Annotated in this window: 54 protein-coding genes (1 of these 54 cut by a window edge); 28 read left to right on the forward strand and 26 right to left on the reverse strand. The window is 63.6% G+C overall.

The features are described from left to right. Nucleotides 1–272: 272 nt before the first annotated feature. From NFJ07_RS20740 to NFJ07_RS20760, 5 genes are all read right to left on the reverse strand, one after another. The gene (locus NFJ07_RS20740) at nucleotides 273–1,154 is read right to left on the reverse strand and encodes a 1,4-dihydroxy-2-naphthoate polyprenyltransferase (RefSeq protein ID WP_269997430.1); all 882 of its coding nucleotides are present in this window, start codon (nucleotides 1,152–1,154) and stop codon (nucleotides 273–275) included. A 60-nt stretch (nucleotides 1,155–1,214) separates the two neighbouring features. Then, on the reverse strand, nucleotides 1,215–2,348 hold the full coding sequence (locus tag NFJ07_RS20745; RefSeq protein WP_269997431.1) for an AMP-binding protein: 1,134 nt from the start codon (nucleotides 2,346–2,348) through the stop codon (nucleotides 1,215–1,217). A gap of 9 nt (nucleotides 2,349–2,357) precedes the next feature. After that, nucleotides 2,358–3,311 carry a 1,4-dihydroxy-2-naphthoyl-CoA synthase gene (locus NFJ07_RS20750; protein ID WP_269997432.1) on the reverse strand — a complete coding sequence of 318 codons (954 nt, stop codon included), beginning with the start codon at nucleotides 3,309–3,311 and terminating at the stop codon, nucleotides 2,358–2,360. Between the two features lie 21 nt (nucleotides 3,312–3,332). Further along, nucleotides 3,333–3,770, reverse strand: coding sequence for a VOC family protein (locus tag NFJ07_RS20755; RefSeq protein ID WP_269997433.1), 438 nt, complete (start codon nucleotides 3,768–3,770; stop codon nucleotides 3,333–3,335). 154 nt (nucleotides 3,771–3,924) lie between these two features. Next, nucleotides 3,925–4,653 carry a CPBP family intramembrane glutamic endopeptidase gene (locus tag NFJ07_RS20760; RefSeq protein WP_269997434.1) on the reverse strand — a complete coding sequence of 243 codons (729 nt, stop codon included), beginning with the start codon at nucleotides 4,651–4,653 and terminating at the stop codon, nucleotides 3,925–3,927. A 201-nt stretch (nucleotides 4,654–4,854) separates the two neighbouring features. On the opposite strand from NFJ07_RS20760, the gene NFJ07_RS20765 reads away from it, so the two are divergent. Continuing rightward, entirely contained in the window at nucleotides 4,855–6,333 is a 1,479-nt protein-coding gene (locus tag NFJ07_RS20765; RefSeq protein ID WP_269997435.1) for an amino acid permease, read from the forward strand. A gap of 64 nt (nucleotides 6,334–6,397) precedes the next feature. Here NFJ07_RS20765 and NFJ07_RS20770 read toward each other — a convergent pair whose 3' ends face one another. Continuing rightward, a complete protein-coding gene (locus tag NFJ07_RS20770) occupies nucleotides 6,398–7,123 on the reverse strand; it encodes a dienelactone hydrolase family protein (RefSeq protein WP_269997436.1) in 726 nt (241 codons plus the stop codon). A 72-nt stretch (nucleotides 7,124–7,195) separates the two neighbouring features. Between NFJ07_RS20770 and NFJ07_RS20775 the strand changes: the two genes are divergently transcribed. From NFJ07_RS20775 to NFJ07_RS20795, 5 genes are all read left to right on the forward strand, one after another. Next, entirely contained in the window at nucleotides 7,196–7,654 is a 459-nt protein-coding gene (locus NFJ07_RS20775; protein WP_269997438.1) for an SRPBCC family protein, read from the forward strand. Beyond that, on the forward strand, nucleotides 7,654–8,313 hold the full coding sequence (locus NFJ07_RS20780) for a pentapeptide repeat-containing protein (RefSeq protein ID WP_269997440.1): 660 nt from the start codon (nucleotides 7,654–7,656) through the stop codon (nucleotides 8,311–8,313). Before NFJ07_RS20775 ends, NFJ07_RS20780 begins: the two co-directional genes overlap by 1 nt. Nucleotides 8,314–8,488: 175 nt before the next feature. Then, on the forward strand, nucleotides 8,489–9,712 hold the full coding sequence (locus NFJ07_RS20785; protein WP_269997442.1) for a thiolase family protein: 1,224 nt from the start codon (nucleotides 8,489–8,491) through the stop codon (nucleotides 9,710–9,712). After that, on the forward strand, nucleotides 9,712–10,518 hold the full coding sequence (locus NFJ07_RS20790; RefSeq protein ID WP_269997443.1) for an enoyl-CoA hydratase/isomerase family protein: 807 nt from the start codon (nucleotides 9,712–9,714) through the stop codon (nucleotides 10,516–10,518). The genes NFJ07_RS20785 and NFJ07_RS20790 overlap by 1 nt, the downstream gene beginning before the upstream one ends. Continuing rightward, nucleotides 10,515–11,378, forward strand: a complete 864-nt coding sequence (locus tag NFJ07_RS20795) for a 3-hydroxyacyl-CoA dehydrogenase family protein (protein WP_269997444.1) — start codon at nucleotides 10,515–10,517, stop codon at nucleotides 11,376–11,378. Before NFJ07_RS20790 ends, NFJ07_RS20795 begins: the two co-directional genes overlap by 4 nt. 70 nt (nucleotides 11,379–11,448) lie before the next feature. On the opposite strand, the gene NFJ07_RS20800 is transcribed toward NFJ07_RS20795, so the two are convergent. After that, on the reverse strand, nucleotides 11,449–12,393 hold the full coding sequence (locus tag NFJ07_RS20800; protein WP_269997445.1) for an endonuclease domain-containing protein: 945 nt from the start codon (nucleotides 12,391–12,393) through the stop codon (nucleotides 11,449–11,451). A 146-nt stretch (nucleotides 12,394–12,539) separates the two neighbouring features. Here NFJ07_RS20800 and NFJ07_RS20805 point away from each other — a divergent pair, with 146 nt between their 5' ends. Further along, complete coding sequence (locus NFJ07_RS20805) at nucleotides 12,540–13,133, forward strand: GNAT family N-acetyltransferase (RefSeq protein WP_269997447.1); 594 nt, start codon at nucleotides 12,540–12,542, stop codon at nucleotides 13,131–13,133. A 43-nt stretch (nucleotides 13,134–13,176) separates the two neighbouring features. Here the strand turns inward: NFJ07_RS20805 and NFJ07_RS20810 are convergent, their stop codons facing one another. After that, a complete protein-coding gene (locus NFJ07_RS20810) occupies nucleotides 13,177–14,028 on the reverse strand; it encodes an SGNH/GDSL hydrolase family protein (protein ID WP_269997449.1) in 852 nt (283 codons plus the stop codon). A gap of 216 nt (nucleotides 14,029–14,244) precedes the next feature. On the opposite strand from NFJ07_RS20810, the gene NFJ07_RS20815 reads away from it, so the two are divergent. Beyond that, nucleotides 14,245–14,892, forward strand: a complete 648-nt coding sequence (locus NFJ07_RS20815) for a LysE family translocator (protein WP_269997450.1) — start codon at nucleotides 14,245–14,247, stop codon at nucleotides 14,890–14,892. Between the two features lie 112 nt (nucleotides 14,893–15,004). On the opposite strand, the gene NFJ07_RS20820 is transcribed toward NFJ07_RS20815, so the two are convergent. The 6 genes from NFJ07_RS20820 to NFJ07_RS20845 form a co-directional block, all read right to left on the reverse strand. After that, a complete protein-coding gene (locus tag NFJ07_RS20820; RefSeq protein WP_269997452.1) occupies nucleotides 15,005–16,138 on the reverse strand; it encodes a Gfo/Idh/MocA family protein in 1,134 nt (377 codons plus the stop codon). Beyond that, entirely contained in the window at nucleotides 16,135–16,902 is a 768-nt protein-coding gene (locus tag NFJ07_RS20825; RefSeq protein WP_269997454.1) for a ThuA domain-containing protein, read from the reverse strand. Before NFJ07_RS20825 ends, NFJ07_RS20820 begins: the two co-directional genes overlap by 4 nt. Nucleotides 16,903–16,960: 58 nt before the next feature. Then, complete coding sequence (locus tag NFJ07_RS20830) at nucleotides 16,961–17,713, reverse strand: carbohydrate ABC transporter permease (protein WP_269997554.1); 753 nt, start codon at nucleotides 17,711–17,713, stop codon at nucleotides 16,961–16,963. A 190-nt stretch (nucleotides 17,714–17,903) separates the two neighbouring features. After that, nucleotides 17,904–18,926 (reverse strand): carbohydrate ABC transporter permease, encoded by a 1,023-nt coding sequence (locus NFJ07_RS20835; RefSeq protein WP_269997456.1) that lies wholly within the window; start codon nucleotides 18,924–18,926, stop codon nucleotides 17,904–17,906. A gap of 10 nt (nucleotides 18,927–18,936) precedes the next feature. Further along, nucleotides 18,937–20,172, reverse strand: coding sequence for a sugar ABC transporter substrate-binding protein (locus NFJ07_RS20840; RefSeq protein ID WP_269997458.1), 1,236 nt, complete (start codon nucleotides 20,170–20,172; stop codon nucleotides 18,937–18,939). Nucleotides 20,173–20,344: 172 nt separating this feature from the next. Further along, on the reverse strand, nucleotides 20,345–21,358 hold the full coding sequence (locus tag NFJ07_RS20845; RefSeq protein WP_269997460.1) for a LacI family DNA-binding transcriptional regulator: 1,014 nt from the start codon (nucleotides 21,356–21,358) through the stop codon (nucleotides 20,345–20,347). 257 nt (nucleotides 21,359–21,615) lie between these two features. Between NFJ07_RS20845 and NFJ07_RS20850 the strand changes: the two genes are divergently transcribed. Together NFJ07_RS20850 and paaZ are read left to right on the forward strand one after the other, a co-directional pair. After that, a complete protein-coding gene (locus NFJ07_RS20850) occupies nucleotides 21,616–22,341 on the forward strand; it encodes a tyrosine-protein phosphatase (RefSeq protein ID WP_269997462.1) in 726 nt (241 codons plus the stop codon). Nucleotides 22,342–22,582: 241 nt separating this feature from the next. After that, nucleotides 22,583–24,685 (forward strand): phenylacetic acid degradation bifunctional protein PaaZ, encoded by a 2,103-nt coding sequence (gene paaZ / locus NFJ07_RS20855; protein WP_269997464.1) that lies wholly within the window; start codon nucleotides 22,583–22,585, stop codon nucleotides 24,683–24,685. Nucleotides 24,686–24,898: 213 nt separating this feature from the next. On the opposite strand, the gene NFJ07_RS20860 is transcribed toward paaZ, so the two are convergent. Then, the gene (locus tag NFJ07_RS20860) at nucleotides 24,899–25,096 is read right to left on the reverse strand and encodes a hypothetical protein (RefSeq protein WP_269997466.1); all 198 of its coding nucleotides are present in this window, start codon (nucleotides 25,094–25,096) and stop codon (nucleotides 24,899–24,901) included. 160 nt (nucleotides 25,097–25,256) lie between these two features. On the opposite strand from NFJ07_RS20860, the gene NFJ07_RS20865 reads away from it, so the two are divergent. After that, nucleotides 25,257–25,664, forward strand: coding sequence for a VOC family protein (locus NFJ07_RS20865; protein ID WP_269997468.1), 408 nt, complete (start codon nucleotides 25,257–25,259; stop codon nucleotides 25,662–25,664). A 191-nt stretch (nucleotides 25,665–25,855) separates the two neighbouring features. Here the strand turns inward: NFJ07_RS20865 and NFJ07_RS20870 are convergent, their stop codons facing one another. The 3 genes from NFJ07_RS20870 to NFJ07_RS20880 are packed head-to-tail and all read right to left on the reverse strand — an operon-like array spanning nucleotide 25,856 to nucleotide 28,354. Beyond that, nucleotides 25,856–26,458, reverse strand: a complete 603-nt coding sequence (locus NFJ07_RS20870; RefSeq protein ID WP_269997470.1) for a TetR/AcrR family transcriptional regulator — start codon at nucleotides 26,456–26,458, stop codon at nucleotides 25,856–25,858. 53 nt (nucleotides 26,459–26,511) lie between these two features. Beyond that, entirely contained in the window at nucleotides 26,512–27,864 is a 1,353-nt protein-coding gene (gene paaK / locus NFJ07_RS20875; protein WP_269997472.1) for a phenylacetate--CoA ligase PaaK, read from the reverse strand. 7 nt (nucleotides 27,865–27,871) lie between these two features. Next, nucleotides 27,872–28,354 (reverse strand): hotdog fold thioesterase, encoded by a 483-nt coding sequence (locus tag NFJ07_RS20880; RefSeq protein WP_269997474.1) that lies wholly within the window; start codon nucleotides 28,352–28,354, stop codon nucleotides 27,872–27,874. Between the two features lie 117 nt (nucleotides 28,355–28,471). On the opposite strand from NFJ07_RS20880, the gene NFJ07_RS20885 reads away from it, so the two are divergent. Further along, nucleotides 28,472–29,026 (forward strand): GNAT family N-acetyltransferase, encoded by a 555-nt coding sequence (locus NFJ07_RS20885; RefSeq protein WP_269997476.1) that lies wholly within the window; start codon nucleotides 28,472–28,474, stop codon nucleotides 29,024–29,026. A 29-nt stretch (nucleotides 29,027–29,055) separates the two neighbouring features. On the opposite strand, the gene NFJ07_RS20890 is transcribed toward NFJ07_RS20885, so the two are convergent. Both NFJ07_RS20890 and NFJ07_RS20895 read right to left on the reverse strand, forming a co-directional pair. After that, nucleotides 29,056–29,535 carry a hypothetical protein gene (locus tag NFJ07_RS20890; RefSeq protein ID WP_269997478.1) on the reverse strand — a complete coding sequence of 160 codons (480 nt, stop codon included), beginning with the start codon at nucleotides 29,533–29,535 and terminating at the stop codon, nucleotides 29,056–29,058. After that, entirely contained in the window at nucleotides 29,532–30,392 is an 861-nt protein-coding gene (locus tag NFJ07_RS20895; protein WP_269997480.1) for a DMT family transporter, read from the reverse strand. Before NFJ07_RS20895 ends, NFJ07_RS20890 begins: the two co-directional genes overlap by 4 nt. A gap of 175 nt (nucleotides 30,393–30,567) precedes the next feature. On the opposite strand from NFJ07_RS20895, the gene NFJ07_RS20900 reads away from it, so the two are divergent. From NFJ07_RS20900 to NFJ07_RS20935, 8 genes are all read left to right on the forward strand, one after another. Further along, the gene (locus NFJ07_RS20900; protein WP_269997482.1) at nucleotides 30,568–32,145 is read left to right on the forward strand and encodes an ABC transporter substrate-binding protein; all 1,578 of its coding nucleotides are present in this window, start codon (nucleotides 30,568–30,570) and stop codon (nucleotides 32,143–32,145) included. Next, nucleotides 32,145–33,101, forward strand: a complete 957-nt coding sequence (locus NFJ07_RS20905; protein WP_269997484.1) for an ABC transporter permease — start codon at nucleotides 32,145–32,147, stop codon at nucleotides 33,099–33,101. Before NFJ07_RS20900 ends, NFJ07_RS20905 begins: the two co-directional genes overlap by 1 nt. Nucleotides 33,102–33,148: 47 nt before the next feature. Further along, nucleotides 33,149–34,066, forward strand: coding sequence for an ABC transporter permease (locus NFJ07_RS20910; protein ID WP_269997486.1), 918 nt, complete (start codon nucleotides 33,149–33,151; stop codon nucleotides 34,064–34,066). After that, nucleotides 34,066–35,994: a dipeptide ABC transporter ATP-binding protein gene (locus tag NFJ07_RS20915; protein ID WP_269997487.1), complete on the forward strand. Its 1,929-nt coding sequence runs from the start codon at nucleotides 34,066–34,068 to the stop codon at nucleotides 35,992–35,994. Before NFJ07_RS20910 ends, NFJ07_RS20915 begins: the two co-directional genes overlap by 1 nt. A gap of 24 nt (nucleotides 35,995–36,018) precedes the next feature. Further along, nucleotides 36,019–38,052: a CocE/NonD family hydrolase gene (locus NFJ07_RS20920; protein ID WP_442865381.1), complete on the forward strand. Its 2,034-nt coding sequence runs from the start codon at nucleotides 36,019–36,021 to the stop codon at nucleotides 38,050–38,052. 24 nt (nucleotides 38,053–38,076) lie between these two features. Next, nucleotides 38,077–38,727, forward strand: coding sequence for a TetR/AcrR family transcriptional regulator (locus NFJ07_RS20925; RefSeq protein WP_269997490.1), 651 nt, complete (start codon nucleotides 38,077–38,079; stop codon nucleotides 38,725–38,727). Nucleotides 38,728–38,861: 134 nt separating this feature from the next. After that, nucleotides 38,862–39,662, forward strand: coding sequence for a response regulator transcription factor (locus tag NFJ07_RS20930; RefSeq protein ID WP_269997492.1), 801 nt, complete (start codon nucleotides 38,862–38,864; stop codon nucleotides 39,660–39,662). A gap of 83 nt (nucleotides 39,663–39,745) precedes the next feature. Next, the gene (locus tag NFJ07_RS20935) at nucleotides 39,746–39,925 is read left to right on the forward strand and encodes a hypothetical protein (protein WP_269997493.1); all 180 of its coding nucleotides are present in this window, start codon (nucleotides 39,746–39,748) and stop codon (nucleotides 39,923–39,925) included. Between the two features lie 117 nt (nucleotides 39,926–40,042). On the opposite strand, the gene NFJ07_RS20940 is transcribed toward NFJ07_RS20935, so the two are convergent. The 6 genes from NFJ07_RS20940 to NFJ07_RS20965 form a co-directional block, all read right to left on the reverse strand. After that, entirely contained in the window at nucleotides 40,043–41,674 is a 1,632-nt protein-coding gene (locus tag NFJ07_RS20940) for a GAF domain-containing sensor histidine kinase (RefSeq protein ID WP_269997494.1), read from the reverse strand. A 56-nt stretch (nucleotides 41,675–41,730) separates the two neighbouring features. Next, nucleotides 41,731–43,965 (reverse strand): S9 family peptidase, encoded by a 2,235-nt coding sequence (locus NFJ07_RS20945; RefSeq protein WP_269997496.1) that lies wholly within the window; start codon nucleotides 43,963–43,965, stop codon nucleotides 41,731–41,733. A gap of 78 nt (nucleotides 43,966–44,043) precedes the next feature. Then, complete coding sequence (locus tag NFJ07_RS20950; protein ID WP_269997498.1) at nucleotides 44,044–44,499, reverse strand: hypothetical protein; 456 nt, start codon at nucleotides 44,497–44,499, stop codon at nucleotides 44,044–44,046. A 94-nt stretch (nucleotides 44,500–44,593) separates the two neighbouring features. After that, nucleotides 44,594–45,607, reverse strand: coding sequence for a signal peptidase I (locus NFJ07_RS20955; RefSeq protein WP_269997500.1), 1,014 nt, complete (start codon nucleotides 45,605–45,607; stop codon nucleotides 44,594–44,596). Between the two features lie 82 nt (nucleotides 45,608–45,689). Beyond that, nucleotides 45,690–46,313, reverse strand: a complete 624-nt coding sequence (locus tag NFJ07_RS20960) for a TasA family protein (RefSeq protein WP_269997502.1) — start codon at nucleotides 46,311–46,313, stop codon at nucleotides 45,690–45,692. 203 nt (nucleotides 46,314–46,516) lie between these two features. Beyond that, a complete protein-coding gene (locus NFJ07_RS20965) occupies nucleotides 46,517–47,560 on the reverse strand; it encodes an LCP family protein (protein ID WP_269997503.1) in 1,044 nt (347 codons plus the stop codon). A 417-nt stretch (nucleotides 47,561–47,977) separates the two neighbouring features. Here NFJ07_RS20965 and NFJ07_RS20970 point away from each other — a divergent pair, with 417 nt between their 5' ends. The 8 genes from NFJ07_RS20970 to cpaB form a co-directional block, all read left to right on the forward strand. After that, nucleotides 47,978–48,940: a plastocyanin/azurin family copper-binding protein gene (locus tag NFJ07_RS20970; RefSeq protein WP_269997504.1), complete on the forward strand. Its 963-nt coding sequence runs from the start codon at nucleotides 47,978–47,980 to the stop codon at nucleotides 48,938–48,940. Nucleotides 48,941–49,176: 236 nt separating this feature from the next. After that, nucleotides 49,177–49,857 carry a PAS and ANTAR domain-containing protein gene (locus tag NFJ07_RS20975; RefSeq protein ID WP_269997506.1) on the forward strand — a complete coding sequence of 227 codons (681 nt, stop codon included), beginning with the start codon at nucleotides 49,177–49,179 and terminating at the stop codon, nucleotides 49,855–49,857. A 99-nt stretch (nucleotides 49,858–49,956) separates the two neighbouring features. Next, nucleotides 49,957–52,779 (forward strand): PEP/pyruvate-binding domain-containing protein, encoded by a 2,823-nt coding sequence (locus NFJ07_RS20980; protein WP_269997508.1) that lies wholly within the window; start codon nucleotides 49,957–49,959, stop codon nucleotides 52,777–52,779. Between the two features lie 912 nt (nucleotides 52,780–53,691). Beyond that, a complete protein-coding gene (locus NFJ07_RS20985) occupies nucleotides 53,692–53,904 on the forward strand; it encodes a Flp family type IVb pilin (protein ID WP_269997510.1) in 213 nt (70 codons plus the stop codon). A 76-nt stretch (nucleotides 53,905–53,980) separates the two neighbouring features. Beyond that, nucleotides 53,981–54,208, forward strand: coding sequence for a Flp family type IVb pilin (locus tag NFJ07_RS20990; RefSeq protein WP_269997513.1), 228 nt, complete (start codon nucleotides 53,981–53,983; stop codon nucleotides 54,206–54,208). Between the two features lie 126 nt (nucleotides 54,209–54,334). Then, complete coding sequence (locus NFJ07_RS20995; protein WP_269997515.1) at nucleotides 54,335–54,709, forward strand: TadE/TadG family type IV pilus assembly protein; 375 nt, start codon at nucleotides 54,335–54,337, stop codon at nucleotides 54,707–54,709. Further along, entirely contained in the window at nucleotides 54,697–55,731 is a 1,035-nt protein-coding gene (locus NFJ07_RS21000) for a Tad domain-containing protein (protein WP_269997517.1), read from the forward strand. Before NFJ07_RS20995 ends, NFJ07_RS21000 begins: the two co-directional genes overlap by 13 nt. 32 nt (nucleotides 55,732–55,763) lie before the next feature. Then, nucleotides 55,764–56,512: the 5' portion of a Flp pilus assembly protein CpaB gene (gene cpaB, locus NFJ07_RS21005; RefSeq protein ID WP_269997519.1), read on the forward strand. Its footprint extends 25 nt past the window's final position; only the first 749 of its 774 coding nucleotides appear in the window; the start codon lies at nucleotides 55,764–55,766; the stop codon falls past the right edge of the window.

Below are 56,512 nucleotides of genomic sequence, written 5' to 3' on the forward strand. Positions count from 1 at the left end.
CGCCGGGAGCCCCTCCGGTCGCCGGGATCAACAACAAACAAACCACCCAGCTGTCACAAACAGCTTGATATATACCGGGAAACCGGCCTATATGTGAGCGAGGGTTGGGGGAAACTGGCCTATATGTGAGCGAGGGTTGGGGGAAACCGGCCTATATGTGAGCGAGGGTTGGGGGAAACTGGCCTATATGTGAGCGAGCGTCGGGGGAAAGGACGCTCGCTCACATATAGCGCCGCCCCGACGGACGCTCGCTCACATCATCTGAGCGAGCGTTAGAAGCCGTGGCTCAGCACGAGGCCCAGCGAGAACAGCACGCTGTAGCCAAGGTTGATCAATCCGGTCTGCTTGAGCACCGGGATAAGGCTCTTGCGCTTCCGGCCGTTGACCATGAGCCAGGCCGGCATGAGGCAGGCTGGGATCAGCAGCAGCACGATCAGCATCCAGGGCCTGGTGGGCGCCAGCACCACCACCAACAGGATGGCGAGGGCCAGCATCAGGACGTAGCTCTCGCGGGCGTGGCGGTCGCCCAGCCGCACGGCCAGTGTCCGCTTGCCCGCCACCATGTCCGTGGGGATGTCCCGTACATTGTTGGCCATCAGCAAGGCGCAGGCGATCAATCCCGTGCCAATGGCGCCGATAACGGCCGGAAGGCTCACTTGCCCGGCCTGTGTGTAGGTGGTGCCCAGTGTTGCCACCAGACCGAAGAAGACAAACACGAACAGGTCGCCCAGGCCCATGTAGCCGTACGGGTTCTTGCCACCGGTGTACCCCCAGGCTGCAAGGACGCAGCCGACGCCCACCAGGATCAGCCACCAGCTCTGCGTGATGATCACCAGGACCAACCCGAAAATCATGGCCAGGCCGAACGCACCGAAGGCAGCCCACTTGACGTGGTCCGGGCGCGCCGCACCGGAACCGACCAGCCGGAGCGGACCCACGCGGTCCTCATCGGTGCCACGGATGCCGTCCGAGTAGTCGTTGGCGTAGTTGACCCCGACCTGCAGCAGCAGCGCCACGAGGGCGGCGAGGATGGCATTCAAGAGCCGGAATGATTGCAGCTCGTAGGCGGCCGCTGTGCCGATCAGCACCGGCGCGATCGCCGCCGGAAGGGTGCGCAGGCGGGCGCCTTGAATCCATTGTGCAGCTGATGCCACGTTCAATACCTCGTGTTGTTTCGCGTTGGGGAAGGCAAATGACGGTCGGGGAGGACGTGTCTATTCTCCCTGATGCACCTCGGTGAGCAGCTCGATCATGGCCAGCCGGTCCGGCTTTCCATTGGGGAGCATGATGAGGCCATCCGTGGTCAGCACTGTTTTGGGGGCGAGGACGCCCAGTGTTTCCTGGCTTCGCGTCTTGTAATCCTCGACGGCTTCCGGGGAACTGTCCTCGATGGCAACATAGGCGGCCACGGCCTGGCCCCACTCACGGGAAGGCACCCCGGCCACGAAAGCCGCCGTGACGCCGTCGAACTTTTCAAGCTCCGCCTGGATGAACGCGGCGGAGGCTTTGACGCCGCCGGTGATGATGACGTCGTCGGCGCGCCCCAGCACCGTGAGCGTGCCGTCCGCGGCGAGCACGCCGAGATCGTTGGTGCGGTACCAGCGGGTGCCGTCCTCGTCGAAGAACGCCTCGACACTCGCCTCGGGCGCGTCCAGGTAACCGGAAGCCACGGTGTCGCCGCCCAGGAGGACCCGGCCGTCGTCGTCGAGCATGACCCTGACGCCCTCCAAAGGGCTTCCGTCGTACACACAACCGCCACACGTTTCAGCGGAGCCATAGGTGGTCACGACCTTCAGTCCGGCCTCCCTGGCGGCGTCCAGCAGCGGGGCAGGCGCGGGCGCTCCGCCCAGAAGGATGGCATTGAAACGGCGCAGGGCTGCAAGGGTCTGCGGCGACGGCGAGTCCAAGAGCCGCTGCAACTGCGTCGGCACCAGGGAAGTGAAGCGGATGGTGTCCGTCAGTTCTTCGGCGGCGGCGGTGAAGGCCTCCGGAGTGAAGCCGTTTGAGAGGTCCATGACCCACGGACGCGTGCCGGCGAAGAGTGAGCGGACCAACACCTGGACCCCGGCAACGTATTGCAGCGGCAGGGCCAGGAGCCACTGTCCCTCGCCCCGGAGCGCGATGGCCGTGGCCATGGAAGAAGCCGCGAGCTCATCGACCGTGAGAACGGTGGCCTTAGGCGTGCCGGTGGAACCGGAAGTGCGGACCACTACCGCGGCGTCCTCGAAGCCGGGCGTTTCAACGGGGACCGCCAGCGGGGTGCCGTCTTCCGGGATGATGATTTCGACGGCGGGTCCCTCGTCGTGGAGGGCGGCGGCCAGGGCTTTGAGAACGGGATCGATGTTCACGGGCGAGTCCTAGAAGTAGTAAGGGAAGTTGGACCAGTCCGGATCGCGCTTCTCGAGGAAGGCTTCCTTGCCCTCTACGGCTTCGTCCGTCATGTAGGCCAGGCGCGTGGCCTCCCCGGCGAAGACCTGCTGGCCGGCCAGCCCGTCGTCGGCGAGGTTGAAGGCGAACTTGAGCATGCGGATGGCCTGCGGGGATTGGCGCGCGATGTCCGCGGCATACTCCATGGCGACCTCCTCGAGGCGCTCATGGTCCACGGCTTCGTTGACGGCACCCATTCGGACCATGTCCTCTGCGGAATACTCACGGGCCAGGAAAAAGATCTCGCGGGCGGCTTTCTGCCCGATCTGGCGGGCGAGCAGCGCCGAGCCGTAGCCGGCGTCGAAACTTCCCACAGTGGCGTCGGTCTGCTTGAACTTGCCGTGCTCGCGGGAGGCGATGGTGAGGTCGGAGACAACGTGCAGCGAGTGCCCGCCGCCCGCTGCCCAGCCGTTCACGACGGCAATGACCACCTTCGGCATGGTCCGCATGAGCCGCTGGACTTCCAGGATGTGCAGGCGGCCGGCCCGGGCGGGGTCGATGCTCTCCTGCGTCTCGCCGTCGGCATAGCGGTAACCGTCGCGGCCGCGGATCCGCTGGTCCCCGCCGGAGCAGAAGGAATGGCCGCCGTCCTTGGGGGAGGGGCCGTTCCCGGTGAGGAGCACTGTGGCGACATCCGGAGTCATTCGGGCGTGGTCCATGGCGCGGTAGAGCTCGTCGACGGTGCCGGGACGGAAGGCGTTGCGGACCTCAGGACGGTTGAAGGCGATCCGGACCGTGGGAAGGTCCCTTGTCACTTTTCCGTCTGCGTCCCGCTCGACCTGTCGGTGGTACGTCATGTCCTGGAAATCGTCGAAACCGGACACGGTACGCCAGCGCGACGGGTCAAAGACGTCGGATACCTTGGCGGGGAAGTCGTTGCTCACCCTCAGAGTCTAGTAATCCCCTCAGCTGATGCAGAACTCGTTGCCTTCGGGATCCGCCATGGTGTGCCATTCGTGCGGCCCTTGCTTGGCCGTCCACAGGTGTTTCGCGCCCCGCGCTTCCAGCGCAGCGCGGACCACGTCCTTGTCCTGTCCGTTGAGGCGCACGTCCCAGTGAACGCGGTTCTTGACGGTCTTGTCCTCTGGAACTGTCTGGAACAGGAATCGGCGGCGGGTGTCTTTGTCCTGATCCTCTGCCGGGCCGATGGCCGCGCCGTCCTTCCACACCAGCTTGCCGTTGTGGGTGGTTGTCTCCCCCTCCGTGGCGAAGCCTTGATCCACCATGGAGCGGATGAACGCCTCGTCTTGGGGCTCCACTATCCACTCGAGCGTCTCGGCCCACCAATCGGCCAGGACGTGCGGATTCTTGCAGTCGATTACTACCTGAAAGTTCAGTGCCATGGACTGAACCTACGACGACGGCGCGTGGCCGGGGAAGTGCCTAGCGGACAGTTCCGGTCCGGGTTGCCCAACTAGCTCGCATTTGTTGTCGTTTAGCGGCCTGAAAACGACAACAACTGCGAGTTAGTTGGGTGGGTTAGCGGTGTTGGGCGGATTACCCGCCCAGCAGTTGCGGCGGGATCGCGTAGATCAGCAGGACGGCCAACAGATTCTTGGCAGCGTGAACGAAGTAGGAGAACATCACGTTCTTGCCTGTCCAGACGTAGACAGCCACCAGGACGACGCCCATTCCGAGGTACGGGGCCAAGGCGGGAAGCACCAGGCCCTCACGTCCCACCACGTGGATGGCGGCGAAACAAAGCGCGGACAGGGCGCAACATAGCCAAATATTGAGGCGACGGGACAGCTTACCGATGAGTAGATGCCGGAACAGGTATTCCTCCACGAAGGGACCCAACACCACGAGCAAGGGCACCACGAACCAAGCCGGAAGTTGCAGGACCAGGGACTGGAGCCCCAGTTGGTTCTGCGACTCCTTGGCCGAGCCGGTAACTGTCACCAGAATGGCGGTGATCACCAGCATCGCCACGATGGACAGCGGAATCATGGCGAGCGTGAACCACGGACGTGTGGCCAGGATCAGAATGTCGCGGGCTATGACTCGCCACGCAGCCGCAACCGCGAACAGGCCGACCGAAGCGTAGAAGGCGAGGTTGATGGCGAAGACGGCGGTGGCGGGGTCGGGGAAGATTTGCTGCACGAAAGTTGTCACAGGGGCGGTGGCGAGGCTCAGAACAGCCGCCAATGACACATAGAGTCCGAAAGCCGCAGCGTCCAAGCCCGTGAAACGGTATAGCCTGCCGGCTGGCGGAATGGTGCCCATGTGTCCAGCGTAGCGCCCCTGTTTGTTGCCCGCGTCACGCTCCGCGGAAATCACCGGTTAGAATGGTTTTGCCGGATTTACCTTCGACGCTTCCGTGTTTTCGCTACTGATTCGACTCGCCAACAGGTTGAAAGCTCGAATTGTTTGTGCCGATGCGCGTGAAGCCAGGGCCGGCATCTACTCAACCCACAAGGAACAGCTGTGCCTCAAAACACCACAACCGACCTTCAGCGTGAGCCGGGAACCCTGGCTGCGCCCAGTACCGCTACAACTTCCGCAAACCTCAGCGCCGAGGGCTACCAGAAGACCCTGAGCCGCCGCCACGTCACGATGATCGCGATGGGTGGCGCGATCGGCGTCGGCCTCTTCATGGGCGCGGGTGGACGCCTGGCCTCCACCGGGCCAGCCCTGATTTTCTCCTACGCTATTGCCGGCGTCATCGCCTACCTGCTGATGCGGGCCCTCGGCGAACTGATCATGTACCGCCAGACCTCCGGCTCCTTCGTCAGCTACGCCGGAGAAATGTTCGGCAAAAAGGGCGCCTTCCTCTCCGGTTGGATGTACTTCATCAACTGGGCCATGACGGGCATCGCCGAACTCATTGCCATCGGCCTGTACTTCCAGTTCTTCTTCCCGAACGTCCCCGTTGAACTGTCCGCCATCGCCGCGCTGGTGCTGCTGGTGGCCGTGAACCTGTTGAGCGTCAAGGCTTTCGGCGAGTTCGAATTCTGGGCTTCCTGCCTCAAGGTCGCCGCAATCCTGATCTTCCTGGCCGTGGGCACCTTCATGGTGGTCACCAACGCGCAGGTCGGCACCGGCCACGCTTCCGTGGGGAACCTCTTCGCTGCCGACGGCGGCATGTTCCCCAAGGGCGGCCTGGTGATGATCCTGGTCCTGAACGCCGTGATCTTCGCTTACAACGCCATCGAACTGGTCGGCATTACCGCCGGCGAGATGCAGAACCCGGAACGCGAAGTGCCCAAGGCGATCCGCGCCGTCGTGATCCGCATTGTGGTTTTCTACGTCGGTTCCGTCACCCTGCTGGCGATGCTGCTGCCCTCGGACCAGTACCACGCGGGCACCTCCCCGTTCGTCACGGTGTTCGGCCAGATGGGCTTGCCGTGGATGGGCGACGTCATGAACATGATCGTCATCACCGCCGCGCTGTCCTCATCCAACTCCGGCCTGTATTCGATCGGCCGCATCTTCCGCACCATGGCCAACAATGGACATGCCCCCAAGTGGCTCACCAAGATGTCCACCCGCCACGTGCCGTACGCGGCCATCCTGGCAATCGGCACCGTGTACCTCGTGGGCATTCTGCTCAACATCTGGTTGGGCGGTTCGCACGCCTTCGACCTCGCGCTGAACACGGCATCGATTGGTGTCATCTTCACGTGGGGCTCCATCTTCGCCAGCCAGATCGCGCTGCGCAAGAAGAAGGGCAACGTCTCCAGCCTCCCGATGCCGGGTTCCCCGTGGACCAGCTGGGTTGGCCTGGTGGCCCTCCTGGCTATCACCGTGCTGATCGGCATGGACACTATGACGGACAAGTCCACGGGCGAGGTGTTCCCCTTGGGCCTCTGGACCTTGGCCACCATCCCGTTCTTCGCCTTGGTGCTGTGGCTGGGCTGGCAGAAGGTCAAGAACAACGAACCCAAGAGCGAGCTTTTCTCTTAAGTAGCCCGACGACGGCCGGCGCCTCCTCTCAAGGGGGCGCCCGCCGTCGTACTTTGTTCAGCCCCTAGTCCCTCAGGTGCTTCGCGAAGTGGTCCTCGATCCGCTGCCAGGCTTCCGGAGCCGCAGCCGGATCAGGTTTGATGCCCATCACCCGCATCAACGGCCGCAGTGGCCGGGGACCAACCGGAACGTCGTTCATGAAGGCGTGGCCCGACGTCGGGAATTCCTTGACGTCGTGCTCGATCCCGAGGTTCGTCAGCGCGGCCTCCAACTTCGCGGCGGCTCCCCGCAAAGTCCGGTCCTGGCCTCCATAATTGGCCACCACCGGGCATGCACCTTCCAAAGCCTGCTCCAGATCCCGTGGCAATTGGCCATAGTTGACGGAGGCCGCATCGAAGTCGTCGTTGGCCGCGAGCAGGGCGAAGGCGCCTCCCATGCAGAACCCAATGACCCCCACCTTTCCCGTGCATCGGGCATCGCTGCGGAGCCAGGACCGCGCCGTGGACAGATCCGTGAATGCCCGGCCCGTGCCGGACATCAGGGAGCGCATGGTCGCCACGAGGCAGCGTCTAGCGCCGCCGTCGCTGTAGAGGTCGACGGCGAGAGTCAGGTAGCCCGCCGCGGCGAGCCGATCCGCGTGGCGGCGCATCATGTCGTCGAGCCCAAAGGCTTCATGGATAAGTACGACGCCGGGGAACGGCCCCTCGCCGTCGGGCTCGGCCAGGTACCCCTGCAGGGTCCGGGAGCCGCCTGTCGCCGCACTTTCCGCGCTCAAGTCGATGTGCACCATGGTGCAATCCTGCCAGACCGCGCAAGTGTCTTGTCGGCTGTTTTTGTCAGCGGTCGCAGTTAGGCTCGATGCATGGACCACAGCACCACTCTCAGCCAGCACGTCAACGCCTCCCGGGAGAAAGTCTGGGCCGTCATCTCTGACATTCCGGGCTCGGCCAAGACCCTCTCCGGCGTCAAAGCCATCCAGATGCTCAGCGAGGGACCCTATGGTGAGGGCACGCGTTGGAAGGAAACCCGCGCCATGATGGGCAGGGAGGAAACCGTGGAAATGCACGTTTCCCAGAGCGATCCTCCGCGCGGCACCACAGTCAAGGCCCGGCAGGGCGGTGCGGACTACACCACCCGCTTCACACTGGAAGAGCGCGACGGCGGGACCGAACTGGCGTTGTTCTTCGGCGCCGAGGTCCTCAAGCCGACTTTCTTCAGCAAGGTCATGATGGCCGCGTTCGGAAAACTCGGGATGAGCGTCACGCGCAAGGCGCTCGCGAAGGATCTCGCCGAGATCGCGGCGAAAGCGGAGGCGCTCTGATGGCGGCGGTCGCCAAGGTGACGGCACCCCGGATTTCCCCGATCAGGCTTGACGAGCTCCGCGACGATCCCGCCCCGGATTTCCAGCGCGGGGAACGGTACGACGGCGTCCGCCTCACCCGTGCCGTCGCTGACGGAGCGGAGCTGAGCGGAGCGGACTTCATCGAGTGTGAATTCAACGGAGTCTCTTTCAACGAGGCCCAGCTGCGTGGCGCGACCTTCCGGGACTGCATCCTGAACGAGCCCTACGCGCCGGTGTTTACCGCTGCACGCAGCTCTTGGCGTGAAGTGGAGATCAGCAACCCGCGTTGGGGTTCGGCGGAGATGTACGAGGGCGCCTGGCATTCGGTAAAGATCGACGGCGGCAAGCTGGACTTCCTGAACCTGCGTGGATCCAAACTCACGGATGTGGTGATCACCGGCTGCATCATCAACGAGCTCGACCTCGGGGCTTGTACCGCGACGCGGATGGTGCTGAAGGATTGCACCATCGGGACGCTGGATGTCGCAGGGGCCAAGCTCAAGGACGTGGACCTGCGGGGCTCGGACTTCCGGATGATCAATGGACTTGGTGGATTGTCCGGTGTGGTCATTGACGACTACCAGCTCAGCCTGTTGGCACCCCTTTTGGCCGGACACCTGGGTATCCGGGTGATCTGAGTGAAGCAACGGCGTCGCCACGTGACGGTTGACCAAGGGGGCGGTTGACCGTGGGTTGACCACGTGACGGTTGACCAAGTGACGGTTGACCACGGGGCGGCGCCGTGTAATCTTTATAGAACGAACGGTCGGTAAATTATTCACCGACCCCGCTCCCTTCGCGAAGGATGTTCTCATGGTCGAGGCTTTTCTTGTTGGCGGTGCCCGCACCCCTGTAGGCCGGTATGGCGGCGCCCTTTCCGCGGTCCGGCCTGATGACCTGGCAGCCCTCGTGGTCCGCGAAGCCGTGGCCCGTGCCGGCGTCGACCCTGACGCGATAGATGAAGTCATCCTGGGCAACGCCAACGGCGCCGGCGAGGAAAACCGTAACGTGGCCCGCATGGCCACCCTTCTCGCGGGACTGCCCCTCCACATCCCCGGCATCACGGTCAACCGCCTGTGCGCCTCCGGCATGAGCGCCATCATCATGGCCAGCCACATGATCAAGGCCGGCGCGGCGGACATCGTGGTGGCGGGCGGCGTCGAATCGATGAGCCGGGCGCCCTGGGTGCAGGAGAAGCCCTCCACAGCCTTCGCCAAGCCGGGCCAGATCTTCGACACATCCATCGGCTGGCGCTTCGCCAACCCCATCTTCAGCAAGGGTGAGCTGTCCCGCGGCGGCAAGATGACCTATTCCATGCCGGAAACTGCCGAGGAAGTTGCCCGGGTGGACGGCATCTCTCGCGAGGACGCCGATGCCTTCGCCGTCCGCTCGCACGAACGCGCGCTTGCTGCCATCGCCGGCGGTCGCTTCAAGGAAGAGATCGTGCCGGTCACCGTGAAGACCCGCAAGGGCGAAACGGTCGTGGACACCGACGAGGGCCCACGCGAGGGAACCACCATGGAGGTCCTCGCCGGGCTCCGTCCAGTCGTTGCCGGCGGCTCCGTTGTCACGGCGGGCAACTCCTCCTCGCTCAACGACGGCGCTTCCGCCATCATCGTCGCGTCCGAGGCTGCCATCGAAAAGTTCGGCCTCACTCCGCGGGCGCGCATCATCGACGGCGGCTCGGCGGGCTGCGAACCGGAGATCATGGGCATCGGCCCCGTTCCGGCCACCCAGAAGATCCTGGCCCGTTCCGGACTCACGGTGGGTGACCTTGGCGCCGTCGAACTCAATGAAGCCTTCGCGACGCAATCGCTCGCGAGCATGCGGCGTTTGGGCCTGGATCCGGACATCGTGAACCTCGACGGCGGTGCCATCTCCTTGGGGCATCCGCTGGGTTCCAGCGGCTCACGCATCGCCATCACCTTGCTGGGTCGCATGGAACGCGAGCTGGGCACCGCCGACCGTAAGGTCGGCCTCGCAACGATGTGCATTGGCGTCGGGCAGGGCGCCGCCATTCTCCTGGAAGGCATCTAATGGCGTTGAACCCCGAGGAATTCGGAACGTTGCTCATCGAGGAACGGGAAGACCGGGTCACCGTGCTGCTGAACCGGCCCGAGGTCCGCAACGCGATCGACCAGCAGATGGTGGACGAACTCCATCAGGTGTGCGATTACCTTGAACGGGAGCCGAAAATTCTGATCATTGCCGGCGTCGAAGGCGTCTTTGCATCGGGTGCAGACATCGGCCAGCTGAGGGAGCGCCGGCGCGACGACGCCTTGCGCGGCATCAACTCCACCATCTTCGTGCGGATCGCGAAGCTGCCCATGCCCGTCATCGCGGCCCTGGACGGCTATTGCCTGGGCGGCGGGGCCGAACTCGCCTACGCCGCGGACTTCCGGATCGGGACGCCCAGCCTGCGGATCGGCAACCCGGAAACCGGACTGGGCATCATGGCCGCAGCCGGTGCCACCTGGCGCCTCAAGGAACTCGTGGGGGAGCCGATCGCCAAGGAAATCCTGTTGGCGGGCGCCGTACTCCGCGCCGAGGAAGCCCTCCGCATCAATCTCATCACCCAGATCCATGAAGCTCCCGTGCTGATGGAAGCGGCCCACAACCTTGCCGACCGGATCGGCCGGCAGGATCCCCTGGCCGTGCGGATCACCAAGTCCGTGTTCCACGCTCCAGCCGAGGCACACCCCGTGATCGACACTTTGGCCCAGGGCATGCTTTTCGAATCGCAAGCCAAGTTCGACCGCATGCAGGCGTTCCTGGACAAGAAGAGTGCCAAGCAATCCAGCGACAACCAGTCCAGCGACAACCCAGACAGGACCCGAAAATGACAGCAACGCCCGCTATCCCGCATGTTGTCGGTGTCCTCGGCGGTGGCCGCATGGGCGCGGGCATCGCCCATGCTTTCTTGATCAAGGGCGCCACCGTGATCGTCGTCGAGCGCGACCACGAATCCGCCGCCGGCGCGCAAGGTCGCGTTGCCGAGGCCGTGGCCAAGTCAGCTGCCCGGGGCACCCTGACGGAAACCGCCGAAGAAGCCTTGTCCCGGTTCAGTACCTCCACCGACTACGACTCCTTCATCCATTGCGGGCTCGTCGTGGAAGCCGTGCCCGAGGACTACGAACTCAAAGTTGCAGCCCTCAAGGCCGTGGAGGAGCACCTCTCGGCGGACGCCTTCCTCGCCTCCAACACCTCGTCGCTCTCCGTGACCGGCCTCGCTTCGCAGCTCCGGAGGCCCGCCAATTTCGTCGGCCTGCACTTCTTCAATCCGGTCCCGGCTTCCACGCTCATCGAGGTGGTCCTGGCCAAGGAGACTTCGCCGGAGCTCGCCGCCACGGCGAAAAGCTGGACCGAAGCACTCGGCAAGACCGCCGTCGTCGTCAACGATGCGCCCGGCTTTGCCTCCTCACGGCTGGGCGTGGCGATCGCACTCGAGGCGATGCGCATGGTGGAAGAAGGCGTGGCCTCCGCGGAGGACATCGACGCCGCCATGGTGCTCGGTTACAAACACCCCACGGGACCGCTCAAGACCACGGACATCGTGGGCTTGGACGTGCGCCTTGGCATCGCCGAGTACTTGCATTCGACGCTGGGGGAGCGCTTCGCCCCTCCGCAGATCCTGCGCGACAAGGTTGCGCGCGGCGAGCTGGGCCGCAAGACCGGCAAGGGTTTCTTCGACTGGACTGAGTAGCTGCCTCGTGTCCCCCAACTGACTCGCATTTGTTGTCGTTTTCAGGCCTCATAACGACAACAAATGCGAGTCACTTGGGGGTCCAACCTCGGTCCAGGAGCACGGCACGGACTTTCGCGACTGCGGACCGCGCATCGTTTGCCATGTGCCGCTTGGAGATCCTCACCAAGTGCCAGCCCGCACGGGCGAAATCCTCCTCGCGGGCGATGTCCCGAACTATCTGGGCCGGCTCGGAATGCGGCTCGCCGTCGTATTCGACCGCCACACGGTGTTCCGGATAGGCCAGATCCGGTTGACGTACGACGCCGGCACCTAGCTCAGTGGATACGTTCAGTTGGGGTTCCGGCAGTCCGCCGTATTCAAGGGCCAGCCGGAGCCGCGTTTCGGGGGCCGAGTCTGAGCCAATCCGTGCCTGTTCGAGAGCCCAACGTGCCTTCCGGATCCCGGGAGTTCCTTTGTGCCGGTCCAGCATGTCGGCCAGTTGTTCCAATGTTGCGTATGGCTCTGTCCGGCCTTCAAACTCCGGCCGTGGGTTCCGCACCAGATGGTCGGCCACGACGGTCAGTTCATCCACGCTCATCTTCCTGGACACATCGAGCCAGGTCCGGGTGCGCGTGGTGACCAGAAGCCCGTCAAGACTGGTGATTTCGTCGTCGAAGAACTGCCCCACATGTCCAACCACACCGGTTCGCCGAGGAATGGCCATGGTGTCCGGACGCGAAATATGGATGCGCGGATCATCGCTGCCTGGCAGGAACCCCGGGAACGACCACAGAGCGAAGGCCGTGGCGTGCGACGCGGCCGAGAACTCGGTCACCGCGGTGAAAGGCCGGACGAAACCGACGTCCGTCGCCTGCCCTTGGGCAAACGCCTGGTCCGGAATCCGGATGCCCCGGCTCGGCGCGGGCAGCGATCGGTGCCGCAACCGCCGGAGGCTCACGCCGGCGTCGACCGCTTCTTGAAAGGTGAACGGGGCGCACGCCAGCAGCGCGGGCAAGGGTTGCGGGGTCTTCATCGCCCTATCGTTGCAAATCCCGGAACGCCATTTTGAGTTATCCACAGGCAACCGCCCTCGAACCCCAACTGACTCGCATTTGTTGTCGTTTTCAGCCGTCAAAACGACAACAAATGCGAGTCAGTTGGGTCGGTTACGCTGTCTGGGTGACTCTCATTGCACCCGTGACCCTGGACGGTCGTTTCGTAACCCTGGAACCACTCAGCCCCGAGCACCACGACGGCTTGGTGGATGCCGCCAAAGACGGCGAGTTGTGGAAACTTTGGTACACCTCGGTCCCGACGCCGGAGGGCATGGCCGCGGAGATCGACCGCCGGCTCCGACTGCAGGAGCAAGGATCCATGCTGCCGTTCGCCACCCGGTTGAAGGCGAACGGCAAGCTCATCGGCATGACCACCTACATGAACATCGACGCCGCCACCCCGCGCGTCGAGATCGGCTCCACCTGGAACGCCGCCTCGGCACAGGGCAGCGGGAGCAATCCGGACTCCAAACTGTTGCTCCTGCGGCATGCTTTCGAAACCCTTGGCTGCCCTGCCGTCGAATTCCGCACGCACTGGCTCAACCACCAGTCCCGCGAGGCCATCGCGCGGTTGGGCGCCAAACAGGACGGCGTGCTGCGGAACCACTCGCGGACTGCGGACGGAGTGCTTCGAGACACCGTGGTGTTCTCCATCCTCGAACACGAGTGGCCCGCGGTCCGCACGGGCCTCGAGTTCAGGCTCGCGAAGCGGTCCTGAGCGCGAACGCGCGCACGGCGGCGCGCGTTCGCGACTGGCCCAACTACTTCTTGAGCGCGCTGTTGACGGCCGTGCGGTAGCCCTGGGAGTAGCCGGCGTCGTTGGGATGGAAGTTCTCGAACGCGAGCTGCGGTGGATCGAGGGGCGACGGCTGGGTGTAGTGGATCCACGGATTGTTGGAACCGATACCGTGCCCAGTGAACCGTTCCGTCACGCTCGCGTAGCCCACACCTGCGGCGGCGGCGGCGCTCGCGATGGTCGCATTCAATTGGTCAGCCATTCCGTTCAGGGTGGTGGCCAACTGTTTCTGCGCGGGAGGCATCTTGGGGCCGACGGTGAACAAACGCGGGTAGCCGGTCAGCACGATGTCGGCGTGGGGTGCCTTTTGGCGGATGGACTGGACCATGGCCACGATGTTGCTGGGTAGTGCGGGCAGTGCGTTCGCCACATTCTGCACGGTCGAAGCGCAGGCCAGGGCATCGGCACTGGTGCAGGCCATCGCCACGGCTCCCGTGCCGACGTCGTTGCCGCCCACAGTGACCGAGACTTCGGTAGCGGACCCCAGAGCAATCGCGACCGGGTCGGCGGGCGAAAGACTGTCCAGACCTGCCTTGACCGCAAGCGACGTTGCGCCGAAGCAGCCAAGGTTCAGCCCGCCTATAAGGGCGGCGTAACTGTCCAGGCTCTGGTGGCAGGCCTGCGATGAGCCGGGAGCCGGATTGCTGCCGCCCGTACCGGCGGCATAGGAATCGCCGAGGGCCACATAGACATCGGCCGGTTTCGCTGTGGTTGGGTTCGCCTGGGCCGGTCCCGTTCCGAGTCCGGCCAGGAGTACGACGGCGGTGACGGCGCCCACGAGGCGGCCATACCGGCGTCGCGAATTAGCTGCTTGCATGATTGATATCCCCTCGTGTCGATCTGCAGTGCCGCTTGGCGGCGCGGGCTACCCCAGCCCGGCAGTCTTGCTGCCAGACTACGCGAGCTGCGCACCCACGACCATGAGAAGAGGCCCGGTTCTTCCATTCGGTGTAGCTCCAGCGCACTGCCAGGCGCGGCTACACTCTTGAAGGCAACAAGTGCCGAAGATCCAATCCTCCGGAAGCAGTCCCTCATGGTCGAACAACTGATGGCTTTTGCGCTGACCTGCGTGGTCGTGGTCCTCGTTCCTGGCCCGGATTTTGCGCTTGTGCTGAAAAACGCACCCCGCGGACCCGGGTCAGCGGCAACCACCGCAATCGGAATCATGGTCGGCAACACGATCCTTGCTCTTCTCGCCGTGCTCGGCGTCACGGCGCTGTTAGGCGCTTCGGAGGTTCTTGGCAACGCCATCAGGATTGCCGGCGCTGCGTACTTGCTCTATCTGGGGACCCGCGCCCTGCTGGAGGCCTTCGGCCGCCCCCGCCGTCAAGCTGCGGCCCCGGCCCCGGCCTCGGAATCCAGGTTTGGATTCAGAGGGAACTCGCCATTCCTGCAAGGAATGGTCAGCAATCTGCTCAATCCCAAGGTCGCCGTCTTCTATCTGTCCCTTTTCCCTCAATTCAACCTCGCACCGCTTCCCCCTCTGGGCCAGCACGCGTTGATGGCGGGCATCTTTCTGCTCACCGCGCTGGTTTGGTACGTCCTGCTGGTCCATGCGCTCAAGAGAGTCTCCGCGGCACTGGCCCGTCCCCGCGTAAAGCGGATCATCACGGGTGGATCCGGCACGGTCCTGATCGGCGTCGGCGGGACAATCCTGACGAAGTCCCTGGCCTCCAGCTAACGGGCCTCCAGGCGTCTCAGACGCAGCACCTCCCATGAGGAAGCGCCTCTACGCCCCCAAGTAGCTCGCATTTGTTGTCGTTATGAGGGCTCAAAACGACAACAAATGCGAGCTAGTTGGGTTGGTGGGCAGGAAGAGTCAGGGCGCTGCGGACCGAGGGCCAGGACTTGAGGACCTCCAGCACGTCCGGGTCGCGTTCCATCAGGACAGCCTGTTCATAGGATGCCTCGAGCAGTGCATCCACGGAGATCCGCGTGCCGGTGGAAGCGCTGAGCATGGCCGCTTCCACCATGGCGAGGCTCATGATGTTCTGGTGAACCTGCCCCATGGGGGTGCTTCCGGTACGCAAGGCCACCACGAAGTCGCGCAGCGAACCGGCGATCTCCTGCCCGGGATCCTCGCCGCCTGCGCCCAAATCAGCGACCAGCGAGGACACCGGTTGGCCCTCGCCGTCCCACAGGACTGTGCCGCGTTCGCCGCTGATCCGCCATGCGGCGTTCCATGAGGTCTCCTGGCCCGGGCTGCACCAGCTCCCGGTGAACACGAAACGCTCCCCGCCGGTCATTTCGAAGATGGCAGTCGCCCCGGCGTCGCCGCGGTACCAACTCCAGGACGGGTTGTATTCCTCGCAGAACACCGAGACGGGATCCGCGTCGAGCAGGAACCGGGCCATGTCGAACTGATGGATGGCCATGTCCAGCAGCAGCGGGTGGTCCATGGCGTCCCGGAAACCGCCGAAATGCGGGCCCTTGAAGAATTCCGCCGAAATGATGCCCACGGTGCCCAAAGAAGCAGACAGCCGTTTGGTCTCGAACAAGCGCCTGTTGTACCTGCGCGACTGGCTCACCATGAACAACTGCCCTGTAAGCTCCGACGCCGCGGCAAGCGAGAGTCCTTGGGACACGGTGGAGGCCACGGGCTTTTCGCCGAGCACCGGGAGCCCGGCCGCCAACGCCTCGGTGGTCACCGGATGGTGGGCGACCGGAACGGTGACGTTGATGACCGCTTGGGCGCCGACGTCGGACGCTAGCTGGGCGGTCCTGGTGCCCACCGGCAGATCCGGGCGCCCGATTGCCGCCGCGCCGGCGCGGGCGGCGTCCAGATCCAGGTCAACAATGCCCGCGAGCTCCACGAGCGGCGACTCCTCCACCGTCCGAAGCCATGCGCGGCCCATGCCCCCGGCGCCGACGACGACGACGCGAAGGGGAGTGCCGTCGTCGGGAATGGTGGCGAAAGGGGTGCTCATGCGTTGGCTCCCTGGTAGCTCTTGCCGTTGAAGAAGTCGTTGGTCTCATAGCGCAGCAGCTCGGGGTAAGCGCGCTGCGGCCGCTCGGTGACTGCCCATTCGACGGCGTTGGAGATGACCCGGCGGACGTCCTTGTGGTGGTAGACCGGGTAGTCCTGGTCGCCGGGGCTGAAAAAGAAGATCTTGCCGTGGCCGCGGCGGAAGGTGCAGCCCGAGCGGAAGACTTCGCCGCCGCTGAAGGAACTGATGAACACGAGCTCCTCGGGGGTGGGGATGTCGAAGAATTCGCCGTACATTTCCTGCTGATCGATCACGATGGGGTGCGGCACGCCCTTCGCGATCGGGTGGGTGGGGTCCACGGTCCACACCAGTTCGCGGTCCTGCTCGGAGCGCCAGCGCAACGTGCACGAAGTGCCCATGAGCTTGGTGAAGATCTTGGACCAGTGCCCGGAGTGCAGCACGATTAAGCCCATGCCGGACAGGACGTGGCGGTGCACGCGCTCGACGATCTCGTCATCGACATCACCGTGGGACATGTGCCCCCACCAAGTGAGGACGTCTGTGTTGGCGAGGACTTCCTCGGTGAGGCCGTGCTCGGGCTCGTCCAGGGTGGCGGTGCGGACGCTGGCCTTGCCGCCGAGGTTCTCCTCGATGCCGGCCTTCACGGCTCCGTGCATGCCCTCGGGGTAGAGGCGGGCCACCAGTTCGTCGCGCTTTTCGTGCCGGTTTTCGCTCCACACGGTGACGCGGATTGGTTCAGTCATGATTTCTCCTTGTTGATGCTTTTGGTTTGGCGGTTAGTTCCCGACGGCGGTGCGGGGCTCACTTAACGGCGCCGCCCGTGGTGCCCGCTGCGATGTACTTCTGCGCCGCGACCAGCAGGATGATGGCCGGGATGGAGGCGAGCACGGCTGTGGCCATGACAGAGCTCCAGTCGTTCACGTAGGCGCCGATGTATTGGAAGATTCCTAGGGTCACGGGCCGCACAGCCTCGGTGGTGGTCAAGGTCAGTGCGAACAGGAAGTCGCTCCAGGTGAACAGGAAAGTGAAGAGCCCCGCGGTGATGAGCGAGTTCCTGCTCAGTGGCACCACGATGGACCAAAACGCCCTCAAATGCCCGGCGCCGTCCACCCGTGCCGCCTCGATGACCGACGCAGGCATGCCGTTCATGAAGGCCCTGATGATGAGGATCGCGAACGGGATGCCGTGGGCGGAGTCGGCCAGGATCAGGCCCGGGATGGAATTGAGCAGGCCAAGATCGTTGTAGGCCGTGTACAGCGCGTTGGCCACCACGATCCCCGGAATCATCTGGCTGATCAGGATCGCGAAGAGGACCACGCCCGCGCCCTTGACCTTGAAATAGGCCAAGGCATAGGCCGCCGGCGCCGCAATGGCCAAGCTCAGTACCACGCTGCCCAGCGAGATCACCAGGCTGGTGACCAGGTTCCCGCCCTGCTCGCTGATGGCCGTGGCGTAGCCCGAGAAGTCCGGCTTGAGTGGCAGCCACGAGGTTTCCAACGTGGTGCCGTTGGGTTGCAGCGAAGCGTTGATCATCCAGTAGACGGGGAACAGCATGACGGCCAGGAAGAAGATGGCCAGGACGGTGTAGCCCCACTTTTTGCGCTCGGGTCCGATCCCGGCGCGCTCCGGTCCGGTGCCCTTGCGAGCGCTGCCTTTGCGGGCGCTGCCTTTGCGAGCGCTGCCTTTGCGGGTGCTCGCCGGCGCCGAACGGCGGATGGTGATTTTCGTCGTCGTCATGGTTTCCTCACTCATCGACAGACCGTCGGCTGGCACGCAGGTACAGGACCGCGAAGACCAAGGAAATGACCACCAGGACATTGCCCAGCGCGGCGCCCTCGCCGAATTTGAACTCGTGGAAGGACAGATCGTAGGACTGGGTGGCGATGGTCTGGGTTGAGTTCGCGGGGCCGCCGTTGGTCAGGCCCAGGATGATGTCCAGCACCTTCAGGGTGTAGACGACGCCGAGCACCAGGACCACGCTCACCACCGGACGCAGCATCGGCCAGGTGATGTGCCGGAACGCCTTCCAACCGGTGGCACCGTCCAGGGAACCGGCTTCGTAGAGCTCATCCGGAATTTCCTGGAGGCCGCCATAGAGAATGGTCAGATTGAACGGGATGCCGATCCAGATGTTCACGCCAACCACGGCGATCAGCGCAAGCGAGGTGCTGGTGAGCCACGGAACGCCCGTATTCACGATGTGCAATTCGCCCAGGAAGCGGTTCAACGCTCCGCTGTCCTTGTCCAGGATCCATCTCCACACGGCGCTGGACACGATGAGCGGCAGCAACCAGGGGAGCAGGAGCAGCGAACGCAGGATTCCGTTGAGCGGGAACTTGCGCTGGAAGAAGATTGCCAGCGCCAGCCCGATCACGAACTGGCCCAGTATGGATCCGATCGTGAACAGCGCCGTGTTGAGCAGCGACGTTGAAAACAACGACGACGACAGCACCTTCGCGTAGTTCGCCAACCCCACCCAGGGGGCCTCACCGGTGAAGAACGTGGTCGTGGTGTAGTCCTGGAAGCTCATCACGACGTTCTTGACCACGGGATAGCCGAAAAACAGCGCCATGTAGATCACGGCAGGAACAAGGAACAGCCATTGGAAGATGCGTTCGCGGCGTTTGCGGCTGCGCCTGCGGGGTGACTGGTTTGCTTCCCCGGGCGGGGTGGCGTTAGACCCGGATTTTGCGCGCGCTTTGGCGCGCAGGGTTGCGCGCGACGTGGCCTGCGACTTGGCCTGCGACAAATCGGTTGTGAGGGACATGTCCAGCTGCTTACTGGTCCTGGGCTTGCTTGAGGGCATCGGCGGGCGAAGCCTTGCCCGTCAGCGCGGTCTGGATGGCGGTGTAGATCTTGGTCGCCTGTGCCGGCCATCCTTCTCCGAGTTCGCCGGTTCGGGCCCGGGCGGTTTTGATGAGATCGGTGAACGTGGCGAGCTTGGGGTTGTCGGTGGCGAACTTCGCGGCCAGCGTGGTCTTGGACGGGATGGTATTGCGTGACTTGGCCATGGCCATTTGGTTTTCGTCGCTGTTCATGCAGGCCACCACTTCCGCGGCCTTGGCCTGGCGGGCCTTGTTGCCAGTCTGCGGAACGGTCCACACTTCGCCGCCAAGCGGGGCAACGGCTGTCTGGCTGGCGTCACGGACCGGAATCTTCACGACGCCGTAGTGCAGCGCCGCGTTTTTGTCGAGGGCCGGAATCTGCCAGGGGCCGTTGACCATCATGGCTGCCTTGCCCGCCATGAACTGGTCCTTGACGTCCGCTTGTGTCCAGTTCAGCGCGGAGGAGGACACGGATCCGTCCTTGACGAGGTCGGTCCAGAGCTGGAGGGCCTGGGCGGTCTCGGGGGTGTCGATGTTCTTCTCGTCGCCACCATTGGACCACATGACAGGAAGGAACTGCCACGTGCCCTCATAAGTGGGGTTGGCGTTGAAAGCCAGGCCATACTGCTCGCCCGAGGTGAGCTTGGTGGCCGCCGCCTTCAGCTCGTCCCAAGTGGTGGGCGGGGTGACTCCGGCCTTGGCCAGAATGTCCTTGTTGTAGAAGAGCGCGATCGTGTTCACTGTGGGTGCGAGCCCGTACACCTTGTCCTTGTAGGTGCCGGCGCTCAGCACGCCAGGCGCGAAATCGGTGGTGCTGATGTTGAAATCGGACAACGGAGCCAGCGCTCCAGTGGCGGCAATCTGCTGCAGGTCTGGATTGTCGAGCATGAGTACATCCGGCAGCGTCTTGGAAGAGGACTGCTGGAGCACCTTGGAGATCAACGACTTGCCCGGCACGGTTTCGCGTTTGATTGTCACGCCTGCCTTAGTGCCGCAGGCCGTCAGGGCGTCGCCGATGAAGGACTTGTCCGGCTCATTGTTGTAGTAGTCCATCACGGAGATTTCCTTCACGGCGTCCGTGGAGGAGGCGGAGGCGGTGGTACCGCAGCCCGAGATGGCGAGGGGGAGGCCGACTAGAGCTGCCACGGCCAGGGCGAGCGGGCGGCGTGTCCTGATAGCTGACTTCATTGTCTGTTCCTTTGTTGGTGGAGGAAGGAGTGGTGGGTTTGTTGGTGGGAAGTGAATCATCGATGCGTATCGACGATGCTGAAACGAAAAAGCATGATGCTGAAACGAAAAAGCATGGAGCTGAAACGAAAAGAAACGAAAAGAGCGGGCGCGGTGGATCAGGGGTGGCGATTCACTGCGGACGGAGCGTGCTTGAACGGTGGGTGATGACCGTGGGTACCAACTCCAGGGATTCGTGTGGTCCGTGGGAGTCGGCGTCGAGGAGCTGGCACATGATTTTGACTGCGCGGCGGGACACTTCCGCCGGGCGCAGATCGATGGTGGAAAGCGGTATGGGCTGGAGCTCGGCAAGGGTGGGGGAGGCGCTCCCGATAACGGAAACATCCAACCCCAAGGTCAGGCCACGGCTGCTCAAGATGCGGCGCAGAATGTCCTGGATGGTCCGATCGGGGGCGATGAATGCCGGCTTGCCTGTGGTGCTGGTGAGGGCTTTGTCGACCGATTCGGAGATGGTGGCGCGGTCGGTCCCGCCGGGAAGATGGAGCACGGTCACGCCGAGGGCCTCGGCTGCAACATCTGTGCCGTGCAAGAACCGGTCGACGTAGTTCACGTGCCGGTCCATCACTGCGGGCTGCCAATCAATGACGGAAATCACGGAGTGGCCGGCAGCCGCAAGATCCCGGACGCAGTGCTCACCGGCCATTTCGAAGTCGGCGTCGATGCAGACCAGCCCGGACGGATCGCGGGGGATGCCGATCAGCACCACCGGGACGTTCAGGCCGCGGGCCACGGGGAGGCGCTCGTCCTCGTCCTCAACCTGCATGAGGATCAGGCCGTCGCAAATCTGCTGCCCGACGACGCGGCCCAGTCCGGCGGCTCCTTCGTCGTCGGTGACCAAGAGAATGTCGTGGTCGTATTGCCGGGCCGTGCTGGCAATGACCGAGACGAATTCCATGATCGATCCCATTTCCAGCTCCGGGATGAACGGAATAACCAGGCCGATAACCCTGGTTTTGCGGCTTGCCAAGGCTCTGGCGCCGGCGTTGGGCTGGTACGTCAACTGCTCAATGGCCGCCTCGACCTTTTTCCGGGTCTTCTCGGAAATGGGCCGCTTGCCGCTGAGCACATACGAAACGGTGCTTTGGGCTACGCCGGCCGCCTGGGCGACATCCTTGCTGGTGGGCACGTTCCAGGCCTCCTCGCCGGGTCCAGTGGTGTTGGTGCGATGCGCGACTCTGTGTCGTCGATACGCATCGTCGATGCGTATCGAGAAAAAGTATGACATAAGTCACGTAAAGCCCGCAAGACCCTCGCTCACCTATGTCGCCCTTTCTCCCGACCCTCGCTCAGATATGGCGCCCTTTTCCCCGACCCTCGCTCACATATGTCGCCCTTTTCCCCGACCCTCGCTCACCTGTGTCGGCGTGTGGTTAGCTGTCCGGTATGGATGGGATCTCAACCGCCGCCAAGCAGCGGGGCGTCCATTGGGACGGTGCGGTGAACGCCTGGCACATCGCCGGAAGCGTGTATCGGATGGGTCGGCGGGAATGGCTCACCGACGCCGGGTGGCAGCAAATGTACGACGCCGGCATCCGCACTGTGATCGACTTGCGGACCCTTCGCGAGCAGCAGCCCAGGGAAGCCGATCCCGAGGTTTCCGCGGAGGTGGCTGCCCGCTTCGACATCGTCCATTGCCCCACCGAGGACCCGGAAAACAAAGAGTTCACCGAGCACTTTGGCCCGTACCTGAAAGACCCCGCGCACTACGCCGACTACATGCGGCTCTTCCCGGACAGGCTTGCCGCGGTCTTCAAGGCCATCGCCGCAGCACGTGGTGGGGTGGTTGTGCACTGCGCGGCCGGACGGGACCGTAGTGGGATCATCGCAGTGATGCTGCAGAACCTGGCCGGAGCCAGCGACGAGGAAATCGTGCGGGGTTACCAGCAGGGAATGCGAGGAATCAACGAGCGCCACCGCCACCATCGCGCCCCGCATGCCCATGATCCCTTTCTCGAGGAAGACGCACTTGAAGCCATGCTGGCCGTACGCACGGCCAGCATCCTGGAATTCGCGCACTCCATCAATACTGCAGCTTTCCTGAGAGCGAACGGCGTCTCCAAGGCGGAAATCGCCGCCATTCGTACCAAGATCGGAAGCCGGCCGGACTAGCAGGAGGCGGCCACGCGCCGTCGTGACCTTCTTTGATTTCGGAAAGCGCTTTCGACACGGCGCGCCGCGAATCCCGGGCGACAAGACACGTCAAAAAAGGTCAGGAAGTACGCAGCCCCAGGACGCATCTAGTGTGCAGATCGGGGCTCTCATGTATTCTGTGTGTATTACCGAACGGCCGGTCAGTAATTTGTGGCCGTTCAGTCCCATTTCGCCCGTGCCTTGGAAGGACCCGTCGACGATGACCAGTACCGCAGTCGCTCCGGAAGCCACAACTGTTGAAACCGTGCCCAGTTTCGTCCAGGGCGAGTGGTGGACCCCCCGCGCCGACGCCTCCGCGGGCGTGTCCGTCCGCGACGCCAGCACCGGCGAGCTCCTCGCAACGGTCAACACCGACGGACTGGACCTTGCCGGCGTCGTGAACTATGGCCGCACGGTGGGCCAGCGCGAGCTCGGCAAGCTCACCTTCCACCAGCGCGCCCTCAAGCTCAAGGAACTGGCCCAGTACCTCAACGGCCGGCGCGAGGAGTTCTACACTTCTTCCTTCAAGACCGGCGCCACCAAGATCGACTCGATGGTGGACATCGACGGCGGCATCGGCGTGCTCTTCACCTTCGGCTCCAAGGGCCGCCGCGAACTGCCGAACTCGCAGGTTGTGGTGGACGGTCCCATGGAAGTCCTGTCCCGGGACGGTTCCTTCGCCGGCGAGCACATCTACACCCGCATCCCGGGCGTCGCCGCGCAGATCAACGCCTTCAACTTCCCCGTGTGGGGCATGCTCGAGAAGTTCGCGCCGGCCTTCATCGCAGGCGTCCCCACCATCGTCAAGCCAGCCACCCCCACCGGTTACGTTGCCGCCGTCGTGGTCAAGGCAATCGTTGAGTCGGGCATCCTGCCGGAAGGCTCGCTGCAGCTCATCTCGGGATCCGCCCGCACCCTGCTGGACCACCTTGACTACCGCGACATTCTCGCATTCACCGGCTCCGCCTCCACCGCCAACTCGCTGAAGTCCCACGTCAACGTAGTCCAGGGCGGCGTCCGGTTCACCTCCGAAACCGACTCCCTCAACGCCGCTATCCTGGGACCCGACGCCGTGCCTGGCACCCCCGAGTTCGACGCTTTCATCAAGTCGGTCGTCACCGAAATGACCGTCAAGGCCGGCCAGAAGTGCACCTCGATCCGCCGCACCATCGTGCCCCAGACCCTGGTGTCCGACGTCGTCTCCGCCATCGGCGCGCGGGTGGACGAGCGCGTCGTGGTCGGTGACCCCCGCGCTGAGGGCGTTACGATGGGCGCCCTCGCGTCGCTCGAGCAGCTCGCCGACGTTCGCGCCGCAGTGCAGTCAATGCTCGACGCCGGTGGCGAGCTTGCGTACGGGACGCTCGATTCGCCGTCGGTCACCTCGCTCGACGGAACCGTGGGTGTCGTGGAGGGCGGCGCGTTCATGTCGCCCGTCGTCCTGAGCTGGGCTGACGTGGACTCGGAAGCTGTCCACTCGCTCGAGGCCTTCGGTCCGGTGTCGTCGGTGATCGGGTACTCGGACCTCGACGACGCCGTCCGCCTTGCCGCCCGCGGTGGCGGCTCCCTGGTGGCCTCCGTTTGCACCAACGATCCTGCTGTTGCCCGCGAATTGGTGACCGGAATCGCGGCGCACCATGGCCGTGTCCTCATGCTCAACCGCGAGGACGCCCGTTCGTCGACCGGCCACGGTTCGCCCGTCCCGCACTTGGTTCACGGTGGACCGGGCCGCGCCGGTGGTGGCGAAGAGCTCGGTGGCATCCGCTCCGTCATGCACCACATGCAGCGCACCGCCATCCAGGGCTCGCCGAACATGCTCACTGCTGTGACTGGCGTCTGGCACACTGGCGCGGACCGCAACTTCACGGTGGAGACGGAAGGCGCGCACCCGTTCCGGAAGTCGCTTGCGACCTTGCGGATCGGCGACGCCGTGCGATCCGAACTGCGGCAGGTCACCCTGGACGACATCACCGCCTTCGCCAACTCCACCGGCGACACCTTCTACGCCCACACCAACCAGGAAGCGGCCGAAGCCAACCCGTTCTTCCCGGGAATCGTAGCACACGGGTACCTGCTGCTCAGCTGGGCCGCCGGGCTGTTCGTGGAACCCGCTCCGGGTCCCGTCCTGGCCAACTACGGCCTGGAGAACCTGCGCTTTATCACACCCGTGGCCGCGGGGGATTCGATCCGGGTCACGCTGACCGCCAAGAAGATCACCCCGCGAGAGACCGACGAATACGGCGAAGTATCCTGGGACGCCGTGCTGACCAACCAGAACGACGAAATCGTAGCCACCTACGACGTCCTGACCCTCGTGGAGAAGTAACCCGACGCTCGCTCACTTATGTCGGGTTTCCTGCGGACGCTCGCTCACTTATGTAGGGTTTCCTGCGGACGCTCGCTCACTTATGCCAGTGTTTGGCCGGACGCTCGCTCACTTATGCACTGCATGAGCGGAACGCTCCCCATCGATGGGGAGCGTTCCGTGTCTGAGGACGAAGTCTGGGCGGGATGAATACCTCTGGCCCAGTGGTTGGATCTATTGCCCGGGGGCGCGGTATGCCGGGGTCTTCTTGGCAGCTTCGTCGAGATCCTCAACCGTCATGAGCGGCTTCAAATGCAGGCACACCGCGCCGGTCGAATTGATCATGAGTGAGAGGGCGGCGGCGCCAGGCTCGTCCGGGATCTCTTCCCGTCCCGTGATGTCCAGAACTCGGGCCTCCTGAGGTGTACCCATCACCCGTTGAGGGAAGGTCCCGGAGTTGTTCCCCTGCGAGGGGGCTGTGCACATAGTAGGCCGAGGCTATCGCCCTGACAGCGCGATCTACGCCAACGCTCGCTCACAAGGTCTTTCCGACCGCGCCCGGCGTAAGATTTTTTGCGTAGGAGGTGGCGAAGTGAACCTAGCACTCAGAACAGCCACAACCGTCTTGCCCGTCGACGACGTAGCCCGAGCCCGCAGCTTTTATGCAGAGAAACTCGGCCTCCCTCATCGCGGCATGACATGGGATGGAAATGATTTGTTTGGCACCGAAGGCGGCCCCATGCTGCAGTTGATGCCCATCAAGGACGGCATGCACTCATCGCACACTGCCCTTTCCTTTGAAGTCAGTAACATCGAGCGGACAGTCGACGAAATGGAGGCGAGCGGCGTCGAATTCCGGGATTACGACCTCCCGGACCTCAAGACCGAACACCACATTTGTACTACCGACGCCGATCGTTGCGCCTGGTTCATGGACACGGAAAACAACGTCCTCTGCGTCCATGAAAGCTTGGGGATCCAGGCCGAATACCAGCTCTGACCGGCTGGAAAGCACTCACGAACACCACACAGAACGCTCTCTCACTTTTATGTGAGCGAGCGTTCTGCCAATTGGCGATATATGTGAGCGAGCGTCGGGGGGAACGGCCATATATGTGAGCGAGCGTTCTGCCAATTGGCGATATATGTGAGCGAGCGTCGGGGGGAAGGGCCATATATGTGAGCGAGCGTCTACGTCGAGGCGTGGAGGCCGTCGAACGCCATGGTGATGACGTCGTCGGCGAGGCGCTGCGGGGAGAGTGAGCCGCCCGGTTTGTACCACTCGACGATCGAGTTGATGGTCCCGAACAGGAGCCGGGTCACGGTGCGGGGGTCGATGTCCTGGCGCAGCGTGCCCTCTTCACGGGCGGCCGAGATCAGCGCGGCCACCTTGTGATCGAAGGCACGACGCCGTTCCAGGGCATCGCGCTCGATGTCGGTGTTGCCGCGGAGCCGCAGGAGCAGCGTGACGAACGGCAGCCGGTCCACCAGCACGGCGATGGTCTGCCGCAGGACATACTCAAGCCGCGAATCAGCAGGACCGGACAAAGCCTCGGGCTGTTCCAGGATGGCCTCGAGCCCACCCAGTGCGTGCTCCAGGGCGAGCTTCAGGAGGTCACCCTTTGAAGGCACATGGTGGTAGATGGCCGACTTTGAGATCCCGAGGTTTTCGGCCAAAATGCCCATGGACGTGGCGTCGTAACCGTGGCGGTTGAAGACGTCGACGGCGATGAGCAGCACTGATTGCTGGTCGTATCCGGGGCGTCCCCGCTTGGTCACTGTTTCACTAGGCATGCTGGCCATTTTCTCATGAACGGTCGGTTGATTCGTGCACCCGCCCGGCCACGTTACCTCTTGGGTCGCATGTCGTAGACGCGGCGCAGTTTGCCGTTGGAACGCTCGAGCGAACCCGGCTCCACGACGTCCACAACGCACGAAGAACCCACGTGGATCTTGATCTGCTCGCGTAAGGCGTGTGCCGCCGTCGTGCCCGCCTCGACCGAGACGTTCTCGCGGCGCTCAATCTTGACCGTCAGCGAATCCATGCGCTTGCCCGCGGGGCGGGTGAGCTCGAGCTGGAAGTGCGGGCTGAGCTCGGGGATGCGCAGGGCGATTTCCTCGATCTGCGAGGGGAAGAGGTTCACGCCGCGCAGGATGATCATGTCGTCGCTGCGGCCGGTGATGCGGCCCATGCGGCGGTGCGCGGGACGGGCGGTGCCGGGCAGCAGGCGGGTGAGGTCCTTGGTGCGGTACCGGATGATCGGCAGGGCTTCCTTGGTGAGCGAGGTGAAGACGAGTTCGCCCGGTTCGCCGTCGGCCAGCACGGCGCTTTCCCCGCGGGAGGGGTCGAACGGGTCGATGATTTCCGGGCGGAAGTGGTCTTCCCAGATGTGGCAACCGTCCTGGGTCTCCACGGCCTCGCCGGCGACGCCCGGGCCCATGACCTCGGAGAGCCCGTAGATGTCGCAGGCCTTGATGTTCATGGTGGTCTCGAGCTCGTGCCGCATTTCCTCGGTCCACGGTTCGGCTCCGAGCACGGCGTACTTGAGCGAGGTCGACGCCGGATCCACACCCATGTGCGTCATCGCGTCGGCGATGGTGAGCAAGTACGTGGGGGTTGCCAGGATCGCGTCCGGCTTGAAGTCCTGGATCAGCTGGATCTGGCGTTCGGTCTGGCCGCCGGACATCGGGATGACGGTACAGCCGAGCGCTTCGGCACCCGCGTGGGCACCCAGGCCGCCGGTGAACAGGCCGTAGCCGTAGGCGTTGTGGACCTTCATGCCCGGGCGGACTCCGGAGGCACGGAGCGAGCGGGCCACCAGGGTGGCCCAGTTGGCGAGGTCGTTTTTGGTGTACCCGACGACGGTCGGCCGGCCTGTGGTGCCGGAGCTCGCGTGGATGCGGGCTACTTCGTTCTGCGGCACGGCGAACATGCCGAAGGGGTATTCCTGGCGGAGGTCTTCCTTGGTGGTGTACGGGAACTTGCCGAGATCGGACAGTTCGCGGAGATCCGTGGGGTGGACGCCGGCATCGTCGAACTTGCGCTTGTACAGCGGCACGCGATCGTAGGCATACGCCACGGTGTGCTGGAGGCGGCTGAGCTGCAGGGCCTCGAGCTCGTCGCGGGAGATGGTTTCTTCGCGATCTAGCTGTGCGGTGTTAAGCGGTGCGTCAGGAGCGGCGACGGTGTTCTGTGTCATAGTCTTCCTACTTCTTGGAAATGGTGCGGCTGCGGCCACGGAACTCGGCGATGAGCTCGCCGTAGCTGCCCGGATCCCCGGGCGACCCGACGGCGGCCGGTTCGCTTGGGTCCGCCGCGAAGATCTGGATGTCGTACAGGCCGCTGCGTCCGTTGTTGGCGCGACGGTTCGCGACGGCGGTGATCACCTGGCCTTGATAGGCCGGCTTGAGGAAGTTGATGTCGACGCCGGCGGCGACAGTTATGGTGTCAGCGTCCGACGGCGGCAGGACGGCCGGGTTGCAGGCGAGGGCAAACGCTGAATCCGCGAAGGCGAAGATCATTCCGCCGTGGGCCATCCCGAAGCCGTTGAGCATTTCCTGGCGGAGGGTCATCTGGACGGTGGCGTGGCCGTCGTCGATCTTGAGCACCTTGAGGCCCATCCACTCCGAGGCGGGGTCGTTCTTGAGGATCTGGTGCTGCGCTGCGCCAGAAAGGGTGGTCTCAACCATGCGTCATTGCCTCCAGCTTTATTTACCGAATGTTCATTAGGTAATCCCAGTTTGCTTGAACTGTCAAGAGGCGACCGCTCGGCGGGACGGATCCGGACCCCGTAGTAGCCTCGATGCATGCCGCTTATCGAACTGCCCATCCGGACTCCCAGGCTTGTGCTTCGCAGATTCGAGGCCACCGACCTGGAACGATTCCACGCCTACCAGTCCCTGCCCGGGACCGCGCGATTCCTACTCCGGCAGGAATTGACCCTCACTCAGTCCATGGAAGCGCTGGGCCGCTACGCCAACTTCACCTTCCAGCAAGAGGGCGACTGGGTGTGCCTTGCCATTGAGCGCGCGGACTCGCCGGGGCTGCTTGGCGAAGTTGTGCTCAAGTGGCTGCCGGGCACGGGGCAGGCCGAAATCGGCTGGATCCTGGCTCCGGAAAGCCGGGGCCAGGGCTACGCGGCCGAGGCGGCCGAGGCCGTGCTCCGCCTGGGCTTCGAGACCCTCATGTTCCACCGGATCGACGCCAAGCTGGATGCCCTGAACACCTCGTCGTCGGGATTGTGCGAGCGGCTTGGGATGCGCCGCGAAGCAGTCCTCGTGGACAACTGGCATTACAAGGGCCAATGGTCCACCGAAGTCATCTACGCCATGCTCGACTCCGAGTGGCGCGCCCGGAAATAGCCCCCGGACGTGGAGTTCAGACGTGAAGTTCAGAGGCTGCGTAGAGTCTCCGCGAGCCGCGCGGCGTAAGCCTCGGCGCGTCGCACCGACGACTCGGAGTAAGCCCCCGCGACGTCCAGCAGGTTGAGACAGCCGAGGAATCGGCCGTCGTCGACGATCACTGCGTTGATAGCTGCGCCGAGATTGAGGGCGCCAAGGACATCCTGGTGTTCGAACGCATCCGAATCGATGGCTCCCTGGTCCGAAGCGAGGAATGATTCCTGGCGTACGACGCAGTGTTGGAGCCAGTCTTCACCCAGTTCGCTTGAGATCCCACCCACCCGGTAGAGCCCCGGCATGCTGGAAAACACCCGGACCAAGTCCCCAGTCGCAGGACGCCAGAAGGAGATGGTTGTCAGCAATGCCCCCACGTCCGCCGTGACGGAGGCGGCGATGTCGGCGAGCTTAGCGGAGGCGGCCGCAGGGAGGGGAATTTCGACGTATTCCTCCTCGAATTGGGGGACAGTCATGGTGCGGGCTCCAGTTCTTTTTCGGGTGCGATGGATGCAGTTGCCCGGGAGAGCAAGATGACGCCGGCCAATGCGGCCGCGCCTCCGATGAGGGACGCGATACTGGGGACTTCGCCCAGCAAAATCCACCCGAGCAGGAGGGACAGCACCGGCACGACGTATAGGAGCGAACCGCCCTCTGCCACGCTGGTCCTCGACAGGGAGACATTCCAGAAACCGTAGGCCACCACCGTGCAGATCACCACGAGCAAGGCCAATGCCAGCCAGGCGGTCCACGTGAACTCCGCCGGTGCCACTGCGAACCGGGCGGTCGGCAGCGTGGCCACTCCGCCGATGAGGGATCCCCAGAAGACCACCTCGAGCGGAGGGACGCGTGCCAGCAGGGGTTGTTGGACGATCAGGAATGCCGACAGGAGAAGTGCGGCTGCCACGATGTACAGGGCGTCGCCGTTGAAGCCGACGGCCACGGAATCGCCCAGCGTAATGACTACGACGCCTGCTACGGCAATCAGCATCCCCCAGTAGCCCAGGCTGGACGTTCTCTCCCGCAGCATGAGATGGCCGAGGACGAACGCGAAAACGGGCGAGATATTCAGCAGGAGGCTTGTTGTTCCGGCTGGAACGGTCGTCTGCCCCAGGTTCAGGAGTAGGCCGAAGCCGGCATATCCCAGTAATCCCGCGACCAGCATCCTCGGAATGTCACGACCCCGCAGGGTAGGTCGCTGCCGCCGGACCAGTAGGACCAAGCCAAGCACGACGGCGGCACCCAAGTAGCGCAGCGGCGTCAGGTCTTGCGGGTCCACCACTTTCAGGGCCTCGCGGGTAGCCACGTATGTGGGCGCGGAAGACAGCACCATCAGCACATCTGGTCTTCGGTACCATCCGGTCACAATTGGGGCCTTCCCGGTGAAATGGCCCTTTGTTTCAGGGCGGTTAAATTATTCGGAGAACTATTGCTCTCTCAGACGATTTATTCGTACAGTACATGAATTAGATCGTTCGCGGAAGAAATAAAGATAAGGATTCGGCACCATGGATTCACGGATCGAAGCACCAACAGGGTGGCTGTCCCGGCGCACCCTTCTCGCCGGTTCGGCCCTGTTGCTGGCCCCGGCGGTCCTCGCAGCCTGCGGGGTCAGCCCGTCGTCGTCGACCACGGGTGCCGCGACCGGCGCTGCTCGCCAGGGCGGGACGTTGCGCATCGCCCGGCCGCCGGCGTCGAAGGCCGAAACGTTGGACCCTGCCAGTTCTTTGTCCGCTTATGAATACCTGGGCGCCCTTTACAACCGCTTGGTCAAGCTTTCGGCCAAGGGTGAGCTCGTTCCGGACCTGGCCGAGTCGTGGACATTGTCCGCAGATGCGATGAGCTGGACTTTTGTCCTGCGCAAGGGCGTGACCTGGCACGACGGGAAGCCGTTCACCGCCCAGGACGTCATTTTCTCGATTCAGCACATCCTGGATCCGGCCACCAAATCTCCGCAGGCCGGAGTGCTTTCCCCCTTTGTCGATGGCAACTCCATCAAGGCCCCGGATGCCACAACCGTGGTTTTTGCCCTGAAGTCTCCGAACGCCGAATTCGCCAGCTTGCTGACCGGATACAACTGCTACATCATCCCGGCCGGTTCCGCAGCCACCATCGGTGCCAGCGGCATCGGCACCGGTCCGTTCAAACTGAAGAGTTTCACGGCAGCAGGCCCCGGTTCCATCGTGCGCAATCCCAACTACTTCGGCGACAAACCAGCATTGGACGGGATTGAGTTCTCCTCCATCGCCGACACCCAGGCTCGGGTGAACGCCTTGCTGGCAGGGCAGGTTGACCTCGTGGCCCAGACCAACCTCGACTTCGCCACCGCCAAGACGGTTTCGGCCTCTTCGGTTGCAACGGTCACCAGTGTGAAGAACGCCCAGTGGTATCCGGTACCCATGCTCAACACCAGCCCGGAATTCAAAGACCCGGATATCCGCCGCGCTTTCGCGCATGCGTACAACCCGGACGAAGTATTCAAACTGGCGGTGCAGGGCAATGGAACCGTCGCGCACAACAATCCCGTGCCGCCCACCGAGGCCTACTACCTCGACTATGGCCTGGGCTACGACCCGGATAAGTCGAAGTCCCTGCTGAAGGCAAAGGGCTTTGACCACTTTGATGTGCCCATCTACACCTCCAGCTACGATCCCGTGCTGTCCCCACTCGCGCTGGCCTTGCAGAGTTCAATGAAGGCCGCCAACATCAACTTGGCGGTGACCAACTCTCCCGCGGACTCCTACTTCACCGACGTCTGGATGAAGAAGCCGCTGATGACCACCTACTGGTACACGGGCCGCCCCATCGACCAGTTGCTGAACCAGATCTTCCGTACTGGTTCTTCGTACAACGAGACGGCCTACTCGAATGCCACGTTCGACCAGACTTTGGATGCGGCCCGGGCCACCGTGGACGCGGCCAAGCGGAAGACGCTCTACCAGGATGCGCAGAAGATCCTGATCGACGACGGCGGCTCCCTGACTCCGTTCTTCTCCGACCGGATCACCGGGCTGAGCAAGCAGGTAGTCAACTACAGCGAGCACGGCTTCGAATTCGACTACATCAACATCGGGCTGCGTGCATAATGGTCACGTTTTTCGCCAAGCGGTTGGGCTGGTCCGTCTTCACGGTGCTGCTGGCCACGGTACTGGTTTTCAGTGCCATCCAGTCCCTACCGGGAGACGCGGCCACCCAGCTGCTGGGCCAGAACGCCACGCCGTCGGCCGTGGCGACTATGCGGCAACAACTCGGGTTGGATGAGCCGCCTGTCTCGCGTTTCTTCACTTGGCTCGGCAAGGCGTTGCACGGCGACTTCGGCAACTCCCTCGTCGGCGGCGGCAGCGTCGCTGGAGAAGTGGGCTCCGCCTTGGTGAACACGTCCCTCCTGGCCGGCATCACCATCGTGATCGGCATCCTGCTCTCCCTTGTGTTGGGCCTTGTTGCCGGCCTGACCCGCGACCGGTGGCCGGACATCTCGATTTCCACTCTGGCGCTCGTAGGGATGAGCGTTCCGGAGTTTGTGGTGGCCACCGTGCTGGTGCTCCTCTTCTCCATCTACATCCCGATTTTCCCGGCAGTGGTGATTGCAGGGCAGAATGCCTCCCTCGCGGATCTTCTACCCTCGGTCTGGCTACCTGCCGGGGCGCTGATTTGCGTTCTTGCGGCGTACATCATCCGGATGATGCGCACCTCGGTGATCGACGTGATGGACAGCGAGTTTGTCCGCACAGCGATCTTGAAAGGCAACTCGACTTCCCGGGTGGTCTTCAAGCACCTGCTGCCCAGCGCCATGTTGCCCACCCTGAACGTGATCGCCATGAACATAGCTTGGCTGGTCGGCGGTGTGGTGGTTGTGGAAAGCATTTTCAACTATCCGGGAATCGGCACCCTGATGATCAGATCTGTCCAGACGCGTGACCTTCCCACCATCTTGCTCATCACGGTGATGAGCGCGTTGACATATGTGGTGTGCAACCTGCTGGCGGACTTTGCAGCGTTCCTGCTGAATCCACGGCTGCGATACCCGAGGAACAGCAAATGACACGGAGCAGCAAATGACACAGAGCAGCAAATGACACGGAGCAGCAAATGAGCGCAATGACGACGGCCCCGGCACCCAAGGACGCGGCACCCACGGGACCGGCCCCCAAGTCCCCAGGCAGCTTTGGACGAGTGGTCCGGTCCATCCTCAAGTCCCGGGCGGCCACTTTCGGTTTTGCCTTGGTGATAGTGAATATCGTGGTGGCGGTCCTGGCCCCGGTGTTGACTTCCTATGATCCGATCGCCACGGACGCGATGAGCGCCCTGCAAGAGAGCTCCGGCGCTCACTTGCTAGGCACGGATGCTCTCGGCCGGGATACCCTGACGCGAACCTTGTTTGGTGGCCAGTACGCATTGGCCATCAGTTTCACTGCCACCGGGCTGACGGTTTTGCTGGGATCCGTCATCGCGGGCATCGCAGCGTACCGTGGCGGCATTGTGGATGACATCATCACCAGGGTGTTGGATTCGGTGCTGGCGGTACCGGCAATCCTGTCGATGTTGGTGGTTGTGACCATCTTCGGTACGGGCCCTTGGGTGATCATTTTGGCCGTTGTGGTGGTCTATACGGGCGGGGTGACCCGTATTGTCCGGGCCGCAGCAATGGACGTGATGCCCAAGGACTTCATCACCGCCGCCAAGGCGCGGGGCGAGGGGATGTTCTCCATTCTCTTCCGGGAAGTCTTCCCCAATGTCTTGGACATCATCTTGGTGGAATTCGCCATGCGGGCCTCCTGGGTGGTGCTGCTTATCAGCTCGCTGTCCTTCCTGGGCTTCGGCGCCAGCCCGCCGACGCCGGACTGGGGCCTCATGGTGGCCGAGAACCGGAACCTGATGGCTGTTGTGCCACTGGCCACGTTGTCGCCCATTGCGGCGCTCGCGTCCTTGATTGTTGGACTCAACCTTGCGGCCGATGGGCTTGCGAAGAGCTTCGGCATCGACCGAATGAAGGAGGTGCTGGGCTAGTGACACTAGATGCAGCCGACACCACATATGAAGCAACCGCGGTCAACGGAACGGACATCGTCCGGATCGAGAACCTCAGCGTTTCCTACCGCTCGGGAAACCGCCAAGTGGACGTCCTCAAGGACGTGACCTTGCAGCTGCGGCGCGGCCACGTTCTAGGCCTGGTGGGGGAGTCGGGTTCCGGGAAGTCTACGCTGGCCGGTGCCTTGCTGGGCTCCCTGCGGAGCACGTCCTTCGTGTCCAACGGGTCCGTGCAGGTGGCGGGTCAGGACGTCTTTGCACTTGCCCCGCGGGAGCTGCGCCGCCTTCGCATGTCTGAGGTTGCGATGGTCCCGCAGAATGCCGGAAACGCGCTGACTCCCACCATGAAGATCGGAGAGCAGATCGCCGAAGTCCTTCACCACCTCAAGGGAAACAAGGCCGCACAGCGGGCCCGCGCCGAGGAATTGCTCCGGTTGGTCAGGCTTCCCAACCCGGGGCCGGGGCTGGACAGGTACCCGCACCAGTTTTCCGGCGGACAACAACAGCGCATCGGGATTGCCATGGCGCTCGCCGCCAATCCGTCCCTCCTGGTCCTTGATGAACCGACTACTGGACTGGACGTGGTCACGCAGGCCGCCATCCTTGACCTTCTCGCGGAGCTACAGCAGACGCTGGGCATGTCCATGGTGATGGTCAGCCATGACTTGGGCGTCATTGACAAGATGTGCACAGACATTGCCCTGCTCCGCAAGGGCGCGGTGGTGGAATCCGGCCTGACTCGAAGCGTCCTCGCGAAGCCGCAGCATGCTTACACGCGCGGCCTGATCGACAGCGTGCCGCGGATCGACACCCCCGGCATCCCTCCTGGAATGGACCAGGCAGTCATCGACGCCGGGACCGTGCGGGAAGGCGCTGTGCAGTTGTACATCCGGACTCCGCCAAGGGAGGCCAAGCCCGTGCTGAGCGTCCGGGACCTGACAATCGACTACCGCAAGAAGCCAGTTCCCGGCACGGGTCCCACGGTGCAGGATGTCAGTTTTGAGGTTAACGCCGGCGAGATTGTGGCGCTCGTGGGCGAATCCGGTTCCGGAAAGTCCACCATCGCCAACGCCATTGCGGGCTTGCAGAAGAGCGAAGGGGGACGGATGTCCCTCGCGGGGTCCGGGGACGAGCCTGCAAACGGCCTGAGGGGTAGCGGCAATCTGGCCGGGACCGTATCCAGCCGCCCCAAGAGTCTCCGCCAAGCCGTGCAGTTGATCTTCCAAAATGCCGATACTTCGCTGAATCCAAGGCATTCGGTCCGGACGGCTATCGCGCGGCCGTTGAAGCTTTTCGGCGTCAAAGGATCCACCGTGGAGCGGGCGTTGGAAGAAGTGGAGCTCCCGGCCAGCTTCGCGCAGCGGCTGCCCGGCCAGCTTTCGGGTGGGCAACGCCAGCGAGTCGGCATCGCCCGGGCCATCGCCGCTGGCCCGTCCCTCGTGCTAGCGGACGAAGTTGTGTCAGCGCTTGACGTCTCGGTGCAATCTTCCATCCTGCGCCTGATGGACACCCTGAGCCGGGACAAGGACATCGGCTTCCTTTTCATCACCCATGACCTCGCCGTCGTCCGGTCAGTAGCGGACCGTGTAGTGGTCCTGTACCTCGGACGCATCGTCGAGGACGGCACAGTGGAGGAGATCTTCTCCAACACGTCCCATCCATACACCCGGCTCCTGCTGGACTCGGTGATCGAACTCGGCGATGACCATGAGGCCAAGGCGCAAGGAGTCCGGGACGAAATCCCTGACGCCCCGCCCGAGCTTGGATGCCCCTTTGCCAGCCGGTGTCCGATTGTCCGCGACGTTTGCCGCACGGTGGTCCCGCCCGCCATCCAGGTTTCGGACACGCACCATATCAAATGCCACGCTGACGTGGCAGACCTCCGCCAGGCACCCGCTGCCCTCTAGCGCTGCACGCACCCTAGAAAGGAAATGCCCGTGAAGATCCGCACGGACTTCCCCCACTCCGTCACCGTCATGGAACACGTCCTCATTCCGATGAGCGACGGCGTCCAGTTGGCTGCCACAATCTGGCTTCCCGAAGGCGCGGCCTCACGGCCAGTGCCTGCACTGTTGGAGTACTTGCCCTACCGGCGCGGGGACTGGACGGCACCGCGTGATGCGCAGCGCCACCCGTGGTACGCGGGCCATGGCTACGCCTCGGTCCGTGTGGACATGCGCGGCTGCGGAGATTCCGAAGGCGTCATGCTTGACGAGTACCACCCCCAGGAACAAGCAGACGGCGTTGAGGTCATCGAGTGGCTGGCCGCCCAGCCCTGGTGTACCGGCAAAGTGGGAATGTTCGGAATCTCCTGGGGCGGATTCAATGCCTTGCAGCTCGCCGCGGAGCAGCCGGAGGCGCTTAAAGCTATTGTCACGGTCTGCTCCACGGACGACCGGTACGCCGACGACGTGCACTATTTCGGCGGTGCGATGCTGGGCATCGACATGACTTCCTGGGCTGGAACCATGCTCGCGTTCCAGTGCCGCCCGCCCGCGCCCTGGCGGGTTGGCGACGCTTGGGAAACCATGTGGAAGGAACGCCTGGAAGCCCTCCAGCCTTTCTCCGAAATTTGGATGGACCACCAAGAACGCGATGACTACTGGCGTCACGGTTCGGTCTGCGAGGACTACTCCAAGATCACCGCTGCTGTTTTGGCCGTCGGAGGCTGGGCCGATCCCTACCGCAACACCGTTTTTCGGTTGTTGGAGCATCTTGACGCCCCCGCGCAAGGGCTGATTGGCCCATGGTCGCACCAGTATCCGGACATCCAGCGCACACCCGGTCCTACCATTGGCTTCCTGCAGGAGACCTTGCGTTGGTGGGACTACTGGCTCAAAGGCATCGAAACGGAGGTCATGGCCGAACCCGCGCTGCGCGCCTATCACCAGGATTCCGTACGCCCGGCCACCCATTACCCCGAGCGGGCGGGCACCTGGGTGGGACTGGACGGCTGGCCGTCCGCCGACGTCGGGCAGCGGCGCTTCAAGCTAAGTTCAGATTTGCGCAGCTTGGCAACGGACGCCGCCGGGATGGCCGTCGTCGACACACCGCAACACAACGGCGTGGACGCTGCCCGGTGGTTCCCCTTCGGGAATCTGTCCGATCTGCCGCCGGACCAGCGCGCCGAGGATGGGCGCTCGGTGGTATTCGAGACGCCGGTCCTCGCGGCGGACATCAACCTGTTTGGCTACGCCCGTCTGAAGCTGCGGGTCAACAGCAGCACGCCCCGGGCCAATGTGATTGCCCGGCTCTGCGATGTTGGGCCGGACGGATCGTCCACGCTGATCACCCGCGGGGCCATCAACCTGGCAAGACGCAACGGGATGGACAAGGCGGAGGAGCTCGTTCCAGGTCAATTCGTGGACGCCGAGATCGAGTTCACCTCCATGTCGTGGCAGATTCCGGCCGGGCACAGGCTCCGGCTCGCATTGGCCACGACGTATTGGCCCTGGATCTGGCCGCACGGCGAACAAGGTTTTGTGACTGTTGATGCCGGGCAGAGCGTATTGGAGCTCGACGACCTTGATCCTGCCGCCATTGGAAGGCGCGATGTCGCCTTCGAAGAGGCTGAGCAAGCCCCTGGTTTGGACATCAGGCCCGGACCTGCGCTGGCCGCCCGCCCCGAACGTGAGGTCAGGTACGAGCCGCAATCGGAGTCCTGGACCTTGACAGTGGACCCGAACTACGGCGGCAACCGGATCTACCCGGACGGCCTGAACTTTGGCGAAGAAGCCCTCGAACGGTATTCGATCTCGGGAAACGATCCCCTGACGGCGCGGGCTGAGTCCATGTGGAACGTCTCCCTGCAGCGCGAGGACTGGGGAGTTAGGATCGAAACCCACGCTACGGTCACCGCCAGCAAGGACCACTATGTGCTGCACAACGAAGTCAAGACGTTCAAGGACGAGCAACTATTCTTTGAAAAGACTTTTGAGAAGCGCATCAGTCGGACATCGGCCTGACCAGGGGAAACGAGGACGAGCGACATGACAACTACCGCCAAGGACCACGAAGAGCGGCCCCGCGCCAAGACTGTCGGCGAACGGCAGCGGCACCCTACTGAAGTGCGGCGTCAGCTGGTGGTTGACGCCGCACGGGACCTGATCGCGGACAAGGGGTTGTTCAATGTCCTTATCCGCGACATTTCAAAGGCATGCGGAGTGTCACCCGGGACCATCACCTACCATTTCAAGAGTCTCGACGAAGTCCTGATGGAAGTAGTCAAGGCAGAAACCGCGGACTTCTACGTTCCGCTCCAGGAGAGCGCCAGGGGGTCCGGCGACCCCACCAAGGAACTGTTGTATTTCCTGGAGGGAATGTTCGGCTCCGACGCGAACTCCCGCCGGCATTGGCTGATCTGGTTCGACTTCTGGTCCGCTGCGGCCAGGGACGAAGCCTACGGGCGCTGGATGAGCGAACACTACGACGGCTGGCGCAGCGCGCTGCGCGAGATTACCGAACGTGGCGTCAGCGAGGGATCTTTCGTCTGCGACGATCCCCGGAGCTTCGCCATTGAAACTGCCGCCATGGTGGATGGCCTCGCCGTCCAATGCTATGCACGAGGTTCATCCCTGCCGGTGGAAACATCGCGGAGCCTGCTTATCGCGTTCGTGAGGCGCGAGCTCCAGATCAGCTGAGTGGCGCGCCCGGAAATAGCCGCGGCTTCAAGGGGAAACGGACTTACGCTGAAATGCGCGAGGGTAGCAGGCGCTGCTGGTGTTAAGGTGGGCTGAGCATAAGAGATGGGGATCTTGACGTGGGCGCACCGGGCGTGGCTGTAGTAATCGAGGATGACGATGACATTCGTGAGGTGGTCCATGCCGTTCTCGAAGCATCAGGCCTAGAGGTTTACGCGGCCGGGAACGGTCTTGATGGCGTCGATGCAGTCCGCCTTCACAACCCGGACGTGATTACCTTGGACCTCGGCCTGCCCGACATTGATGGGATCGAGGTCACCCGCCGCGTCCGGGAGTTCAGTGACGCCTACATCATCATGCTCACGGCCCGCGCGCGCGAGGTGGACACACTTCAAGGGCTGGCCGTCGGCGCGGACGACTTTGTCACCAAGCCCTTCCGCCCCCGCGAGCTCCTGGCCCGGGTTGAGACGCTCCTCCGCCGGCCGCGCGGCAGCAAGCTTTTGAGCAGTTCCGGAGGGAGCACGACGGCGGAGCTGTCGCCGGCTCCGGCTCTGAACGCACCAACCGCACCCACGCCCGTGCTGCCGGGGACCGAGCCATCAGGCCTGGAACACAACGGCCTTTACCTGGACGTGGCCACGCGGACCACCCGGGTGGGTACCGAAGAGGTGCAACTGACCCGCACCGAGTTCGACCTCCTTCAGGCCCTCATGGAGGCAGGACGCGTAGTCCGAAGCACCACGGGGCTCGCCCGCTGGCTCCACGCCAGGGAGTACGAAACCGGAGGCTACGTCAGCGAGTCCGAAGAGCGCGCAATCCAGGTACACATCGCCAATCTGCGGCGGAAGCTCGGCGATTCGGCGCAGTCGCCGCGGTGGGTGGAAACTGTGCGTGGCGTCGGTTACCGCCTAGCGGCAAAGACTTCGGAAAACTGAGCTGATCTTAAGGGAACCTTTAACAACGCTCTTTACGCTGAGAAAGTCACCTTTCGGATTTTTACGGCTCAAAGGAGCAATGCATGAAAAAATTCGCCGCAACACTTCTCATGACGGGCCTGCTCGCTATTGGCGGATTTGTCACTCCTGCCAATGCCGCCCCGAAGCACGACACCACGAGCACCACAGTAACGACGGTTACCACCGTCCCTGTTGTGACCGACCCTGTCCACTACGCGCAAATCGGTTGGTGGCCCAACTAGCTCGCATTAGATGCCGTTTAGAAGCCTCATAACGGCATCTACTGCCAGCTACTTGGGCGGACGGACAAGAAAGTTCCACGCACCGCCTCGGGCCACCGCCCAGGGGCGGTGTTCTTTTTAGCTCTCCGTTTCCAGGGGGAGCCGGACTGAAACCGTGGTTCCCACGCCGAGGGCGGACTTGACATCGAGCAGGCCGGAATGGCGTTCCACAATGTCGTGGGCTATCGCCAGGCCAAGTCCGCTCCCGGGGATGGCCGCGGTGGACGCGTTTGAGGCGCGGAAGAATCGTGTGAATACCTGGTCGATTTCCGTTTCGGGGATCCCGACGCCGGTGTCCTCCACGCGCACGATCACGCTGGGAACTGTGTCTGGATCCGAGGTGATCCCGCTGCTGACGGCGACGTGGCCGCCGTCGGGCGTGAACTTGATCGCGTTACTGATGATGTTCGCGAAGACCTGCTCGAGCTTGGCCTCGTCGGCCTGGACGGTCACGGTTCCTGGCGCATGCATCACGGTAAGTGACAGTGAACGGGCGTCGGCGAGCGGCTGCAACGTCGAAACAACAAGCCTCAGCAGGGTGCCCACATTCACGCGGCTCAATTGGAGGTCGCCGGAAGTGTCCTGGTGCGAGACGGTGAGCATGTCTTCGATCAGCCGTCGGAGGCGCTCGGCATTCCGTGAAATGACGTCGACCATCCGCCCGACACCCGCAGGAAGCGGTCCACCGGCGCCAGCGCGGATCATGTCCAGATAGGCCGTGATGGACGTCAGTGGGGTTCGAAGTTCGTGGTTCACAGTGGTGAGGAAATCGGTCTTGGCCTGGTCGAGTTCCTGGAGCTTGTACATGACTTGCTGTTGCGCACCGATCAGGTGGCTCTGCATCAGGCCATACGCCAAGTTGCCCGAGACGTGCTGAATCAGGCCTATTTCCGCCCGGGTCCATTCCTGCGCCGTGTCCGGGCGGGCGATCCAGATGACGCCCAGAACGAGATCTCCCTCGCCTACCGGCACCACAACAGAGGCCGACGGCGCACCCGCACCACCGGAGTCACCCGCACCACCCAGCGCACCCGCGAGAGCCCTTTTCGGCAGCGGCTGCACCTCCGCTTCTGCCCACAATCGTTCCGCCAGCTCGAACGTGGCGATGTCGTCGGTGAGTTCGCCCGGAAGGACTCCGGGTACCAATCCTGGCGCGTTCCATTCGGCGCTCACTTGCGGCACACGTGTGTCCGGGAACGTGGTGAACCAGACGTGTTCTGCGCCCAGGGCCTCGCCGATTCCATTCACCAGATGCCGGGCAATCTGGCCCGGATCAATGGTGGACCGGATCGCCGCGGACACTTTCCGCAGGCTTTCCCGCAGCGACTCGGCTTCGGAACGGCGGCGCGTCCGTTCGGCGGCACGGGCTATCAGTACCAGGGCCCTGTGTGCCCGAAAGGCGGGCGGCTGGCCCCGGTAGGCAAAATCCGCAATGGTCCAGGCTTCCAGGGCAGCAACATCCAGCTCGTCCTCGGGATCCAACAAGAGCAAAACCGGGGCGTCATTCCGGGGGAGGAACTCGCGGAGGCCGTTGTCTACCACCAGCACGTCGCTCGGTTCGCTTTCCACCGCGGCCGCAAGCGAACCGGCGTCGGGCGCTGAACGAACCATGAACCCCGCCGCGGTGAGCGCGGCAACCGTCTCGGCGAGACGGGCCGGGTCAGGGTCGGCCACCAAAGCACGGTTTGGCACCGATTCGTCGTTAGTCAAGCTACGCTCCTACTGTCCGGTTCGGCCCCCATTTGGAGAGCCTACTATCGAGAACGTTACTTGAGCCCTGCCCCGGGCAGGAGTTCGACGGTGCCGAGCGAGTCCGCGACGAAGGCATAGTCCCAGGCGCGCTCGCGCCACTGCACGTATCGTCCTGAGGCTCCGCCGTGTCCGCCGTCCATCTCGATCTTCATCACGATCGGCGCCGTGCCGGTGGTCTCCGAGCGCAGCACTTGGACCCACTTGGCGGGTTCCACGTAGAACACGCGGGTGTCGTTGAAGGACGTGACAGCAGCGATCCGCGGGTACGGAACGGCGCGGACGTTCTCGTACGGAGTGTAGGACTTCATGTACTCGTACACCTCGGAATCTGTAATGGGATTGCCCCACTCCTCCCACTCAAGCGCGGAGAGCGGCAGTTCCGGGTCCAGGATGGTGTTGAGCGCGTCCACGAAGGGCACGGCGGCCACGATCGCCGCGTACTTTTCCGGTGCAAGGTTGGCCACGGCTCCCATCAGCAGGCCGCCTGCGGAGCCACCCATGGCGGCGATCCGCTCCGGCGCCACCCAGCCGGACTGTGAAAGCCAGTCTGTTGCGGCGATGAAGTCCGTGAAGGTGTTCTTCTTGTTGAGTTTCTTGCCGTCGTCGTACCAGCGCCGGCCGAGCTCGCCGCCGCCGCGGATGTGGGCGATCACCATGACGATTCCGCGGTCGAGGAGGGACAAACGTGCCACGCCGAAGCCGGGATCCATGCTGACCTCGTACGAGCCATAGCCGTAGACCAGGCCTGCAGCGCTTGAGTCTTGCGTAAGGGAGGCGTGCCGCAGCACGGACAGCGGGACGCGCGTGCCGTCCGCCGCCGTCGCCCATTCCCGGGTGGCCACGTAGTCGGACGCGGTGTAGCCGCCCAGCACCGGGCTTTCCTTCCGCAGCAGCAGTTCGCCGTGCGGCAGCGCCGTGGTGGGCAGCACGAAGTCGTACACCCGCGACGGCGTGAAGAAGGAGGTGTAGCCGATCCGGATCACCGGGGCCTCGTAGTCCGAACCCGCCACGCCGGCGGTGTACAGCTCCTCGTCGAAGGCGGGCTCCACGGCCGCAAGCTGCGCCGCGGTTCCCAGCCCGGCGAGGGGCAGCACCTGCACGCGTTCGATCGTGTCCTGCCGTACCGCCACCACCAGATGCGTCGAGGTGACGCCGGCCCCGTTGACGCGAACGGCGTCGGAATGCTCGACGACGGTGCGCCAGTGCTGCTCGGCCAGGGGCTTGGCGAACTCGGCCGGGTCCGCGATGGACACCATCGAGTTGATGGCGTCTTTGTTGTGGGTCAGGAGGATGGTCTCCGCTTTTCGTCCATCGGCGCCGTCAAGGAGGAACGGCTCGGCCTCGTAGAGGATGCGTTCATCGCGGGAAATCACGGTGGACAGGCCGGCGTCGAAGTCGTCAAAGCGCAGCAGGCGCGTCTCGCTGAATTCCGAGCAGCCGATGCTCAACACGAGGTACCTCCGGTCGGAGGAGAGCTCGAATCCGAGCCACATGGCGACGTCGTCCTCTTGGTAGATCACCTCGTCCTCGCTGACAGGCGTGCCCAAGACGTGCGACTTCACCTGGTACGGGCGCCAGGAATCGTCCACCACGGTGTAGAAGATCCGGGTGCCATCGGGGGAGAAGGCCACACCGTAGAAAATGTTCTCGATGACGTCGGGCAGCAGTTCGCCCGTCCGCAGGTCCTTGATGCGGAGCGTGAAGCGTTCCTCGCCGGAATTGTCCACAGCGTAGGCATAGAGGTTGCCGTCCCGGGTCACGGCGGTGCCGCCAATCGAGAAGAACGGCTTGCCTTCCGCCTCGGCATTGCCGTCCAGCAAGACTTCTTCGCCCTGGAGTTCGACGCCGGGTTCCACCGCCGGCGGAGTCCAGTCCGCTACTGCGTCGCCCGAGTTTGCAGCCCGGAAACGGCACAGGATGCCGTACTCCTTGCCCTCAACGGAGCGGGTGTAGTACCACCAATCGTCCTTGCGGCTAGGGACCGAGAGGTCCGTCTCCTGGGTGCGTCCCTTGATTTCCTGGAAGATGGCCTCCCGCAGCGGTTCCTGGTGCGCGGTGACGGCCTCCTGGTAGGCGTTTTCAGCCTTCAAATGCTCAACGACCTCGGAGGATTCCTTGTCCCGCAGCCATTCGTAGTTGTCCACGAAAACATCGCCGTGGTGCTCGCGCGTGTGCGGCACCTTCTTGGCGACGGGGGCCGTTGGGCCGTCGACGTGGGATGGCTGGGCGGAACCGGAAGTCTGGGTCATGCTCTCAATATATAGAGGCTGTACGACATCCGCGCCCGCGTTCGCTGCGGGGGTAGCAATGGGGGTAGCGGTGCGCGCTTAGGTGCAGGTGAATTGGCCCGTCTTGGCCGTGCCGGTCCAGACGTTGCTGGTCCCGGGGACCGCATATTGGTTTTGGACGGACCAGTTCCAGGTTCCAAGGTGGGGAACGATTTTCGCGGTGTAGGTTCCGCCGCCGCTTTGATTGCTGCTGCCCGTAAAGACGACGATCCCGAGGATCGAGGTGACGGTGAATTGTCCCTGGAAGCGGGGATCCGTCAATGCCCAGTCTGTGACGCTGATGGTGAGGTTCGATCCTTGGCAACTCGCGCTGACCGTGGCGGTCGACGCCAGGGTGGCGGAAGACACGGGCTGCGAAGCGCCCGCGGACGAATTGAAAGCAGCTTGGGCGATGCCGGGTGCGAAAACCAGTACGGCAGCCGCTGCCAGAACCGCGGCGACTCGGCCGAACGCAGGCGTCTGCGCGACGTCGGCGGTGCTCCGGCTTCTACGCAAGGTCAGCGGCTTTCTGTCAGGCCCGGTGGTCCATTCCATTCTTACCGGTTTCAGGCGGTAAGGGCAGGGCACCCGGTTCGGTTCTTCGAGGATCTCATGCAGCGCGTCGGGCGGTGTGACCGCCCAGGGCTTTTTCCAACTGCGGCTGGTGCTGCCGTACTTCTTCCCCGGCTTGAACCGCCGCGCTGTGATCGGTCATGACCAGGGCACGTTCCAGGCGGACGCAGTGCTGTTCCATCCGGAGCGCCCCCACCATGGAGGAGCTGGTTTTCAGGCTGAGCACCGCATCCATCGCGAGGTCACTGTTGCCGGTGCTCAGGGCGTGGCTGATCTTGTCCACCCGCTGGGGCAGCAGCCTGGCGTAGGCAGCCGCGAACTTCTCGGCGGCCTCCTTGCTCTTCATCTCCCGTGCCAGGCGCTTCAGGGGGCGGCGGTCAAAGGCCGGCAGGGCCCGTTCAGCAGCGCCGGCGTCCACAGCGGCGTCGTCAGCTTCAGGCTTTTTCCGCCAAATGGACACGAGGAGCATGACCACCAAGGCAGCCGGGGCGCCATACATCAGGACTTTCAAGACGATGGGATCACGAAGAGCACGGATCGCGTTGCCGAGGTAGGGAATCGTGAAGACTTGACGGTCAACCTGGCCACCAGCCAACGTTGCTGTCCAGGGGTCGGCGCCGTTGTTGGCATCGCCCTTGGTACGAACGGTCGCGGTGCCTTGGCTGTTGACTGCCAGGTCAATGATCCGGTGGGTCTCCACACGCTGGTCCTCCACCGGAATGTGGTACGTGATGATGTCCCCGACCTTCAGGTCTTTGACCGCGACGGGAACAGTGACAACGACGTCTCCCGGGTTGATCAGCGGCGACATGGAGCCCGTGAGCATCGTGCTGGTCTGGTAGCCAAGGATGCGGGGCCCGACGGCGAGGAACAGGAACGTCGCGATGGCCGCCACCATCACCGTGCTAGCGATGAACCGCACGAAAAACTGGACAACCCTCGACCCAATGCCCCGGTTCTTGTCGGTGCCGGGCTTCTCGGAGCCGGGTGTCGCCGTCGTTGTTGTGGCTGTCCGGGAGACCCGCCGGTGGCGGACCAGTGATGCGGTCATGGCTGGGTCTCCGTTCATGTAGGAGGCCCTCCGCCGTCGTTTTTCAGGGGGGTCGACGGCGGAGGGCTGGCTTGGGTGCGGGCTACTTGTTGGTTGCGGTGCGCTGCGTGCCCGTGAAGTTGAATGCGATGGTGCTGCTCTGGCTCTGGAGGGTGTTGTCAGCCGTGGCCGGCAGTGTCAGCGTGACCCGCAGGTCATCGGTCTGGCCCGCGGTGACCGAGGTCAGGTTGGCCAGGGCCATGTTGGCGCCGATAACGGGGCGGCTGGCCAGGACGCTGGTGGTGGTGCCGGAGCAAGTGTAGGTGTAAGCGGGCGCGGTGCCGGCCTCGGTCCAAGGGACGGAGCAGGCATCGACGACGACCTGCAGGCCCATGGTGGTGTTGGTGTCCAGCAAGGAGGTGGGCAGGGCCGAGGTGGTGAGGGTGATCGCTGACAGTGCCTGGTTTCCGGCGGCGTTGCTCAGGGTGGCTGTGCGCTGCACGGTGTCACCGGGGACCATGCCGGAAGCGGCGACGCTGAGCCGGTTCCCGGTGGTGCCTGCGGTGCCGAGGGCGATGTTCACGATGCCGGAGGCAACGGCGTTGCTGGCGGAAGTGCTGGAGGTGAAGGCACCGTAGGTTCCGAGTCCCGCCACGCCGGCAGCTGTGCCGACCAGGGCCAGGGAAGCAATGACTTTACCGGTGGTGGTTTTCAGGTTGAGACCCATGATGATATCCGTTTCTTGAAGCCCGGGAGACCGGGACTTTGCTGTCCGATAACCATTACTTTCCGGCAGGATTTTTAGGAAGGCGCAAGGATTTCCCAAGCTTCTGTTCAAGATTAGTTAAATATTCGATCAAGTAGTTTTCGAGTGGTGGGCGGCAGGCGCTTGCAGCCTCCAAGTAGTGGAAACGCGTAGCCCGCGCTGCCTCAGTAACCGTGGGCAGCCACATACTCCGGCAGGGTTCCGTCCCGCAGCGCCGCGGCCACTTGCCCGATCCCTGCGTAGTCGGGCACCACAATGGATTGCCCGTCCGCGGAAGTGCCCGTTCCGGCGGTCGGAAGGGTGAAGAAGACTGAGGCGCCGGGATCCACTGTGCGGAGTGCGTAGGCCAGGATGGCCACGGCTGCGGGGTCGTATCCCTGGTCTACGGTGAGGTAGTTAGTGGCGAAATTGACCAGGCCCAGGACGGCAGCGGGAGTCTGGATTCCACCTCTGAGCTTGGTCAGAAGGGCATGGAGGAACGTTTGTTGGTTGCGGACGCGCTGGTAGTCACCATCCACGAACGCGTAGCGCTCGCGGACAAACTCCAAGGCAGCCTCTCCGTCCAAATGGTTGACGCCGGCAACGAAAACGTGATGGGTGTCAAAGTCGGCGGTGAAGGGCAGCGTGACATTGACGTCGATCCCGCCGAGGGCATCCGTGAGGACCTTGAAGCCCTGGAAGTCCAGCATGACTGTGTGGTCAATGTGCGTGCCCAGCAGTGTCTCGACGGTCTGGACCACCAGGGGGATCCCTCCCACCTCGAGGCTGGCGTTGATTTTGGCTGCACCGTAACCCGGGATGTTCACCCAGTTGTCGCGCATGATCGAAATGCCGTAGACCTTTTGCCGGTCCGCTGGAACATGGATCAGCATCAGGCAATCCGAGCGTTGGTCCGACGACTGGCCTGTTGTGACGGTCTGGTTGTTTTGGTCCCTGGCATTTGCGCGGCTGTCGCTGCCGATCACCAGGATGTTCATGGGCGTTGCGGGAAGCTCAGGGATTGTCGGCGGGGCGGGTGCGGCTGCGGTTGGCGCGGGGGACTTGGCGGGGGACGGAGTGCGGGTAGCGCTTGCGCCCGCGGAAGCGCTTGAGGGCGACGATCCGGATGAGGTCCTGCCGGATCCGGCGACGATTGCGGCAAGGACCACGACGATCGCCAGCAAAACTGCCAGGCCCGCCGCAAGCCACAGTCGCCGTCGTCTGTCCATGTCCGGAAAGTACCACCCAGGTGGGTTAAAAACGCATCCAGGAAGGCCTCATTTCGGCCACAAAAGTAGCCCGAATGCAGTCCCAGTGTCTCGACAAAATAACGTTCTGGTAGCACGATGGGAGATAAATCGCTCGCCTTCACTGGGCCGGCTTTGCCGTGCCCTATCCGTTCCGCAATGGGGGGCTCTTTTGCCCACGGAACTGGACGTTATCCCTCCGAGCAAAGGAGGATCCTGCATGGCCCAACGTCGCGGCGCCGCGCCATATGCGGGGGATGGGCAGCAGCCGCGAGCTGAAGTTCATAGGGAAGTTCAGGAAACCGAGTCACCGTCAAACGACGCCATGGTCTCCGGCGCCTCAAAATTTCCAGGCTTATAACAGCCGGTCAGCAAAGATTTTCCTAAGGAATGAGTCTTATGACTGCTCATCCAAAACCCCTTATATTGCCGCGCCTTCGAGCGCTCATGATTTTGCTCCTTGCCCTGGTGTTGCCTGTGGCACTCAGTGGCACAGCGGTCGCGGACGGTGGCAAATCCGCAAGGACTTGGACTGTCCAGGTCGGCTCCGAATCGTCGGACCAGGCCATCCAAGGAATGTCCTTCCTGCCGAAGAACATTTTCATCAATGCCGGCGACAAAATCACGTGGGAGGCCAACTCGGCCGAAATCCATACGGTCACGTTCCTGGCCTCGGGGCAAACCATCGAGTCCACCCAACCCTTTGATCCTTTCAGCCCCCTCTATATATCCGCGCAGGGCGGCACGTCCTACGACGGGCGCTCCTATTACAACTCCGGTGTGATGTCGAACGTCTCGAACAGCGGGTTCGCCGAAGTTGATTCCTATACCTTGAAGTTCCCGGATACCGGCGACTTCACGTATTACTGCTTGGTGCATGGCGCGGCCCAGAAGGGTACAATCCACGTGCGGGCCAAGGGTACGGACTACCCGTACACCCAGGAGCAGTACAACAACCGGGTAGAGCGGGCCGAACAGGCCATCATCCGTGACGGCCTCCAGCAATGGAGCGACGCCCGCGACCAGGCGGACAACCACACCGTGATTTCCGGGGCCGACGACGGCGTGGCAATGGTCATGCGGTTCATCGAACCTAAAGTGGTCATCCACGTTGGTGAGAAAGTGAGCTTCGTGAACAACGGCATGGGCGAGCCGCACACCGTTACCTTCGGTGCCGAGCCTGCCAATCCGTTCCCGCCGCTGGGCGATCCGACGAATTACACGGGCGGCCAGCTCAATTCGGGCCTCGTGCCGCCAGGCGTCACCTTCACCGTGACATTCAACAAGGCAGGGGTGTATGACTACATCTGCGCACTCCACGACTACTTTGGAATGGCCGGCAAGGTGGTGGTGAAGGACTAAACCTTGGACTAAGCCGCTGATTTGAACGCATGCGCTGATTTGAACGCATACCGGGGCTTGTTTCCCGTACCGGCGCTACAAACGCCCGGCTGGGAAACAAGCGCCGGAGCCGAGCCGGAGCCCCGTCGGAGCCGAGTCGGTGCCGAGTCGGTGCCGGTGGGTCGATGGTGGGCGCCGACGTCGTGCGCGCGTTGTATTCTGGACCCTTATCCTGAATTAATAAGCACGCTTAGGAAATGAGTCTTTGCGCCATGTTGGACAGCCCTCGTACATATTCAAGTGCACTGGGCGCCCCGGGGTTTCTGGCCGGAACCTTCCTCTTTGACCCGCTCACAGGGAAAGCGGAATGGTCCGACGGCCTCTTCAACCTCCACGGCTACCAGCGAGGGGAAGTAGTGCCCACGCTCGAGCTGCTGATGTCGCACAAGCACCCGGATGACAGGCCGCGGGCCATGGAGATCCTGGCTCAAGTATTCCGCGACGGCGGCCATTTCTGCATTTACCACCGGATCATTGACGCGCAGGGACATGTCCGTCGGGTGCTGACGGCGGGGAACGCGCAACTGGGCCCATCGGGGACCGTCGCGCTCGAGGGGACCACGGTCGACCTGACGTCCACGCTGCGGCGGGAAACCGAGCATGCGGCGCGTGACGCCGTCGCGGGTGCCAATGCGACGCGGGGCGTCATCAATCAGGCACGCGGCATCCTGATGGGGCGGCTGCTCCTTAGCTCCGAGGCCGCCTTCAAACTGCTCGTGAGTTGTAGCAGCATGACGAACGTCAAGGTCGCGGTCCTCGCCTCCCACCTTGTCCGCGTGGCTGACACCGATCAGGGCCCGGAAGCAATGGACGAGTTCATTCGTGTTCTCCAGGCTTGCGACCAGGCTGCCGTAAAACGCGCGTTGGACCCGCAGTAAGAAGCCGGCTGGCGCAGCCATCGCCTCTCGCCCGGCGGCGTGGCAGTATGTTGTGAGTCAGGCTCGATGAGGGCGTCTCCGCGACAAGGAGCGACGGTCATGACCTACATCTACAACTTCGCCGATGTGCAAGCAGGCGACGTCGCCGTGGCTGGCGGCAAGGGCGTCGGGCTGGGCAACCTTGTTCGCGCCGGGTTGCCGGTCCCCCCGGGGTTCGTGCTGACCACCGCGGCCTATGAGGCTTTTGTCGATGCCAACGGCCTTCAGGCGCGCATCGAGGAGTTGGCGGCGCTGCCGTCGGAGGCGACGCCGCAGGATTACGAGGACGCCTCGGCCGCAATCCGTGCCCTTTTCACCGGCGGCACCATGCCTTCGGCGATCGCGTACGAGCTCGCCGCCGCGTATGAACGCCTCCGTGCCGACGACGGCGACCGCGACGGCGACCGCGACGACGGCGCGCCCGTAGCAGTCCGCGGCGACGGCGCGCCGGTAGCGGTCCGCTCCTCCGCCACTGCCGAGGACCTTGCCTCGGCCAGCTTCGCCGGGCAGCAGGAAACCTACCTCAACGTCCGCGGGGCGGAAGCGCTGGATGCGGCAGTCCTTGATTGCTGGTCTTCCTTGTGGACGGCGCGAGCCATGGCCTACCGGGACCGTGAAGGCATCGCACTGGGTGATGTACGCCTCGCGGTAGTGGTCCAGCGGATGGTCGAGGCCGAGGCGGCAGGGGTCATGTTCACCGCCAATCCGGCCAACGGGCGCCGCGACCAGATCGTGATCAGTGCCGCGTGGGGCCTGGGGGAGTCCGTGGTCAGCGGAACAGTCACCACGGATGACGTTGTTGTCGAAGCGGGATCGGGCCGCGTGCTCTCGCGCCGGACCGCCGACAAGGAAGTCATGACCGTCTACGCTGACGGCGGCGCCCCGGATCAAGCGGCGGAGGGCGCCCCGGACGGCCACGCCCCGGACCAAGGGGGGACCGCGGAGCAGCCGGTCCCGGCGGTGCTTCGGAACCGGGCCGTGCTCGACGACGGAGCGGCAGCCGCGCTGGCCCGCTATGGATCCCGGATTGCGGACTACTTCGGAACTCCGCAGGACATCGAATGGGCACGGGCCGATGGCAATTTCTTCATGCTGCAATCCCGGCCCATCACGGCACTGCCTGAACCCGCAGCCGACACCCCGGACACCTGGCCGTTGCCCTACCCGAAGGGGCTCTACTTTCGGGCGAGCATCGTGGAGCAATTGCCGGACCCGCTCTCGCCGCTCTTCGCCGACCTCATTGACGGCTCGGTGACTCGGTCGCTCCAGGCCCTGATGAACGAGGCCGTAGGCAGCGAAGTCGTCAGGGACGGCGACGTCGGACTGCCCACCATCAACGGTTACGCCTACTACTACTACCGCACCTCGGGAATGTGGCGGGTGATGGGCAAGGCGCCGGGGGCCATGGTCGCCCTGGCTCAAGGCAAGGCACACATGGGCGTGGGCGGTTGGCGTGAATTCTCGCATCCGCGCTACAAGGATGTGCTCAAGGACTGGTCGGCAAAGTCCGCGGGAGAGCTTTCCGGAGAGGAATTGTTTGAGGGTGTCCGTACGTTGCTCGACGCCGGAACCGTGTACTACACGGCAGTGGAGTCGGTCATTCCGATCGCTGCCACGAGCGAAATCTCCTTCCGGGCGTATTACGACAAACTCATCCGGCGCGCCGGAGACCCCCCTGCCGAGACATTCCTCCTCGGCTACGACAGTGAACCCATCCTTGCGGAGAAATCCTTGTACGACCTCGCGGCCTGGGCCCGGGAAGTTGAGGGGCTGGCCCCGGCGATCCTCAATCAACCGACGGCGGCACTGGCCGAGGCGCAGCGCAGCTGGCTCCCACCTGCCGGCATGGACCCGGCCCTGTGGCAGCAGTGGCATCCGCGTTTCCAGGCCCATCTCGATCGGTTCGGCCATGCCGTCTACAACCTGGACTTTGCCAGCCCGGTGCCGGCAGACGATCCTTCGGCGCTGCTGGATACGGTGAAGTTCTACCTGCGGGGACAGGGCAATGACCCGCATGAGCGCCAGCGGCTCTCGGCCGCCCGGCGGGAGGACCAAACCGAGCGAATGCTCGCCCGGCTCGGACGGACCCGGCTCGGACGGACCCGGCTCGGACGGAGTCGAAGGGCCGCGTTCATTCGTCTGCTCCGGTGGGCGCAGAAGTCTGCACCGGTCCGCGAAGATGCCCTGGCCGACGTCGGGCTTGCCTGGCCGCTGATCCGGCGGATGCTGCTCGAACTTGGACAACGGCTGGTCTACTCCGGCGTCATCGCCCGTCCCGCCGACGTGTTCTGGTTGCGCCAGCAGGAGCTGCAAAGCGCCGTCGAGTTCGGCCTCGCCGCGCCGCAACCGCCGGGCACGGCGGAACCGCTCGCACCGGTGGCGGTGGCAATTACGGGGGCGGCGCGCCCCGTCCGTGCCGACGTCGTCGAGGAGCGGAAGATGCTTTGGCGGGGCCAGGCCAAGGCGGCTGCCCCGCAACTGCTGCCGGAGACCCGTTGGATGAAGCGCGTCTTCGAATCAATGATGCCGGCACGCTCCCAGGACCAGCAGGGCGACGTCATCAAAGGGGTCGGCGCCAGTGCGGGCCGGGTCAGTGCACCTGCGCGCGTCCTGAGCGGGCCCCAGGATTTCGGCCAGATGGCGCCCGGAGAGGTCCTGGTTGCGCGTATCACCACTCCCGCGTGGACGTCGCTGTTCGCCATGGCCTCCGCCGTGGTCACCGACGTCGGCGGCCCGTTGAGCCACAGCTCCATCGTGGCCCGGGAGTACGGCATCCCCGCTGTGCTCGGCACCGGAGTCGCCACCCAGCGGCTCACGAGCGGCCAACAAATCACCGTCGACGGCGACGCCGGCACCGTGACCGTCGAGCACCCAGCCGGCTAGCCCCCCTCCGACGCTCGCTCACTTATGTTGGGCTTTCGGCGGACGCTCGCTCACTTATGTTGGGCTTTCGGCGGACGCTCGCTCACTTGACTTGAGCAGGCGTTCGCTTCGATACGCCAGGGCTGGTTCGTGAGTGCCCGACGGCGGAAATCCCGTTGCGCTGTCCGCTCGCCTTCGGCGGTGGTGCCCCCAGACGCTCGCTCACTTATGTGGGGTTTTCGGCGGACGCTCGCTCAGTTGATATGAGCGAGCGTTCCTGGTTTTGGCCATATATGTGAGCGAGCGTCGCCGTCGATGTGCCGCGGCCGGTCCGCCAACGCCCGACGGCGGCAGGGCAGTTGCGCTGTCCGCTCACCTTCGGCGGTGGTGCCCCCAGACGCTCGCTCACTTATGTGGGGTTTTCGGCGGACGCTCGCTCAGTTGATATGAGCGAGCGTTCCTGGTTTTGGCCATATATGTGAGCGAGCGTCGCCGTCGATGTGCCGCGGCCGGTCCGCCAACGCCCGACGGCGGCAGGGCAGTTGCGCTGTCCGCTCAACTTTGGGGGTGGTGCCCCCAGACGCTCGCTCAGTTGATATGAGCGAGCGTTCCTGCTTTTGTCCATATGTGTGAGCGAGCGTTCCAGTATTTGGGCATATATGTGAGCGAGCGTCACTGTCGATGTGTCGCGAACAGCCGGCCAGCGCCCGACGGCGGCAGGGCAGTTGCGCTGTCTTCCCACCTGTGGTCGCGCTCGGCAGGGCAGCCCAGGATCGCAGGAATTCCCTAGGTTTAACCCAAGAAATGCGCAGGACAGCGAGTCTTGCCACAGGATGTCCCAAGGACTGCGCCATGGGGAGTTGGGCGTTGCTACGTTGCTAGTGGGTTGGTGCTGGACCAGCCCACATCCCCCAACTCGCTCAGGAGTTTCACATGTTTGCTTTCTTCTCCAATGCCGCATCCCGTATCCGTCGTGACGAGAAGGGCGCCACCGCCGTTGAATACGGCATCATGGTTTCCCTCATCGCTGTCGTCATCATTGTCGCCGTCACGCTGCTGGGTGGGACGCTCAAGAACACGTTCCTCCAGGTCCAGTGTTCCGTGAGCGGCAAGACCTGGACGGCTGCCACCTCCGTTTGCGCCTAGTAATCCGTCCGTTCGGCGGGTTCGAGCCGGCTCAGCCCGCAACGTGCCAGATCGCTAGCACCAGACAGGAGCCCAAATGATTTCCAGTTTCTTGAAGTCCGCATCTCAGGCACAAAGTGATGAAACCGGGGCCACCGCCGTCGAGTACGGGATCATGGTTTCCCTCATCGCTGTTGTGATCATTGTCGCTGTCACGCTGCTGGGCAGCACGGTCAGGGAGACGTTTTCCCAGGTCCAGTGTTCCGTCAGCGGCAAGGCCTGGACGGCTGCCACCACTTCAGGTGGTACCGGCACCTGCGCCTAGGAGCCGCACCGTAAAGTGCCCGGGAGGGCATCGACAGCACACCAAGCAATTCCCGAGTGGCGGCGGCATTCAGGCAGCCGCCACTCTGCTTGATTCGAACTATCCGTTCTCTGGGAGGGCAACAGTATGGCCAGGGCATCCGAACGCGGCGCTGTGGCAGTCGAGTTCGCCATCCTGGCACCAGTCCTGATCATGCTGCTCCTGGGAATCATGGAATTCGGCAGGGCCTACAACGTTCAGGTGTCGCTCTCAAACGCAGCCCGTGAAGGAGTCCGCGTCATGGCGATTTCGAATGACCAAACGGCCGCCAAGACAGCGGCGAAGAACGCTGCTGTGTCGTTGAATCCACAGCTGGCAGACACGAACTTCACCTTCAGTCCGGCCAGCTGCACGTCCGGCGCCCAGATGTCCGTGACCATCAAATACACCCTCAGCACCCTCACGGGAATCGCGGGGCCTTTCCCCATGCAAGGAGTAGGAGTCATGGTATGCGGCGGCTGATGATCGACGACGGCGACGGCGAACGCGGTGCGGTCGCAGTCCTTATCGCCCTCTTGCTGGTGGTGTTGCTCGGCTTTGCCGCCCTCGCCGTGGATGCGGGACTGCTCTACTCGGAAAGGGCGCAAGTACAGAACGGATCCGACGCCGCAGCTCTCGCCGTGGCGCAGACATGCGCCGCGAATACGAGCGATCCGAATTGCTCGGCCACATCCCAAATCGCCGCAGACATGGCAAATAAAAACGCCAACAACGGTTTGGGCAACATCAAGTCAGTCAACCTGGACCTGAGCAACCGGAAAGTCACCGTGACCGCCGGAGCCCAGCAGGCGGGAGGTGCGCCGAACGCCGTCTCGCTCTTCTTCGCGCGCGTCCTTGGCTTCAGCACGGGCAACGTTGTGACTAGCTCCAGCGTTCAGTGGGGGAGCGCAGTCGCCGGCAGAACCGCTTTTCCTCTCGCGTATTCCATCTGCCAGGTGCAGGGATACATCGGCGGGGCCCTCCAACTTCTTGAGGAACACGGCTCGGGCGCCAACCCCAGTTGCAATTACGGCCCGTCAGGCGCCGCCGTGCCTGGGGGGTTCGGCTGGCTCGTCCAGGATGCCGGGTTGTGTGGCAGCACGATCAACCTCGCCACCAGCGAAGCCGGTAGTGCCTCGGGGAACAGTTCGCCGGCTAACTGCCCTGCGACGCTCCAAAAGTGGGGCGATACCATCACCGCGGGTGGGAACATCACAGTTCTGCTCCCTGTCTTCGACGTCGCAACAGGTTCGGGAGCCGGGGCTGTCTACCATCTTGTGTCCTTCGCCGCATTCAAAGTGACGGGGTGGAAGTTCAGCGGCGGGAACAACACTCTTCCGGAAAGTTTCCATAATTCAAGTCCCTATGTGTCTTCAAGCCTTTCCTGCACCGGGGGCTGCCGCGGAATCATCGGGAGTTTCGTCAAGTATGTGTCGCTGGCGGACGGCTACTCGCTGGGGTCGGTAGACGCGTTTGGGGCCACCATTGTGCGCCTCACCAACTAGTTTTCATCCCTTTTTTAGCACAGGAGTATTAAGTGAAGTCACGCTTGTTGGCCGGATCGGCAGCGGCACTGCTGGCCGTCGTCGGGGTGATTCTCGTCTTCTCCTACGCTCAAGGGGCGGATCAACGGGCAGTCCAGAACCTAGCGCCCGTTGATGTGTTGGTGGTCAAGGCGGCCATTCCTGCCGGCACCTCTGTGGATGCCATGAAGGATTCCCTGGTCACCCAACAATTGCCGGAATCGGCCGTCCCCAAGTCAGCTCTGCACACCCTCGCCGATTCCGCCGGCAAGGTCGCCGCCGTCGACCTCGTCCCAGGCGAGACCCTCGTGTCCGAAAGACTGGTCGCTCCGGACGCCATGCAAACCCCCGGGGACGTGAAGGTGCCTGCTGGGATGCAGGAGGTCTCATTCCAGCTCGAACCGCAACGGGTAGTAGGCGGACGACTCCTTCCTGGCGACCATGTTGGCATCTTCATCTCCATGTCTGCAGGCGGAAGTGACTCGAAGCCGGACAAAGGGACCACCGAATTGACCATCCCCAAGGTTCTTTTGACCTCGGTCCAGCGCGCTCCCCAAACGACCGCAAGCCAGCAGCCGACGCCGGCTCCCGGCTCTGGTGCCGCGGCCAACCCGGGCGATACAAGCCTTCCCACCGGTTCCCTCTTGCTGACCGTTGCGGTAAGTGATGTGGATGCAGCCAAGATTGTCTTCGCCGCCGAGTACGCCAAGATCTGGCTCAGCAAAGAGCCGTTGGATGCCAAAGACAGCGGCCCCACTGTCAT

It is taken from the genome of Arthrobacter sp. B2a2-09, from assembly GCF_027587375.1.
Lineage (GTDB): Bacteria > Actinomycetota > Actinomycetes > Actinomycetales > Micrococcaceae > Arthrobacter.

Bases quoted from the DNA above. Each gene is read 5' to 3' on its own strand.
- NFJ07_RS20935 (WP_269997493.1), top strand. From the start codon at position 39,746: ATGAAAAAATTCGCCGCAACACTTCTCATGACGGGCCTGCTCGCTATT.
- NFJ07_RS20995 (WP_269997515.1), top strand. From the start codon at position 54,335: ATGGCCAGGGCATCCGAACGCGGCGCTGTGGCAGTCGAGTTCGCCATC.
- NFJ07_RS20880 (WP_269997474.1), bottom strand. From the start codon at position 28,354: ATGGTTGAGACCACCCTTTCTGGCGCAGCGCAGCACCAGATCCTCAAG.
- NFJ07_RS20840 (WP_269997458.1), bottom strand. From the start codon at position 20,172: ATGAAGTCAGCTATCAGGACACGCCGCCCGCTCGCCCTGGCCGTGGCA.
- paaK (WP_269997472.1), bottom strand. From the start codon at position 27,864: ATGACACAGAACACCGTCGCCGCTCCTGACGCACCGCTTAACACCGCA.
- NFJ07_RS20775 (WP_269997438.1), top strand. From the start codon at position 7,196: ATGGACCACAGCACCACTCTCAGCCAGCACGTCAACGCCTCCCGGGAG.
- NFJ07_RS20835 (WP_269997456.1), bottom strand. From the start codon at position 18,926: ATGTCCCTCACAACCGATTTGTCGCAGGCCAAGTCGCAGGCCACGTCG.
- NFJ07_RS20925 (WP_269997490.1), top strand. From the start codon at position 38,077: ATGACAACTACCGCCAAGGACCACGAAGAGCGGCCCCGCGCCAAGACT.
- NFJ07_RS20825 (WP_269997454.1), bottom strand. From the start codon at position 16,902: ATGACTGAACCAATCCGCGTCACCGTGTGGAGCGAAAACCGGCACGAA.
- NFJ07_RS20975 (WP_269997506.1), top strand. From the start codon at position 49,177: ATGAGTCTTTGCGCCATGTTGGACAGCCCTCGTACATATTCAAGTGCA.
- NFJ07_RS20770 (WP_269997436.1), bottom strand. From the start codon at position 7,123: ATGGTGCACATCGACTTGAGCGCGGAAAGTGCGGCGACAGGCGGCTCC.
- NFJ07_RS20760 (WP_269997434.1), bottom strand. From the start codon at position 4,653: ATGGGCACCATTCCGCCAGCCGGCAGGCTATACCGTTTCACGGGCTTG.
- NFJ07_RS20965 (WP_269997503.1), bottom strand. From the start codon at position 47,560: ATGGACAGACGACGGCGACTGTGGCTTGCGGCGGGCCTGGCAGTTTTG.
- NFJ07_RS20815 (WP_269997450.1), top strand. From the start codon at position 14,245: ATGGTCGAACAACTGATGGCTTTTGCGCTGACCTGCGTGGTCGTGGTC.
- NFJ07_RS20910 (WP_269997486.1), top strand. From the start codon at position 33,149: ATGAGCGCAATGACGACGGCCCCGGCACCCAAGGACGCGGCACCCACG.
- NFJ07_RS20980 (WP_269997508.1), top strand. From the start codon at position 49,957: ATGACCTACATCTACAACTTCGCCGATGTGCAAGCAGGCGACGTCGCC.
- NFJ07_RS20990 (WP_269997513.1), top strand. From the start codon at position 53,981: ATGATTTCCAGTTTCTTGAAGTCCGCATCTCAGGCACAAAGTGATGAA.
- NFJ07_RS20790 (WP_269997443.1), top strand. From the start codon at position 9,712: ATGGCGTTGAACCCCGAGGAATTCGGAACGTTGCTCATCGAGGAACGG.
- NFJ07_RS20905 (WP_269997484.1), top strand. From the start codon at position 32,145: ATGGTCACGTTTTTCGCCAAGCGGTTGGGCTGGTCCGTCTTCACGGTG.
- NFJ07_RS20860 (WP_269997466.1), bottom strand. From the start codon at position 25,096: ATGGGTACACCTCAGGAGGCCCGAGTTCTGGACATCACGGGACGGGAA.
- NFJ07_RS20830 (WP_269997554.1), bottom strand. From the start codon at position 17,713: ATGCTGTTCCCCGTCTACTGGATGATCAACGCTTCGCTGCAACCCAAC.
- NFJ07_RS20870 (WP_269997470.1), bottom strand. From the start codon at position 26,458: ATGCCTAGTGAAACAGTGACCAAGCGGGGACGCCCCGGATACGACCAG.
- NFJ07_RS20820 (WP_269997452.1), bottom strand. From the start codon at position 16,138: ATGAGCACCCCTTTCGCCACCATTCCCGACGACGGCACTCCCCTTCGC.
- NFJ07_RS20890 (WP_269997478.1), bottom strand. From the start codon at position 29,535: ATGACTGTCCCCCAATTCGAGGAGGAATACGTCGAAATTCCCCTCCCT.
- NFJ07_RS20850 (WP_269997462.1), top strand. From the start codon at position 21,616: ATGGATGGGATCTCAACCGCCGCCAAGCAGCGGGGCGTCCATTGGGAC.
- NFJ07_RS20780 (WP_269997440.1), top strand. From the start codon at position 7,654: ATGGCGGCGGTCGCCAAGGTGACGGCACCCCGGATTTCCCCGATCAGG.
- NFJ07_RS20985 (WP_269997510.1), top strand. From the start codon at position 53,692: ATGTTTGCTTTCTTCTCCAATGCCGCATCCCGTATCCGTCGTGACGAG.
- paaZ (WP_269997464.1), top strand. From the start codon at position 22,583: ATGACCAGTACCGCAGTCGCTCCGGAAGCCACAACTGTTGAAACCGTG.
- NFJ07_RS20955 (WP_269997500.1), bottom strand. From the start codon at position 45,607: ATGACCGCATCACTGGTCCGCCACCGGCGGGTCTCCCGGACAGCCACA.
- NFJ07_RS20755 (WP_269997433.1), bottom strand. From the start codon at position 3,770: ATGGCACTGAACTTTCAGGTAGTAATCGACTGCAAGAATCCGCACGTC.
- NFJ07_RS20785 (WP_269997442.1), top strand. From the start codon at position 8,489: ATGGTCGAGGCTTTTCTTGTTGGCGGTGCCCGCACCCCTGTAGGCCGG.
- NFJ07_RS20895 (WP_269997480.1), bottom strand. From the start codon at position 30,392: ATGGTGCTGTCTTCCGCGCCCACATACGTGGCTACCCGCGAGGCCCTG.
- NFJ07_RS20810 (WP_269997449.1), bottom strand. From the start codon at position 14,028: ATGCAAGCAGCTAATTCGCGACGCCGGTATGGCCGCCTCGTGGGCGCC.
- NFJ07_RS21000 (WP_269997517.1), top strand. From the start codon at position 54,697: ATGCGGCGGCTGATGATCGACGACGGCGACGGCGAACGCGGTGCGGTC.
- NFJ07_RS20885 (WP_269997476.1), top strand. From the start codon at position 28,472: ATGCCGCTTATCGAACTGCCCATCCGGACTCCCAGGCTTGTGCTTCGC.
- NFJ07_RS20960 (WP_269997502.1), bottom strand. From the start codon at position 46,313: ATGGGTCTCAACCTGAAAACCACCACCGGTAAAGTCATTGCTTCCCTG.
- NFJ07_RS20970 (WP_269997504.1), top strand. From the start codon at position 47,978: ATGACTGCTCATCCAAAACCCCTTATATTGCCGCGCCTTCGAGCGCTC.
- NFJ07_RS20945 (WP_269997496.1), bottom strand. From the start codon at position 43,965: ATGACCCAGACTTCCGGTTCCGCCCAGCCATCCCACGTCGACGGCCCA.
- NFJ07_RS20800 (WP_269997445.1), bottom strand. From the start codon at position 12,393: ATGAAGACCCCGCAACCCTTGCCCGCGCTGCTGGCGTGCGCCCCGTTC.
- NFJ07_RS20900 (WP_269997482.1), top strand. From the start codon at position 30,568: ATGGATTCACGGATCGAAGCACCAACAGGGTGGCTGTCCCGGCGCACC.
- NFJ07_RS20920 (WP_442865381.1), top strand. From the start codon at position 36,019: ATGCCCGTGAAGATCCGCACGGACTTCCCCCACTCCGTCACCGTCATG.
- NFJ07_RS20795 (WP_269997444.1), top strand. From the start codon at position 10,515: ATGACAGCAACGCCCGCTATCCCGCATGTTGTCGGTGTCCTCGGCGGT.